Origin of the sequence: Candidatus Thiodiazotropha sp. CDECU1 (genome assembly GCF_963455295.1) — a bacterium.
Taxonomy (GTDB): domain Bacteria; phylum Pseudomonadota; class Gammaproteobacteria; order Chromatiales; family Chromatiaceae; genus Thiodiazotropha.
The window spans coordinates 1,153,065-1,210,735 of sequence record NZ_OY734020.1 but is presented as its reverse complement, the minus strand read 5'-3'; the positions used below and the strand labels follow the sequence as shown (position 1 = coordinate 1,210,735).

At 52.5% G+C, this 57,671-nt stretch carries 51 protein-coding genes (2 of these 51 cut by a window edge); 20 read left to right on the top strand and 31 right to left on the bottom strand.

Annotated features, from left to right (window positions below; all coding sequences use genetic code 11):
- Together R2K28_RS05565 and R2K28_RS05560 are read left to right on the top strand one after the other, a co-directional pair.
- Positions 1–56, top strand: the final stretch of a protein-coding gene (locus R2K28_RS05565) for a thioredoxin family protein (protein WP_316368375.1). It extends 400 nt beyond the left edge of the window; only the last 56 of its 456 coding nucleotides appear in the window; its start codon lies off the left edge, out of view; the stop codon is at positions 54–56.
- A gap of 40 nt (positions 57–96) precedes the next feature.
- The gene (locus R2K28_RS05560; protein ID WP_316368374.1) at positions 97–603 is read left to right on the top strand and encodes a thioredoxin family protein; all 507 of its coding nucleotides are present in this window, start codon (positions 97–99) and stop codon (positions 601–603) included.
- A 72-nt stretch (positions 604–675) separates the two neighbouring features.
- Here the strand turns inward: R2K28_RS05560 and R2K28_RS05555 are convergent, their stop codons facing one another.
- Positions 676–1,881 (bottom strand): class I SAM-dependent methyltransferase, encoded by a 1,206-nt coding sequence (locus R2K28_RS05555; RefSeq protein WP_316368373.1) that lies wholly within the window; start codon positions 1,879–1,881, stop codon positions 676–678.
- 64 nt (positions 1,882–1,945) lie between these two features.
- On the opposite strand from R2K28_RS05555, the gene R2K28_RS05550 reads away from it, so the two are divergent.
- The 3 genes from R2K28_RS05550 to R2K28_RS05540 all read left to right on the top strand — a co-directional run bounded on the left by R2K28_RS05550 (position 1,946) and on the right by R2K28_RS05540 (position 4,944).
- Complete coding sequence (locus tag R2K28_RS05550) at positions 1,946–2,701, top strand: pteridine reductase (protein WP_316368372.1); 756 nt, start codon at positions 1,946–1,948, stop codon at positions 2,699–2,701.
- Between the two features lie 53 nt (positions 2,702–2,754).
- Positions 2,755–4,173: a Glu/Leu/Phe/Val family dehydrogenase gene (locus tag R2K28_RS05545; protein ID WP_316368371.1), complete on the top strand. Its 1,419-nt coding sequence runs from the start codon at positions 2,755–2,757 to the stop codon at positions 4,171–4,173.
- Between the two features lie 375 nt (positions 4,174–4,548).
- On the top strand, positions 4,549–4,944 hold the full coding sequence (locus R2K28_RS05540; RefSeq protein ID WP_316368370.1) for a bacteriohemerythrin: 396 nt from the start codon (positions 4,549–4,551) through the stop codon (positions 4,942–4,944).
- Positions 4,945–5,032: 88 nt separating this feature from the next.
- Here R2K28_RS05540 and R2K28_RS05535 read toward each other — a convergent pair whose 3' ends face one another.
- The 4 genes from R2K28_RS05535 to mrcB all read right to left on the bottom strand — a co-directional run bounded on the left by R2K28_RS05535 (position 5,033) and on the right by mrcB (position 13,985).
- Complete coding sequence (locus R2K28_RS05535; RefSeq protein ID WP_316368369.1) at positions 5,033–6,949, bottom strand: ATP-dependent DNA helicase; 1,917 nt, start codon at positions 6,947–6,949, stop codon at positions 5,033–5,035.
- A 17-nt stretch (positions 6,950–6,966) separates the two neighbouring features.
- On the bottom strand, positions 6,967–7,464 hold the full coding sequence (locus R2K28_RS05530; protein WP_316368368.1) for a hypothetical protein: 498 nt from the start codon (positions 7,462–7,464) through the stop codon (positions 6,967–6,969).
- Between the two features lie 247 nt (positions 7,465–7,711).
- Positions 7,712–11,401, bottom strand: a complete 3,690-nt coding sequence (locus R2K28_RS05525) for a DUF1631 family protein (protein WP_316368367.1) — start codon at positions 11,399–11,401, stop codon at positions 7,712–7,714.
- Between the two features lie 259 nt (positions 11,402–11,660).
- Positions 11,661–13,985, bottom strand: a complete 2,325-nt coding sequence (gene mrcB, locus R2K28_RS05520) for a penicillin-binding protein 1B (protein WP_316368365.1) — start codon at positions 13,983–13,985, stop codon at positions 11,661–11,663.
- 286 nt (positions 13,986–14,271) lie between these two features.
- Here mrcB and R2K28_RS05515 point away from each other — a divergent pair, with 286 nt between their 5' ends.
- Positions 14,272–14,871, top strand: a complete 600-nt coding sequence (locus tag R2K28_RS05515) for a c-type cytochrome (RefSeq protein WP_316368364.1) — start codon at positions 14,272–14,274, stop codon at positions 14,869–14,871.
- A 98-nt stretch (positions 14,872–14,969) separates the two neighbouring features.
- Here the strand turns inward: R2K28_RS05515 and R2K28_RS05510 are convergent, their stop codons facing one another.
- The 6 genes from R2K28_RS05510 to R2K28_RS05485 are packed head-to-tail and all read right to left on the bottom strand — an operon-like array spanning position 14,970 to position 20,044.
- Positions 14,970–15,701: a L,D-transpeptidase family protein gene (locus R2K28_RS05510; protein WP_316368363.1), complete on the bottom strand. Its 732-nt coding sequence runs from the start codon at positions 15,699–15,701 to the stop codon at positions 14,970–14,972.
- Complete coding sequence (locus R2K28_RS05505) at positions 15,698–16,417, bottom strand: type 1 glutamine amidotransferase (protein ID WP_316368362.1); 720 nt, start codon at positions 16,415–16,417, stop codon at positions 15,698–15,700. The genes R2K28_RS05510 and R2K28_RS05505 overlap by 4 nt, the downstream gene beginning before the upstream one ends.
- Positions 16,359–17,057, bottom strand: a complete 699-nt coding sequence (locus R2K28_RS05500) for a class GN sortase (protein WP_316368361.1) — start codon at positions 17,055–17,057, stop codon at positions 16,359–16,361. Before R2K28_RS05500 ends, R2K28_RS05505 begins: the two co-directional genes overlap by 59 nt.
- A complete protein-coding gene (locus R2K28_RS05495; RefSeq protein WP_316368360.1) occupies positions 17,054–19,216 on the bottom strand; it encodes a marine proteobacterial sortase target protein in 2,163 nt (720 codons plus the stop codon). The genes R2K28_RS05500 and R2K28_RS05495 overlap by 4 nt, the downstream gene beginning before the upstream one ends.
- Positions 19,194–19,355 (bottom strand): hypothetical protein, encoded by a 162-nt coding sequence (locus R2K28_RS05490; protein WP_316368359.1) that lies wholly within the window; start codon positions 19,353–19,355, stop codon positions 19,194–19,196. Before R2K28_RS05490 ends, R2K28_RS05495 begins: the two co-directional genes overlap by 23 nt.
- Positions 19,352–20,044, bottom strand: a complete 693-nt coding sequence (locus R2K28_RS05485) for an OmpA family protein (RefSeq protein WP_316368357.1) — start codon at positions 20,042–20,044, stop codon at positions 19,352–19,354. The genes R2K28_RS05490 and R2K28_RS05485 overlap by 4 nt, the downstream gene beginning before the upstream one ends.
- Before the next feature lie 292 nt (positions 20,045–20,336).
- Between R2K28_RS05485 and R2K28_RS05480 the strand changes: the two genes are divergently transcribed.
- The 6 genes from R2K28_RS05480 to R2K28_RS05455 all read left to right on the top strand — a co-directional run bounded on the left by R2K28_RS05480 (position 20,337) and on the right by R2K28_RS05455 (position 29,218).
- On the top strand, positions 20,337–20,759 hold the full coding sequence (locus R2K28_RS05480) for a substrate-binding domain-containing protein (RefSeq protein ID WP_116446521.1): 423 nt from the start codon (positions 20,337–20,339) through the stop codon (positions 20,757–20,759).
- A 79-nt stretch (positions 20,760–20,838) separates the two neighbouring features.
- On the top strand, positions 20,839–21,933 hold the full coding sequence (locus tag R2K28_RS05475; RefSeq protein ID WP_316368356.1) for a porin: 1,095 nt from the start codon (positions 20,839–20,841) through the stop codon (positions 21,931–21,933).
- Between the two features lie 270 nt (positions 21,934–22,203).
- A complete protein-coding gene (locus R2K28_RS05470; RefSeq protein WP_316368355.1) occupies positions 22,204–24,861 on the top strand; it encodes a bifunctional diguanylate cyclase/phosphodiesterase in 2,658 nt (885 codons plus the stop codon).
- A 53-nt stretch (positions 24,862–24,914) separates the two neighbouring features.
- Positions 24,915–25,607, top strand: coding sequence for a proteobacterial dedicated sortase system response regulator (gene pdsR, locus R2K28_RS05465; protein ID WP_316368354.1), 693 nt, complete (start codon positions 24,915–24,917; stop codon positions 25,605–25,607).
- Between the two features lie 90 nt (positions 25,608–25,697).
- Positions 25,698–27,764 (top strand): ATP-binding protein, encoded by a 2,067-nt coding sequence (locus tag R2K28_RS05460; RefSeq protein ID WP_316368353.1) that lies wholly within the window; start codon positions 25,698–25,700, stop codon positions 27,762–27,764.
- Between the two features lie 242 nt (positions 27,765–28,006).
- Entirely contained in the window at positions 28,007–29,218 is a 1,212-nt protein-coding gene (locus R2K28_RS05455) for a PEP-CTERM sorting domain-containing protein (RefSeq protein ID WP_316368352.1), read from the top strand.
- 100 nt (positions 29,219–29,318) lie between these two features.
- On the opposite strand, the gene iscX is transcribed toward R2K28_RS05455, so the two are convergent.
- The 10 genes from iscX to R2K28_RS05405 form a co-directional block, all read right to left on the bottom strand.
- Positions 29,319–29,513 (bottom strand): Fe-S cluster assembly protein IscX, encoded by a 195-nt coding sequence (iscX, locus tag R2K28_RS05450; RefSeq protein WP_442871431.1) that lies wholly within the window; start codon positions 29,511–29,513, stop codon positions 29,319–29,321.
- Positions 29,514–29,534: 21 nt separating this feature from the next.
- On the bottom strand, positions 29,535–29,873 hold the full coding sequence (gene fdx / locus R2K28_RS05445) for an ISC system 2Fe-2S type ferredoxin (protein ID WP_116446528.1): 339 nt from the start codon (positions 29,871–29,873) through the stop codon (positions 29,535–29,537).
- Between the two features lie 8 nt (positions 29,874–29,881).
- Positions 29,882–31,753: a Fe-S protein assembly chaperone HscA gene (gene hscA / locus R2K28_RS05440; protein WP_316368351.1), complete on the bottom strand. Its 1,872-nt coding sequence runs from the start codon at positions 31,751–31,753 to the stop codon at positions 29,882–29,884.
- A 23-nt stretch (positions 31,754–31,776) separates the two neighbouring features.
- A complete protein-coding gene (gene hscB, locus R2K28_RS05435) occupies positions 31,777–32,280 on the bottom strand; it encodes a Fe-S protein assembly co-chaperone HscB (RefSeq protein WP_316368350.1) in 504 nt (167 codons plus the stop codon).
- 101 nt (positions 32,281–32,381) lie between these two features.
- Positions 32,382–32,705 carry an iron-sulfur cluster assembly protein IscA gene (gene iscA / locus R2K28_RS05430; RefSeq protein ID WP_116446531.1) on the bottom strand — a complete coding sequence of 108 codons (324 nt, stop codon included), beginning with the start codon at positions 32,703–32,705 and terminating at the stop codon, positions 32,382–32,384.
- A 25-nt stretch (positions 32,706–32,730) separates the two neighbouring features.
- Positions 32,731–33,111 carry a Fe-S cluster assembly scaffold IscU gene (gene iscU, locus R2K28_RS05425; RefSeq protein WP_116446532.1) on the bottom strand — a complete coding sequence of 127 codons (381 nt, stop codon included), beginning with the start codon at positions 33,109–33,111 and terminating at the stop codon, positions 32,731–32,733.
- A 32-nt stretch (positions 33,112–33,143) separates the two neighbouring features.
- Complete coding sequence (locus R2K28_RS05420) at positions 33,144–34,358, bottom strand: IscS subfamily cysteine desulfurase (protein WP_316368349.1); 1,215 nt, start codon at positions 34,356–34,358, stop codon at positions 33,144–33,146.
- Positions 34,359–34,382: 24 nt separating this feature from the next.
- The gene (gene iscR, locus R2K28_RS05415; RefSeq protein ID WP_116446534.1) at positions 34,383–34,883 is read right to left on the bottom strand and encodes a Fe-S cluster assembly transcriptional regulator IscR; all 501 of its coding nucleotides are present in this window, start codon (positions 34,881–34,883) and stop codon (positions 34,383–34,385) included.
- A 75-nt stretch (positions 34,884–34,958) separates the two neighbouring features.
- Positions 34,959–35,837 (bottom strand): serine O-acetyltransferase, encoded by an 879-nt coding sequence (gene cysE, locus R2K28_RS05410; protein WP_316368348.1) that lies wholly within the window; start codon positions 35,835–35,837, stop codon positions 34,959–34,961.
- Between the two features lie 76 nt (positions 35,838–35,913).
- Positions 35,914–36,639, bottom strand: a complete 726-nt coding sequence (locus tag R2K28_RS05405; RefSeq protein WP_316368347.1) for an RNA methyltransferase — start codon at positions 36,637–36,639, stop codon at positions 35,914–35,916.
- Between the two features lie 307 nt (positions 36,640–36,946).
- On the opposite strand from R2K28_RS05405, the gene suhB reads away from it, so the two are divergent.
- Both suhB and R2K28_RS05395 read left to right on the top strand, forming a co-directional pair.
- Positions 36,947–37,744 (top strand): inositol-1-monophosphatase, encoded by a 798-nt coding sequence (gene suhB, locus R2K28_RS05400; RefSeq protein WP_116446537.1) that lies wholly within the window; start codon positions 36,947–36,949, stop codon positions 37,742–37,744.
- A 152-nt stretch (positions 37,745–37,896) separates the two neighbouring features.
- Positions 37,897–38,091, top strand: a complete 195-nt coding sequence (locus tag R2K28_RS05395; protein WP_316368346.1) for a hypothetical protein — start codon at positions 37,897–37,899, stop codon at positions 38,089–38,091.
- A 25-nt stretch (positions 38,092–38,116) separates the two neighbouring features.
- Here R2K28_RS05395 and secF read toward each other — a convergent pair whose 3' ends face one another.
- The 9 genes from secF to R2K28_RS05350 form a co-directional block, all read right to left on the bottom strand.
- Positions 38,117–39,046, bottom strand: a complete 930-nt coding sequence (secF, locus tag R2K28_RS05390; RefSeq protein ID WP_316368345.1) for a protein translocase subunit SecF — start codon at positions 39,044–39,046, stop codon at positions 38,117–38,119.
- Positions 39,047–39,057: 11 nt separating this feature from the next.
- Positions 39,058–40,911 carry a protein translocase subunit SecD gene (gene secD, locus R2K28_RS05385; protein ID WP_316368344.1) on the bottom strand — a complete coding sequence of 618 codons (1,854 nt, stop codon included), beginning with the start codon at positions 40,909–40,911 and terminating at the stop codon, positions 39,058–39,060.
- Positions 40,912–40,963: 52 nt separating this feature from the next.
- The gene (yajC, locus tag R2K28_RS05380) at positions 40,964–41,296 is read right to left on the bottom strand and encodes a preprotein translocase subunit YajC (RefSeq protein ID WP_116476028.1); all 333 of its coding nucleotides are present in this window, start codon (positions 41,294–41,296) and stop codon (positions 40,964–40,966) included.
- A 183-nt stretch (positions 41,297–41,479) separates the two neighbouring features.
- Positions 41,480–42,679 (bottom strand): DUF3570 domain-containing protein, encoded by a 1,200-nt coding sequence (locus R2K28_RS05375; RefSeq protein ID WP_316368343.1) that lies wholly within the window; start codon positions 42,677–42,679, stop codon positions 41,480–41,482.
- Positions 42,666–42,893, bottom strand: a complete 228-nt coding sequence (locus R2K28_RS05370; protein WP_316368342.1) for a DUF4266 domain-containing protein — start codon at positions 42,891–42,893, stop codon at positions 42,666–42,668. The genes R2K28_RS05375 and R2K28_RS05370 overlap by 14 nt, the downstream gene beginning before the upstream one ends.
- 21 nt (positions 42,894–42,914) lie before the next feature.
- Entirely contained in the window at positions 42,915–43,436 is a 522-nt protein-coding gene (locus R2K28_RS05365) for a TlpA family protein disulfide reductase (RefSeq protein WP_316368341.1), read from the bottom strand.
- A 4-nt stretch (positions 43,437–43,440) separates the two neighbouring features.
- A complete protein-coding gene (locus tag R2K28_RS05360; protein ID WP_316368340.1) occupies positions 43,441–44,031 on the bottom strand; it encodes an outer membrane beta-barrel domain-containing protein in 591 nt (196 codons plus the stop codon).
- A 41-nt stretch (positions 44,032–44,072) separates the two neighbouring features.
- Entirely contained in the window at positions 44,073–44,771 is a 699-nt protein-coding gene (locus tag R2K28_RS05355) for an outer membrane beta-barrel protein (protein ID WP_316368339.1), read from the bottom strand.
- Positions 44,772–44,830: 59 nt separating this feature from the next.
- Entirely contained in the window at positions 44,831–47,464 is a 2,634-nt protein-coding gene (locus R2K28_RS05350; RefSeq protein WP_316368338.1) for a hypothetical protein, read from the bottom strand.
- A gap of 380 nt (positions 47,465–47,844) precedes the next feature.
- Here R2K28_RS05350 and R2K28_RS05345 point away from each other — a divergent pair, with 380 nt between their 5' ends.
- The 4 genes from R2K28_RS05345 (at position 47,845) to lgt (ending at position 54,048) form a co-directional block, all read left to right on the top strand.
- On the top strand, positions 47,845–49,008 hold the full coding sequence (locus tag R2K28_RS05345) for a hypothetical protein (RefSeq protein ID WP_316368337.1): 1,164 nt from the start codon (positions 47,845–47,847) through the stop codon (positions 49,006–49,008).
- 10 nt (positions 49,009–49,018) lie between these two features.
- Positions 49,019–51,493 (top strand): LamG domain-containing protein, encoded by a 2,475-nt coding sequence (locus tag R2K28_RS05340; protein WP_316368336.1) that lies wholly within the window; start codon positions 49,019–49,021, stop codon positions 51,491–51,493.
- A gap of 67 nt (positions 51,494–51,560) precedes the next feature.
- Positions 51,561–53,132, top strand: coding sequence for a hypothetical protein (locus tag R2K28_RS05335; protein ID WP_316368335.1), 1,572 nt, complete (start codon positions 51,561–51,563; stop codon positions 53,130–53,132).
- A gap of 121 nt (positions 53,133–53,253) precedes the next feature.
- Entirely contained in the window at positions 53,254–54,048 is a 795-nt protein-coding gene (gene lgt, locus R2K28_RS05330; RefSeq protein ID WP_316368334.1) for a prolipoprotein diacylglyceryl transferase, read from the top strand.
- A gap of 80 nt (positions 54,049–54,128) precedes the next feature.
- On the opposite strand, the gene R2K28_RS05325 is transcribed toward lgt, so the two are convergent.
- Positions 54,129–55,157, bottom strand: a complete 1,029-nt coding sequence (locus R2K28_RS05325) for a DUF3187 family protein (protein WP_316368333.1) — start codon at positions 55,155–55,157, stop codon at positions 54,129–54,131.
- Positions 55,158–55,469: 312 nt separating this feature from the next.
- On the opposite strand from R2K28_RS05325, the gene R2K28_RS05320 reads away from it, so the two are divergent.
- Positions 55,470–55,997, top strand: a complete 528-nt coding sequence (locus R2K28_RS05320; protein ID WP_316368332.1) for an AraC family transcriptional regulator — start codon at positions 55,470–55,472, stop codon at positions 55,995–55,997.
- A 5-nt stretch (positions 55,998–56,002) separates the two neighbouring features.
- Positions 56,003–57,671, top strand: the 5' portion of a protein-coding gene (locus R2K28_RS05315) for a tetratricopeptide repeat protein (protein ID WP_316368331.1). It continues 179 nt past the right edge of the window; 1,669 of the gene's 1,848 nt are visible here — the first part of the coding sequence; its start codon is at positions 56,003–56,005; its stop codon lies beyond the right edge, outside the window.

Below are 57,671 nucleotides of genomic sequence, written 5' to 3'. Positions count from 1 at the left end.
AATACCTGGAGTTGCTGCGAACATCCTTGGTCGCCTCATTCCAGGCCCTTGAATAAGCGAGCCAATGGATTTGCTCCAATTCCGGGAGCCAGACCCATGCTATCGCCTCAACATCGGGCTGCGCACCTGAAACAACTTGTCAAAATCCTAACCCTCTGCCTCTTCTTCGGCACTTTGGCCCATGCCGATATGGGCAAACTGGTCCCGCTCGAAGATATTCAGCAACTGAGCAGACAATCCAAACAGAACCAGATACCAATCCTGTTAATGGTCTCCCAATACCATTGCAGCTATTGCGATCGGATGAAAGAGGAGATTCTAGAGCCCATGCAGTTGGACCTGGAGTATCAGCAACGGGTACTGATCAGGGAGCTTTCCATCGATCCTGGGGAAACAGTCACCACCTTACAAGGGAAACGGGAGGAGGCGGTGGATTTCGCCAGCCAATACAATGTCTCGGTGACGCCCACACTGCTGTTTCTGGATGCCGAAGGCAGAGAGGCAGCTGAGCGCATTATCGGTATCAACACCGTGGACTTTCTGATTCTCTACATTGATGATGCAATCAAACAAGCCACAACCAGGATGCAATCGGCAGATTGAACCGCTTTCCAACCGATAACTATACATTGCCAGATATTCAGCAGACGATACCCCCAACCTGATCCTGGATCTTTACAGACGCTCGCAAAAGTCCCGTAGACTGAAACCCTGCAGATTGATGTCGAGCTCCTTGAGTAGCCCCAGGACCTTAAAGCGCTCTCCCATCTCTGATGGTAGCGTCAGACGTTTGACCCCCTGAACCAGAGACATGTGTCGACTCAGATCATTGGGGTCCGATTCGGCCAAGCGACTATCCAGGCCATTCGCAATGAGAAAATGGGCCTGGGTGGTATAACCACCCAACCTGAATCCCGACTCCACCGCAGCCCGGGCGAGGGCGGTGAAATCCACATGGCTGGTAATGTCCTGTAACCCGACCCGACTAAATGGATCACTATGCGCGCGATGGTGATAGTGGCACATCAATGTGCCCCGGTTACGCTGAGGATGATAGTACTCAGCATGGCTGTAACCGTAATCGATCAGGATCGCGGCGCCTTGATCCATTGCCGAGGCCAGGGCCGATATCCAGGCGGTCTGACGCAGATTGATTTCAGAAACATAACCCGTAGAGAGTTCGACACTCTCTTGACAAATCTCCTCAACCGTAGACTCGAGACCTTGGGTGACAGGCGTGTCAAAACGCTCCTTCAATCCATCACCATCACAGATAACGAAGCTCTCTTCGATGCCTCCCTCAGTGATGCGGAACCGACTCACCGGCATCGCATCCAATAGTTCGTTGGCGATTACCACACCGCGAAAGCCACTTGGCATCGTATCCAGCCATTTCACCCGAGTGAGCAGATGCGGTGCACGGCTTTCCAGGGTCTCCAGCTGGCGCGCCCTGAGTTCGGGGCTGACCTCTAATATCTGGTAGCATCGGGGTAGTCTGTCCAGCCTTTCCAACTCCACCAGCAGGTCAGCTGCAAGCAGTCCGGAGCCGGCACCAAACTCCAATAGGTCACCGGCTGTAACTTGCGTCAATATGGGTGCTATCTGATGGGCAAGGCATTGAGCAAATAGCGGGGAGACCTCCGGGGCGGTGATAAAATCACCCTGTTCACCGAATTTACGGCTACCTGCCACATAGTAACCAAGCCCCGGTGCGTAGAGCGCCATCTGCATAAAGCGATCGAAGGGAATGGCACCGTTTGCCTTCTCGATGGTGCGTCTTATCTGCCGCATCAGTCTTTCACTGATGGCCTGGGAGGTGGCATCCGGCAGTGGCAGGGGCCTGCCTGGCGGCACTGATTTTTCGCTGAGACAGTCGGGCATATATATTTTGAAACCTTGATGAATCCGTTAGAGTAGACGCGACATTCAACCATGGAGTTCCTATATGACGCAAAACCGGAACGATCTAACTGGTAAGTGTGTACTGATCACCGGTGCCGCACATAGAATCGGTGCCGCTATTGCCCGACAGTTGCACGCTGAAGGGATGAACATTCTACTCCACTATCGCCACTCCAAGGAGGCGGCTGAGCAGGTAAAGCGTGAACTGGAGAAGAAGCGTGCTCAGTCTGTGTGGTTGTTGCAGGCGGATCTGCATCAAGCGGAAAGCTATGCTTACCTGATCAGCCAAGCCGAAACCCTATATCAGCGTCTCGACCTGTTGGTGAACAATGCCTCGAGTTTTTACCCGACCCCGCTCGATCAAGCGACACCAGAAGATTGGGAGGACCTCATCGGCAGCAACCTCAAAGCGCCCTTTTTTCTCTCCCAGGCAGCAGCACCGCTGCTCTACCGGAGTAAAGGCTGTATCATCAACCTGGTGGACATCCATGCCCGGCGACCGCTCAAGGGTCATCCCATCTACTCTGTCGCCAAAGCGGGCAACGCCATGCTGGTAAAATCCCTGGCGCGTGAGTTGGGGCCTGAAATCCGCGTCAATGGCGTTGCACCAGGGGCCATACTCTGGCCGGAACAGGGCCTGGCCGAGCAGGTACAAGCGGAAATAGTGGAGCGAACCGCATTGAAAAGGGCGGGCACACCGGAGGACATAGCCAATACTCTGCTGTTCCTCTATCGTGATGCCCCTTACATTACCGGCCAGATTATCGCAGTCGATGGTGGCAGAACGTTGCAGCAGTGAATCTATGCATGAAGTATATTTCTGTAATCCCATCTGATTGCGAGCCATAGACTATGACAGAAGTAACATCCGGCCTGACATTTAGACAAAGTGTTGACCACATGGTCGATCGTGCCCTGGCTTTAATGGACCTGGACCCCGGCATTTCCAATGCCATCAAATCCTGCACTTCGGTACTACAGGTCAGTTTCCCCGTGGAAATAAGGGGCAAGATTGAGCTTTTCACTGGCTGGCGTGCAGTCCACAGCATCCACCGCCTGCCGGCCAAAGGCGGTTTGCGCTACTCGGAGAGTGTCGATCAACAGGAGGTAGAAGCCCTGGCCGCACTGATGACCTATAAGTGCGCCATTGTCGACGTCCCCTTTGGCGGCTCCAAGGGTGGGCTCTATATCAACCCGGACAACTACACGCGGGATGAGTTGAAACAGATCACCCGTCGCTTTGCGCGGGAACTGGCGGCGCCTGGATTTCTCAATCCGGCAACCAATGTACCCGCTCCCGATATGGGTACAGGTCAACGGGAAATGGCCTGGATAGCCGACACCTACAAGCATCTCTATCCCGAGGAGATCAACGCCCTCGCCTGTGTCACCGGAAAACCGGTGGCGCATGGTGGTGTCAATGGACGCACCGAGGCCACCGGACGTGGGGTGAAATATGCCCTACAGGAGTTTTTCCGGCACAAGGAGGAGTTGAATGCCACGGGCCTGGATGGTGGCTTGGAGGGTAAACACGTTATCATCCAGGGACTGGGCAATGTGGGTTATCACGCCGCCAAGTTCCTATCCGAGGAGGATGGCGCCAACATAGTCGGCATCATCGAACGGGACGGGGCAATCTTCAATCCCGATGGCATCCATGTGGAAGAGGCCTACTTCCACCGCTGCTCCCATGGGGGATTGAAGGGATTCGCTGGTGGTGAGTTCATCACAGAGGGTCAAAAACTTCTGGAAGCGGATTGCGATATCCTGATACCCGCCGCCATAGAAGGGGCGATCCACGAACAAAACGCACCGAATATCAGTGCCAAATTGATCGTCGAGGCCGCCAATGGCCCCATCACATTTGAGGCCGACCGCATCCTGCGTAACCGGGGCATCACCATCCTACCTGACGCCTATGTCAACGCAGGCGGGGTGGTGGTCTCCTATTTCGAGTGGATTCGCAACCTCAGCCATATGCGGTTCGGCCGCATCGAGCGTCGCTTGGATGAGTCCCGCGGCCGACACGTGATCAATGCGTTGGAGCAGACCACGGGTAAACAGGTACCCGAATGGATCAAATCAAACCTGTCGCGGGGTGCGGATGAACTCGACCTGGTACGTTCCGGGCTCGATGACAGCATGCGTCAGGCGTTGCAAGAGATAATCGATATACGCAGCCGTAAACCCGAACTCGAAGATTACCGAACCGCCGCCTATGTCATTGCCTTGCAAAAACTGGCACGTTCCTATATCGATATCGGTGTTTAAACCGACACAAAGACTTTACAAATTGAGATATTTGTATAAGAATTTAATTCGCCCACCAACATTAGGGATTATTACCCCGACTGAATGTTGAAAGGATGCAGGTGATGCACACCAGCAACACCGTACACATGGAGGAGTGACAGATGGGTAGTCTAGAGAATCCAATCCTGAAACAGCATCATCAGCTGTTGTGGCACGCCAGGTGCCGCGTCCGATGAAGCACGCTACCAGCTATCACAATTCCAATGATTTCAATCGTCAATGACCGTGGGAGCACGCCTTCATGGAGAGCGGTGAAGGTTCACAGATTTACAAGCCTGACGGCATATGAAAATAATTAGCAGGGACACATCCAAACCGAAAAGGAGTTCATAAATGTCGCTAATGCAATGGGTAGAGGAAAAATACAGCACCAACGTCGACCTCTGTGACAATCAACACAAAGAGCTGTTTGACCGTGTCAATGCACTGAATGATGCTGTGGTCAACAGGGACCGCGTCGATATAGGCAATCGCTTAGATAACCTGGTTGATTTCGTTGTAAAACATTTTGAAACCGAAGAACGCTTGATGGAGGAGCGAGGTTACAGCGGACTGGAGCGTCATCGTCAAGAACACGATCTGCTGGTGAAGACATGCACCGACATCCAGGATAAGTTTCATGCCGGCGAAATGGATATCGAGGAGGCGACCATGACTTATATCAAGAACTGGCTCGATCACCATATCCCGATCATTGATAAACCATACGGACCGGCCTTGGGCAACTGAAAACCACAAGTTTTGATGTCAAGCCACATTTGGCTTCATCCTCGCGGGATCTACGAGTGCCCCCGACGCGTTGATCCCGCTTTTTTTTTCATCCGCCAGACAGGGAGAAAAATCGCTCTAAGACATTAAAATCCTGTGTTTTAGTCATCGGTGGCAAGCTGCGAATAAATATCTTGCCATAGGGCTTGCTTAGCAACCTGGGATCACACAAAGCCAATACCCCCCGATCCCTTTCATCTCTGATCAAACGTCCCGCGCCCTGTTTCAAGGCAATAGCAGCCTGGGGTAATTGATAGGCCATGAAGGGATTCCCACCCTGCTTACGCAGGGCATCGATTCGAGCCTGAAGCACTGGATCCCCCGGTGATGCAAATGGCAGCTTATCGATGATGACACAGGATAAGGCCTCTCCACGCACATCGATACCCTCCCAGAAACTGGATGTACCGAGTAACACCGCATTCCCGAGTTTGCGGAACTGTTCAACCAATTCGGTGCGTGGCGCCGTACCCTGGACCAGCATCGGATAGCTCAGCTTCTCTTTTAGATAATCAGCGGCCTCCTGCAGCGCCTTATGACTTGTATACAGCAGAAATGCGCGACCACCGCTTGCCTGCAATATGGGGATCGAAAGATCGGATACAGCCCGATTGAACGCGGGGCTGTTGGGTTCCGGAAGATCCTTTGGTACATACCAAACCGCTTGCTGCGGATAATCAAAAGGGCTGTCCCAGCAATGGGTTTCTGCTTCAGATAAGCCAAGCTGTTTGGAAAAATGTTCGAAACTACCGCCCACCGCCAGGGTAGCTGAGGTAAATATCCAGGAGGCACGATGCTCCTGCATGACTGCCTGAAAGATACCGGCTATCTCCAATGGGGTGACATTCAAACGAAAGCTCTGGCGGTGGGTTTCAAACCAACGAATGGATTCGCTATCGTCGTTCTCTTGGATACTATGCAGCCGTTGCAGCGCGCTTTCACACCGTTCACGGCAGCTATCCAGGCCCTTTCCCCGCCCTTCTACGGAATGCAGTGTTTGCGCCAGTTGGTCGATGGCCTCCAGCATCCTGTCAAGATGGGTGGTCACCGAAGGATTTGCGGCAACCTCAGACCAGGCTCCACGCCTCTGTTCAAGGCCAAAGGCGAGACGCATATCGCGGGTCGCCTGTTGCAGACGCTCGGCACGTTCGGGAATCTCCGGGAGATCATTTGCCTCACGGTGATACTCCGTGACGGTATCCCGCGCCAATTCAAGTAACTGGCGGCCACTGATACTGTCACCGAAGAAATTTCCCGCTATATCGGGTAACTGATGCGCTTCATCAAGGATATAACAGTCAGCACTGGGTAGAAGCTCGCCAAATCCCTCCCCTTTCAATGCCATATCCGCACACAGCAGATGGTGGTTGATAACCACCAGGTCCGCCTCCTGGGCGCGTTTCCTCGCCTCCATCAGGTGGCAGGTACTATAGGCAGAACACTCCTGGCCCAGGCAGTTGTCGGTGGTCGAAGTGACAAAGGGCCAGATGCCAGCCTCCTCCGGTACCTGCTTCATCTCAGCGATATCGCCACTCTTGGTTCCGGTCGACCATTCGCGGATCATTTGCAACTGTCCAACCTGCTCCTTGGTGAGATGCAACTCTTCGTGCAGGGTATTTTCCAGGCGATGAATGCAGAGATAGTTGGCGCGCCCCTTCAACAATGCCGTTGCGACCGGACTCGACAGGCTTTGCCGCACCATGGGCAGATCCCGGTGGAACAGCTGATCCTGTAGATTTTTGGTACCTGTGGAGATGATTGTCTTGAGCCCGGACATCAGGGCAGGCACCAGATAGGCAAATGTCTTGCCCGTACCTGTCCCCGCCTCACAGATCAATACACCACCCTGATCCATAACCCGGCCAACAGCCTGAGCCATCTCCTGCTGTTGCGGTCGATAGGAAAAACCCTCGATGCGTTTTGCCAACCAGCCTTCTGGCCCGAAGATCTCAGCTATGTCTGTCATCGACCAATTACGCGGGGCTAGTCAGCCTGATTATCCCAGACTTCGGGTTCAAGGCCGCTGTCGCGGGTCCAGGCCAGACGACCAATGATCTTAAATCGCGCCACAGACATGGCACCGCGTTTTGCCCGGTTACTGCTGCTCTTGCCCACATATTCGAGAATCTCGTCCCGTTCCGCTTCATAGATCTCATAGGGTTCATAATCCTCATCCATGAGTACCAGGACTACGCTATCCCAATCCTTATCGAGCTTTAGCTGACCAATCCTTTGACCCGACTTGCTTTCATCGAAGATGGTTCTTGATTTGATCTGAACCTGCTTGCCGCCGCGACCAGGATCGACAGCATCGTAGCCACCCTCACCCTGGGGTTTGGGTTCCAGTTGAAGTAGCTTCATTGCATCATATTCAGCTATTTCATTACTGATGCCAGGCAGGGGCTTCCCCATAGTACGACGATACTCAGCTGCCAATACCCGGGCCTGGGCAATCAATTTGTCGGCGGCATACAGGGTCAAGCCTCGGCTCCTTCAGGGTTCAGGAATGGAATTCTGCTCGGATTGTAGCCTATCTGATGCCTTTCAATAAACGCTTAGTGACTGTTGCAGGCGAACATACCCACTATCCGGCAGTCAGTACACCCTGTACAGGGTCACAATTTCTGCATACAGGCTATTTGTATGGGAGATCCGATCTCACTTGTTTAAAGGACCCTGATGAATATCCCGGTGGGAAATGGCAGTGACCTGAGCGTGGATGGATTGATCAGGCATTGGAGATCTGTTTTCGATCACCGACAATATCTTGTAAAACATCAACGAAGGTCCGGGGACGCCCGAAATGGAAGCCTTGAGCATAATCCACCCCCATCTCCTTCAGTGCCTTGCCGATAGAAGCATCGCTTACATGTTCGGCAATCACTACCTTGTCCATGAAATGCGCCAGTTCCATGATTGAAATAACCATCGCCAAATCCGCCGTATTCTGAATCATTTCGCGTACGAATATGCCGTCAATTTTTACATAATTGACTGGAAAATCCTTGAGATATGAGAAGGAGGCAAAACCGGATCCAAAATCGTCCAGATAACAGGAGCATCCCATCGATCTGACATCATTCATGAATGCCACCGTATCCTTGATATCCCTGGCAAGGGCGGTTTCAGTGACCTCGAACCCAAGTTGTTGAGTCGGTATGGGTGATTCGTTTATACGTTGCTTCAAATAGCGCTTGAATTCGCTATCGACAACAGATTTGGTGGACAGATTGACAGAAAAACTAACATCTCCCAACGATCCATCGCCAAATGGCTTGATTGCATCAAAAAAGTGATCTACCACCCAGTGATCCACGGCCCGCATCAAGTCGTACTGTTCTGCGATTTTGATGAAGCTCTGAGGAGATTGTGGCTGACCCTTGTCATCGATGATACGCAGTAGGATTTCATAATGTGGATTCAATCCCGCATCCTGCTTTAATGGAACGATGGGTTGGGCGAAAAGTACCATTCGATCGTTTGCCAATGCTTCCTGAATGGTTGGGATCGTCTGGATATTGCGCATGTGCTTCTGATAAGCCGAATCAGACTCCGAATAGAGACGGGTGCAGTTTCTACCACCCTCTTTTGCCATATGACAGGCCGATTTTGCAGCCTGTAAAAGTTCACTGGTATTGCCCTGAACCCGGTCATCCACCAGCACAACTCCGAGACTCGCGGAGACAGGTATCAGACGATCATTCCAGCTGAAGCGATACTCCTCGATCGTACGCCGCAGCGATTCGGCATTCTGGAACCCCTTCTCCAGGTCCGCATTTCTGATCAGCAGTGCGAATTCATCGTCTCCGATACGTGCCACCATGCCATCTTTGGTAAGGTAACTGGAAAGAATCGATGATACTGTCTGCAACAGCTGGTCACCCCCTTCCAAACCGCACAGGTCATTGACCACATTAAACTTGTCCAGATCGAGAAGTATCAATACGTGTTGGGTAGTGTTGTTCTCCGCTGCTACCGTCAGTTCACGCAAATAGCGTTCAAATCTGCGGCGATTAAAAAGCCCGGTCAGCTCATCGATGGAAGACTCATCCTTAATCTGGTTATAGCTCGTCAAGAGTATGCGATCGATGGCCCTGTCTACGATCGGCTGCACCCGGTCCTGCATTACGCTGTAGTCACCGCTTGCAACAAACTCCGCCAATTCCCCGGCAGGGATATCCAAAGCCTTCAAGCCATTACCATCCACAAACAGGAAACGGTTGGAGTCATTGTTTTTCCAAGCCAGATAAAGCATCCGCTCACCTGAGTCCACAACCATCCAGGTATCGATATCGAGGCCCTTGACTCTTTCCAAGGACGCCTCATCTATTGCTGACTCGGCAGCAGGATCGGTAGTTATAACGTTGCTGGTGAAAAATTGAGCCAGATAGTCCTCATCAACCTCAATCCTCTGCTCATAAAAGGGTTGCGCTGCATCGCCTCCTCTTACGAGTGCCGTCTGTAGTTCGAGAGCGAAACTTCGACTTCCTTCGGGATAGACGGGATAGTCACGAAATCCCTTTCTGATCAGCGAGATCAGATCACGGATTCGATTTTCGCTCATTTCGTGCGGGGTTGATGAGTTTAGAAACAGCTTACCCATTATGTCGATGACACGGGAATAGGCCTTCCAGGCCGTACTCTCTTCACCCTCGATCGCATAAGTCTGCACCAGCAGATTGACCCAGCCAAATTGAAACAATCTTGCAACCGCATTGGATACAGATTTACCCGACAGTTGACTGCGTATATGGCTTGAGACTGCACGCTCCGCTGCAATGTGTTGCTCATCCTTTTCACAGTGGTCTATGGCAAGCTGACGATTGCGGTGGAAATTCTCCAACTGGGTATGTTTTAAAGCCTCTAGTGCACGTGTCACTTCAGATACAGCACTCAGCTTGTTGCTGTCGATGGCATCCAGCAGTTGAGAAATCTTTGCCATATCACGTAGTTGTGACAACTGCTTCCCTATTGTGATATAAGGCGCCAGGGATTCTATGGTAGCAAGCAGACGCCTGACAGGATGTTTACTGTTCTCCAATAGCGAGGGGTCATTCACCACCTCCTGAATAATCTGAATCTCCATCCGATTAAGCAGGTCTTTCAGCTCTGACGGCACCAGCGGATCATCACGTAGCGCAGAAACCAGTTCTTCACCGGTACTGATCGCTGCACTCACCACTGGATCGATTTTTTGCTCGACGTCTGATTGGTTTTCCAGCTCATGCTCGAGCTGCTTGAGGACTGATGAGCCAAACCTCAAGGGCAGGTTGTTGAGTGATTCTATAACCTGGGTCTTGTCAATCCTGGCTACTTCCGGTCCCAAATCATCCTGATTGGTATGATGCTTGACATCAAACAACGTGGACAGATGTTGCAGAACCTTGCCAACATTCGGATGGAAAATCTTTTTTGTGGGATGACTGTGGCTGGCGCTATCCCTGTATTGAGAAGTAAAGTCGATTCCCTTCTGCTTGAACAGTTCCAATATCGATTCATAGAGACTATCGATTCCATCCAGCACCGTCCCTTGAAACACACTCAGAATCAAGTGAAAACAGTTGATTTCCAAATCGAACCTGTCCAATGCATGTTTCAAGGCATTAAGCAGACTGATCGGGGAGAGCGGATTGTTCTCATCCTTGATGGTATGTTCTGTGAGATAAGTGAGTGAGGTTTCCAGATGATAGAGGTTACGCGCCAGATCTGTCTCGATCTGCCTGGCAATATCGTTAATCACAACCCAGTGGTCTATATCCACCTTCTCCACCAACTCCAGCTCGTGATCATCCTCTGTCGATGCTGTGGAGTTGATGCCGGCCAGGCCGGCCAGTTCATCAAACGCCTTTTCTACCTGGCGGAAAAATGCCGCGCTGATATCTGCTTCCTCCCTTTCCAGGGCGGTCATCATCAAAATCAGCGTGGATTCCTGTTGACTGAACTGGGGCTCGTTCGCGCTGGCCAGCAAGGCATCTCTGGCCTGCAGGAAAAAGGCTGCAAGCTTGGGGTTGAGATAATCGAGCAACCGCTGCTGCAGCTCCCCTATCACTGGTGTTACCACCGCGCTATCGGGTAAACGCATCTCGATATTCTTGGTTTCCCGTTGCGCCTGAAGATAGGTATACAGCGCCTCGCCTTCCTCAGGATCACTTATACTGCCACCGATACCATGTTGATGTTTGTAGACAATGACAATCCGCACCTGGTTGGAGGCAACCCTGAGCAGAGCCTCCTGACGATCGGATTCGGCGATATAGCCATCGGTCAGTAGCTCATTCAGCCTGTCATCACCACAGTGCAGATAGACCCCACCTTGGGAAAAGTTACAAATCCGGCAATCATCGAAGCGCTGCTCCTGAATAGACAGACTTGCCTGTAGATCGATCTCCAGCCGTTGGTGTCTTCTGCGATTATTCATTGGTAGTCCGTTGCAAGGGGCACTCCTAGCCAGATGCTGTCCGCTAAATAAATATCTCAATAATTACCGAATATACCTCCAGATTATCCCGTTATCGGCACCAAATCGAAGAGCTTGACGCTTATTTTGGTAACATTTTATGAAAGATGTTCTAATTTCCTGCCACCCAGACCTTCCCGCACTCCCGACCAACCGCCCGGGATGAGTAGAATCGGGGCGGGAAGATATCGACCGCAAGCGCTCGATTCTGCGTAGCGATTTAGTTGAAGAAGCGTTGAAACCAGAGAACTCCGTCTTCGACCAGTGAACCTGAACGGGCGCAGGGTGCCCGGGATGTGGGACCGCTGCCACTGATGAAGGGATACTCAAGGGCAGCGGGACAACCCTCGCCCAGGAGACCGGTTGCGGGATCGATAGTCTGCATTTCCACCCCTACCGGCCGATTCTGCTGCAGTGTCGAGACCCCGATAGCAGTCATCAATCTGGCCCAAACCCGCATCGCCCCGGAGGATCCCGTCAAGCCGGTAGGACCGTTGTCATCCCGTCCTACCCAAACCACGGCGATATGCTTCCGATCGAACCCGGCAAACCAGCTATCCCGTAGTTTATCCGTAGTCCCTGTCTTTCCAGCCACTTCCACCTCTCCCGGCAACAACCAGCGAAGTGCCTTGCCGGTACCACTGTGGGTCACTTCGTTTAACGCATGTCGCAACAAGTAGACTGCACGGCTATCCGCCCTTGATTCAATCGCCAGAGGATAGCGAGAGAGGGGCGTTCCTTGGGCATCGGTCACATCTCGAATCGATTTCAATGTGGCGCCATATCCGCCATTGGCCAGGGTCTGGTACATCTGGGTCATCTCGAGTGGCGATAGAGAGACAGCACCCAGGAGCAGTGACGGATAGGCCGGGAGAGGGCGGCGTATCCCCAGCTTGTATAGAGTATCGATCACCGATTCAAGCCCAACGGAGAGGCCGAGACGGACCGTTGCCTGATTGAACGATTCAGTAAGCGCCTGCTCCAGGGTCACCCCGTCATGACTCTGATTGTCATAATTGCTTGGGGTCCAGATCTCACCATTCATCCCCTTGATCTGGATCGGTCCATCCTCAAGGGGAGAAAGCAGATGAAAGTCTCCAGGTTGAGACAGCGCAGCCAGGTAGACAGCGGGTTTGATTAATGATCCCACCGGGCGTACCGCATCCAGGGCCCGATTAAATCCCGCATAACGTGGATTTCTATCCCCCACGACAGCCAACACCTCTCCAGTCTCGCTATCTGCCAGGGTAATAGCACCCTGCAATGTGCCAGCATCTATACCCTGTTTCTCCTCTAACTCATTCAACTGCTGGGAAAGCGCCTGTTCAGCGCGACTTTGAAACCAGGGGTCTAGGGTGGAGAAAATTCTTAAATCGCCAGCACTTAAATCTTCCTCTTTATAATCTCTGCGTAACTGGCGCTTCACCAGGTCCATAAACGCCGGACTACCCGAGCTTTGCAGGTCACCCTGCTCCACACCGAGCGGCTGCTGCTGTGCTGCTGCTGCCTGCTGCTGGGTAATCACACCCTGATCCGCCATCAACTGTAAGATCAGGCCGCGTCTCTTTTTCGCTGGCTCGGGATGACGTCTCGGATCATAGGCAGATGGCCCTCGAACCAGGGTGACGAGCAGGGCCAAGCGAGGAAGGTCAAGCTCATGCAGGGGACGATTGAAGTAGAAACGGCTGGCCAGGGCAAAGCCGTGAATCGCCTTGCCCCCCTGCTGACCCAGGTAGATCTCATTCGCGTAGGCCTCGAGGATATCATCCTTGTGGTATCGCAAATCCAATATCAGTGCCATGGCGATTTCATTTATTTTGCGCCACAGGGTGCGTTCCGCACTCAGGAAATAGTTCTTCACCAGCTGCTGGGTCAGGGTACTGCCACCTTGTACCACACGTTTTGCAACCAGATTGGCCCAGATTGCCCGCCCGATTGCCATCAGATCGATACCGGCGTGATGATAGAAATTACGATCCTCCACTGCGATCAAACCCGTTATCAACAATTCCGGAAGCTCCTCGCGGGTAAGCAGAATACGGTCTTCACCTTGGGTTGACGCAAGACTGCCTATCAGCCTCGGTTCAATACGATAGTGACCGATCGGATCTCCGTTCCCCGCCCGTTTTAACGAACTTACGCCCAGGGAATCCATGACGATTTCCAGATAGTCGCTGGAACGATCAATGTCGGGAAAATGAAATGGGCGGGTGCGTACAAGATAACGACCGCGGAAGGCGGAGTACTGCCCAGGACTATCCGGGTGCTCAACCCGACGATAACCAAGCCCATCGAGGGTCTGTTGAAGATGGTTAGAGGAGACCCTGGCACCTGGGTAGAGATCAAGGGTCCGGCTATATACCTTGGCCGGCACATCCCAGCGACGGCCTTGAAAACGGCTTTGTACCACCTGATCGAGATAAAGGACATATAGAATCGACGCCAACAGCATGGTGACCAGGCCAAGAAACAGCCAGCGCTTCCATCTCTGGGTTCCACTACGATTGGATCTGCGTCTACCCCGCTTTGCTCGCTTTTTCGTCATATTCGGCTGCTGTGCAGTCTCCTGTCGACGGAAATATGTAAAAAAAAAAACACCTGCAAATCATGTGAACTGATAGCGTTATTTATTGACGACCCGGCTCTCTATACATTAGATTCCTAAAAAAACATTATGTGAATCAAGTCTCAAAAACCTTGGCCGCTATGTTCATTTGAGATGCACATCATAGCAGGGGTAGAACCAGATGCGATCCAGAGTTCCGATTATAAATTGGCTGTTGACAATCACACTTATAGCGATTGCCTCAATGCTGATGGGCCAGAATGCTATGGCCGATGAATTGAACGAGGATCTCAACCTGCGTAAAAACCTGGAAAACCGTATCCAGGCGATAGCAAAAAACCGTAAATTACATAAGCAAATGATCGACGAGGGACGTGAGCGGACGATCCTCTGCAATACCTGTCATGGTAAAGACGGCATCGCAGTGCAGCCACTCGCACCCAATCTGGCCGGACAGAATCCAGCTTATATTGTCGATCAGTTCCAACGTTTCGGCGACGGCCGACGCAATGAGTATCTAATGAGTAATCTGGCCAAGACCTTCAGCTTCGAAGACAAAATTAAAATTGCTCTCTACTATGCGGATATGGAGATGAAACCCTCAGGCGGCGGCAATCTCTCGCTACTTGCCGATGGTGAGAAGATCTACAAACAGAACTGCGTCAAATGTCATGGTGACAATGGGCGTGGCCAGGAAGGCTATGCCCGCCTTGCCGGTCAACGCCACGATTATGTGGTTAAGATGTTGAAAGAGTTTCGCGACCGTACCGGCAAGCGCACCAACGTCTGGATGTCGGGAGTCGCCATACGTCTCAGCGATCAGGACATGGATGCTGTGGCAACCTATCTGGCAAACCTAAAATAAATCCACCTCATTGGTTATGCATGTTTCAAGCATGCCATGCCGGCCAATCATTTATATGGGTTGGAACAAGGCTGGGGCTCTATTTTTACAGCATCTTTTTAAGGCAGCGCCCTTTGCTTTGTGGTTGAAGCTTCCCTGCAATCATAGGCGCACTTGAATGCCTTGTCCGCCAATGGGAATTGATCCAGACGCAGTTTCAAATAGGCATATAACTCTCCCAACCAGGAAGGCCCGTTGTGGGTTGGTGCAATCTCCCTATAACGGAAGTCGTAAGGGACAATCATAACCGCAGCGCGTTGCAGACCCACCTTAGCAGCCAGATAGAAGAGCTCTTCGATATAGTGATTACCGATTGCCAGACAACCCGCTGACCATGCACTGCCATGAATAAAAATATTTGAGCCAGGTGTTGCCCGACCCTCTCTGGTTGCATTCAACCAATCAAATCCGTTTGGATAATTGAGTTTCATGGAGAGATGAAAATGACTATTGGGATTGAGATCCACGATACGGTAGAACCCCTCCGGAACCTGTTTGTCCCCTTCGCGCAGTTTGGGTCCCACCTTTCCACTGGCTGCAAAAATGGCATAGTCGTGGATAAACCGCCATCGATTATGCTGATATGCCCACAACTCGAGTCGCCGACTCTCCTTGAACGCAATCAGCTGTATCCGTTGTGGTGGATAGTCGACGCCGACACGCTCAAAACGGGCTTGCAGGCGCTGTTCAACTCGGATGCCCAAATTATCCAGCACCGCATCGAGCTCGGCATTCTGTGCTGCCCATGCCCCGTTCACCATCAGAGTGAGCAGTAACAGGAGTCGTCTCATAACCCTCCCTGCTTGGCGATCACACGCTCAACCCATCTGCCATAAATAAGATCGGAGATCCTATGCAAGGCTTCGATCTGCTGATCGATAGCGCTTAAAATTACTTGCGCCGATTGACTACAGTCTGAATCGAGCAACAGATCGCTACCATAGCGTTCAATCCAGTTTTCCACCATCTCCCGAGTCATCTCTAGATGAAACTGCATACCGATGTGGTCACCCATGACAAATCCTTGCTGATCGAAGCAGTTGCTTCGCAGCAGATGCTGACTATGTGGCGGCAGTGTGTAGGTATCCGCGTGCCAGTGAAAGGCTGTGAATTGCTCTGGAATATCCTCCAGCCAACCATCATGATCATGCTCCGCCAGGGTTTGTACCGGATGCCAGCCTATCTCCATCCCCTTGCCCCGGGTGATCTCGCCTCCCAGTGCCCGGCTCATCAGTTGCGCTCCGAAACAGATCCCCATGACGGGCAGATCCTGATCGATTGCCTTTCGGATCAGCTGCAGTTCCCCCTCCATCCAAGGCAGCTGATCATTGACACTGACCCCGGCCCCCATAAAAACCAATCCTGAGACATCGTGGGTCTGTAACGGGATGGGATGATCATCATCTATGCAGACCATCTCCCAGGGGATGGCGTGAGACTGCAGATAATCACCCAGATAACCGGGATGCTGACAGACGAGATGGCGAAATATTCGGATCGGCTTCATTCAGGTTTGTAATTATGGTTTGGTTCAACGTCGATTCTAACCCGAATGTCTGTCTAGATTCAGCTTCTGCCCACACCACATATCGCAACTCCCCCCCTGGTCGAAGGGCCTCAAATGGATAACAGGTCACCAGTATCAATTCCCGCTCCCCCTGATCCGATATCAGCCGACTCTGCCGTTGATCGACAACAGCGGTGGCAGTCACGCGATACATAACCCTGGATTTCTCAGGGGTATCCAGCAGCAACCGGTCTCCCTGGCGAAGCCCCTTGAGAAAGCGGAAGTGAGTATCTCTGTGGCCGGCTATGAGACTCGCTCCCTCGGTGCCGGGCAGGGCCGTCTGCATTGCCCATCCCGGGCCGAATGCCAGGGTTCTACCGCTGACACCCGCCAGTATATAGCGTCTTACACCCAACCTGGGCACCTCTAAGCGTGCAACCGGCCAGGTATCGGCCCAGGGCCAGGGTTGGATGTTATCTGCCTGTGAAGCCGTTACATTCCAAGCGGTTGCAATCAATGCCTGGGCCAACCAGGCCTTCGCTTCGATCCAAGCCCCCTGGACGAGAAAACAGCAGGCAACCAAGAACAGGAGCGGTGATATATGGCACGATCTCAGGATGTTGCTGAACAGGGTTTTCATTTGCATCCAGGGACAGAGGCCTGCCCTGCGCGCATGCATCGAGTAAACACTATCCAGAGTAGCAGCAAGAGACTTCCCAGGAGCAACATCAGCGGGGCTGGCGTTGCCGTTTGCGGTAACCGGCCGAAGACAGACTCGGCATGCCATCCCGCGGGAAGATTGACCGGCATCATGCCACCCTCCAGGCCCTCGCCATGGGGTCGAACAACCCTTTTCTCCACCGCCACCAGGCTCGTATAGGGGGAGACGAGCTGATGCTTCAAAGCCAAATCGACCACACTCTGGCGCTTGCTATCCTGTGCCAATTCATCCTTCGGCAGTGCCAGCAGGCTCGCAATTCGCCGCCTGGCCCATAGCGCATGGACTCCCGTCACCTGCTCGGTCGACTGAACCTGGACGTTCTGCTGCCAGATATCGTCACCTCTTCTAGCTTGGATTGCCAGACTGCCCTCAAGCCGTTTCCCCTTAAGCGCTATCATCAATGGCTCACCCAGGTAGAGATCCGGGAGTCGTTGCGGTTCAAGATCAATATCCCCCGGACCCTGCCATTCCAGGGTTAAATGACTCAAGGCCGGGTACTCGAGTTTCTCCAACAGGGCCTGCATTCGACTGGCCACTTCGGTTAGATCACCGATGTAGGTAAAACTGCCACGTCCATATTGCGCGGCACGCTGCATGAAGAGCGTGTTTGGTGCCGATCCGATACCGACCGTAAACAGGCGGCTGGCACCCAAACGTCGACGGATCAGATCAAACAGCGCCTGTTCATTGCCAACACTACCATCGGTGAGAAACACTACCTGACGCAGTCGAGTCTCATGGTTCTGATTGAGCAGGGCCTTTTCCAGGGCGGAAAGCATCTCAGTACCACCCTCTGCCTGCATCCGATCGATAAAGCGGATTGCCCGACTCAGATTGCTCCTGTTGGCCGGCTGGGGTGTCAGGAACAGCATTTGGCTCCGATTATTGAAACCGATGAGATTGAAACGGTCTGTTGGCTGCAAACGGGCAATCGAGAGTCGCAGGGCCGCTTTCGCCTGATCCATGGATGCCCCGTGCATCGATCCTGAATGATCGACCACAAAGATCAGATCCCGATTCAATCCCGATTCATAGTGCTCTGGAGCGGGAGGCAGTAACATCAACAGCGCATAATCCTCATCCTGCCAATGATCGGTGAAGAGCACACTCCTTGGCATTGAACCCGCTTGTGGTTGCCAACTCAATAGGAAATCCCTGTCTGCCGGCACCTCTCCTTCGGTCAATCGCAGATGAACCACACCCTGCCCATCCACGCGCTCCTGCATCGGATGGTAGTGACTTGTAACTGTCTGCAGCGGCATACCCGCATCTAACCTGACTTGGAGCGAAACGGGATTGATCACCCCATCACCGGGATCCAGTACCGGTGGAGTGATTTGACTCGCATCTTCCACCTGATCACTATCCGGGGCCCACCCATAATGGGTGTGATCCACGGATCTAGCGGTGGATAGCGGATTCCCAGGTATATACCGCGGCCCGATCACCAGCGGCAGCCGCAGTTCAAAACGACCCTCCGTGTAGCGGGCCTGTTGTTGAAATTCGATAACCACACGAATCTCCTCCCCAGGACCGATATTGCTCAGGGAAAGTGAAAAGATATTGGCTCGCTGTTGACTCATCAGACTGGCTCTCTGACCCTGCTCCCGGGCCTTGCGATAGATCTGCTGCGCCTTTTTTTTCGCTTCGATCCGCCCCTCGATCACCCGTTCACCGATCTGCATATTGAGACGTTCCACAGCCGACGATTCAGGCAGAGGAAACTGATAGACACCCTCCATCCAGGATTGACTTGGATTGATGAACAGGTGCTCCACACGCACCTTGGCCAGCATCCCGGTGACATCTACCTGAACATCGCTTTTTAGCATTGGCGCCGACTGCAGCAGCTGACCATCCAATGATCGCAACTGCAGCTCAACACCCTCCTGCTCTAGGCCATCAGCCTCAACACTACTCCAGCCAAATACCAGCAAAATCAATAAAATGCTGCCAGACACACCGGTCATCACTGCTGCCAGCAGGGTCAACACCAGGTCACGAATGAAGAGCCCATTGCTGAAGGAGACCGGCCTCCCTTCCCTTTCTGAGGATTTAATTACGCTTTTTTGCAGCACACCGCACCTCCCCTCTGATCTGGGTCTGGCGGGAATCTGCTTCCGATCCGACAGCCACCCACCGGAAACTATTGCCGATGGGTTTCTCTGGGGAGCTGTAGAAAAACTCCTCCCTCAGGGGTTGTCGATAGAACTTCATGACTCTTCCCCCTTGATCAGGGAGAGTCGGACCGTTCTGTCATAGGCCAGGCCCTCAGGATCATGAGCGGGATAACGTGCTTGCGCATTGCCGATGGAGTGGATTTCCATCCGATCTTCCGCCAACCCGGAGGCCTTCAACAGATCGGCGACTGCATCCGCACGGCGTTTGCTGAGGGTGTTGTTATAATCGTCGCTTCCCCTCACATCCGCAGCGGCCAGAATCTGCAGCTTCAATTCGGGAAAGGCCTGCAACATGACTACCATGGCTTTGAGTTGGTCACTGATACCTGCTTCGATCTCAGCGCTGTCACTGCGAAATCCAAGACAAAAGGTATACCCCTCCTGGAGGGCCTCTACCCTGGCATATTCCAAGTCGCGTTGACGTTGGAACAGGGCCTGGTGTTCAGCGGCCGCAAGCTGTTCTCTCTGCTGCATACCCTGAACCACTTTCAGCTCATCACCCAAATCAGCAACCTCCTGTTTACGGGCTTCCAGATCGCCGATCATGGCGCCACCGGTAAGACCCAGAACAACCCCAGGCGCCCCGCCTAGGAGAGTACCCACCAGCACCCCGACCATGGATCCGGTGATAACACTCTTTTCCACCCTTTTATCCCCCTCATCCGCTGCCAGCGCAGATTGAAACAGGAGACATGAAATTACCAATGCTACGAATGTTGTCTTCATTTTTTCACCTATTGATGTTGGCCCAGCGTGCCTTCCATGGCATATCAGTCCACTCCTGTGCTGCGCCGGTGTTGGTATTACCGACACCAATTTCAGCCAATGGAGATGGCATTTTGCTCACCAAATTGGGGCAGTAGAGGGGCAAAAAGTGGCGACATTCTGTCAACCTGGAAGTAGTATTATGATTCGCGGTACAAAATTGCTGATAGACAATTGTAATTTGGACTAAAGTTATTATTTATGGATGCCGCCAAGCCGTAGGTATAAGGCAAGGAATCACCAGTAATCAAGAATGAAAACTGCCTACTTCGCATTTATATTCGGATTTTTGTTGTGTTTCTGCGAAGCGGCACAGTCAGTTGACCTCGTCATCAATCCAGATGTCACCCAAGAAAAACTCTCACGCCATACCTTGCGTTCCATATTCAGTATGCGGAAGACACAGTGGCCGGACGGGAAACCGATCCATGTCTTTGTTCTGGGTGACAAGAGTGACCTACACAGACGCTTCACCAAACAGCTACTCGGCCTGTTTCCACATCAACTGAGGCGCGCCTGGAACCGGCAGATCTATTCCGGTATGGGTCAGGCACCGATCAGAGTGGAGTCCGAGCATGAGATGCAGGAACGGGTAGCAAACACTCCTGGCGCGATTGGTTATCTATCAGAAGGGCGTTTTAATGAGTATGTACGAACCATCAGTATTGAGAACTAGCCTGGTTGTTTGCCTGTTCGCACTACTCTGCATGTTGTCCAGAGGATTGTCGGCCGCCGATCAGGTAGGTTTTGACAGTATGTTTCAAGTACATGGATTCTTGACCCAAGCCTATGTCAAGACCACAGAAAATCAGTTTTTCGGTGACAGTGAGGACGGCAGCTTCGATTTCCGCGAATTGGGCATCAATGCATCCTATCGTTTAACACCCCAGTTTATGGTCGCTGCACAGGTACTCTCCCGTCGTGCCGGCGAAATGTATGACGGTTCCCTCGATCTGGATTACGCACATATCGATTACACCCTACAAACTGATGAAGACAACCGTTTTGGCTTCATACTCGGTCGGAGTAAAAACACCTTTGGATTCTATAACGACACCCGTGACGTGGCAGCAACCCGTCCAGGCATTTTTATGCCCCAGGCCATCTACTGGGACCGGGTACGAAACATGGTCCTCGCCAGTGACGGGGGACAATTGTACGGAGAAACTCAGTTCGAGGATCACCTGTTTGAGCTACGATTGATCGCCGGCAAAACCCCCATCGATGAAAATGTAGAGAACTCCTATCTAAACCCCGCCCTGAATTCTAAAATGGATAATGACGGCATCACCCTTGGAGGCAGACTGTTGTATGAGTGGGATGGAGGTCGTTTTAGACTGGCCTTGAGCAATGCCGCACTGACTCTGGACGCAAAAACAGACCTGTTCACACCTGGAGATATTGAGATCGACTATTGGGTGTTATCATCACAATATAATACAGGCCCTTGGAGCCTAACCCTGGAATATATGTATCAGCCAATTGATTATGAGGGTTTCAGCGGCCTGATGGATGTGGCAGATACAACCGTGGATGGTTATTATATTCAAGGAAACTATCGGCTTGATGCGGATTGGGAACTATTCACCCGCTATGAAGAGAGCCACTATGACAAGGATGATAAAAATGGTGAAAAATCCAGCACTAACCTTGGCCTACCCGCACATACCTTCTTCAGTGAACTTTGGACGCTGGGTGTGCTCTGGGAACCTACCGAACAGCTGATGCTGCGCGCAGAATTCAGCCAAGTTGAGGGCACTATCTTCCTATCCAATCTTGAAAACAACAACCCTAATAGCACAGAACGGAATTGGAACTTATTTTCCCTGCTTGTCTCCTACAGCTTCTAACCAGTCATAATGAACTCGAGCAACGACAAACTTCAACAGGATGACGGAAATCGCCAGTCAAACAAGCGACACTTCCTTAGTCTCAAATGGAAGGTTGTACTCCTGCTCAGCCTGGTTTTGTTTATTATCAATGCCGGCTTTACAGGCATGGGATATCTTCAACAACGCAAACTATTCGATACCTATCAAGGACAGATACTCGGCCAACATCACAGACAGGTCAAATCCCTTCTTGAAACCAGCTTCTACCGATTGGAGCAGATAGCGCTCATGATTCCTGCACTGTCAGAAGCTGTAACAACCTCTGAAAATTCAACCTTGACAGAAAAACTGCAAAGGTTTTTCCAACACAGCCAAGCAACGCTCGAAATAGACTGGGGCCTTGAAGAGGCAGCCTTTTTCAGTAGTGACAACAAATTATTATTCAACTGGCACACAGGCACGCTTGATGGCTCTTTCTTGGAATTGGTTAAATCAGTCAATCGCCTTGAAATACCTTTCAACACCCTGCATTGCAATATTCGATGCAGCCAATATGTCGCGGTACCCTTATTGGACGAGGGCAGACATGCAGGAGTCTTATTGGTTGGCCAATCACTAGCAGATGTAATTATTGAATTCAATGAACTTGCAAAAGCTGACGTCGCAATTATAAACCATCCTAAAAATTCTGAGGCTCTCGCAGGCAGAAATCGTTATCTGACAGAGTGGCAACGCTACATTGCAGCCTCGAGTAATTTAGATCGACTAATACCACTGTTACAGTCTCTATCCAGCGAAATCAAAATCAACAGACTGCGAAAAGGTAGATACACAACTGTTAAAGACGGATCACATTATGCTTTAAGTTTAATCCCTGTGAATAGTGACATATCAGTATTCTCAGCGGATTTTATTATAGCCAGCAATGTAACCCCGGTTGTCCACCAGATCCAACAAGCTACTATGCAGTCTGTCATTATCGGCATAATTGGCTTTTTGGTTTCCGAACTGCTATTGGCACTATTTCTTTGGCAGCCTATGAAACGGCTGATAATGATCTCTCACAGCCTGCCATTACTGGCAAAGAATGCATTCCATGAAGTAAGACACAAACTATCCACAAATCATTTTGATTGGTACCGGGATGAAATTGACGTAGCCAGTGAATCTGCCATTCACCTGACATACACCTTGGAAAGACTCCATACCGAAATCAAAACTAACACAGATAGCCTGGTCAAGCGTGGTGAAGAGTTAGCCATCGAACGTGATTTTCTCAATACCATCATGGACAGCGCACAGGCAATCATCCTTACCCAGGATTGCAACGGCGCCATACTCACCATCAATACCGAAGGCGGAGAGTTTATTGGCATTAGAAATTACGAGCGAGGCACCCGTCATTTCTGTGATCTTTTTATGAACGTTGAAGATATTAAAGAGATGAAGCATGTGATGTTACGCCTGCGTGATGGCATGATCAACTCATATCAACACGACGCTAACTCCCTGTCTGCGGACGGGCAAAAGAAAACCATCTCCTGGGTCCACTCTCCACTGGCGGGCATACATGACTCTGATGAACCTGTTGTGCTCTCAGTGGGCCTCGACATCACCGACCGGGAAGTCGCCGAGCAGCGTCTTGCCTGGATGGCCAACCATGATCCACTAACAGAACTCTACAATCGCCGCAATTTCCAAGTCGAATTTGATAAAATATTAACCCTTTCAGAGCGCTATCACCACCAAACGGCTTTACTCTTTTTCGATCTCGACCAATTTAAATACATAAATGATACAAGTAGCCACCAGGCCGGTGATGCCCTATTGCAAATCGTTGCCAAGAAACTGCGGGAAGTCACCAGCTCCACCGACCTGCTCGCGCGCTTGGGTGGAGATGAATTTGCCATTGTAATCCCGGAAACGGATATTTCGGACGCAACAACATTCGCTGACAAGCTGGCATCCGAACTCAAACAGATCACAATACCTTTGAAAGGTCATAGTCATCGTATATCGGCAAGTATCGGTATTGTTATCTATCCTGATCACGGCACCAATTCCGAGCAATTGCTGTCAAACGCCGACCTGGCAATGTACCAGGCAAAAGAGTCCGGTAGAGATCAATGGCATATTTTCTCCAGCCAGGAACTTGCCCGTGAAGAGATGAATGCCCGAGTGACCTGGAAAGACAAGATCGAACAAGCCTTGGCGGATAATAACTTTGTACTATTCTTCCAACCCATCATGGAGATAACCACTGGCACTATCTCGCATTATGAAGTATTGATCAGGATGATCGAACGCGACGGCACTCTGGCCCTGCCGGGTGAATTTATACCCGTCGCTGAGCGTACAGGGTTGATACACAAGATCAACCACTTTGTATTGCGCACAGCGATTCATCGTCTTTCCAGCTTGAATAAGGATAATCATGACCTTACACTTTCGATCAATCTCTCAGGGCGTGTAATCGATGACCCGGACCTGCTCTCGCAACTTAAACACCTCCTTAATACAAGCGGCATCAATCCGGAGCGATTGGTGTTCGAACTGACAGAGACCGCAGCCCTGGCGGACGTCAATGCAGCGATCGACCTGATGACCGAACTTAAGGCCCTGGGCTGCCAGTTTGCCCTGGATGACTTTGGCGTCGGTTTCTCATCCTTTTACTATCTCAGGGAGCTCCCACTGGATATCGTCAAGATTGACGGCTCTTTCATAAAGAATCTGACCACCAACACCAAAGACCGGGTCTTCGTCAAGGCCTTGACTGAAATGGCAACCGCACTGGGTAAAACCACAGTCGCTGAATTCGTTGAGGATGAATCCACACTCAATCTGCTCCCAACGCTGGGAGTTGCCTATGCACAGGGATACTACGTCGGCAGGCCATCCCCGGATATTCCGATCGCCAGCACACTACCCTCATCCGTTATAATCTAGTAACGTTGGTAATTCCCTTATCGAGAACTTAATCTAGAGGTTGATTGATCAACGTGGCCAGAAAACAGATTGCCATCATTGAAGATGAAAGGGTGATTCGGGACAACTATATCGACTACCTGAACCGGCAGGGTTATTCGGCAACTGGCTATGCCACACGGCAGCAAGCACTTACAGCCTTCAACAAACGCCTGCCAGACTTGGTAATTCTCGATATCGGCCTGGTCGATGATATTGATGGCGGCTTCGAGCTATGCCGTGAACTACGTAATCGTTCCAACACCCTGCCAATCATATTTCTGACCGCCAGGGACAGTGACTTTGACAGCGTCTCGGGCTTGCGACTAGGTGCCGATGACTATCTCACAAAAGAGATCAGCCTGCCCCACCTGATAGCACGAATAGGCGCACTGTTTCGCCGTGTCGATGCCATGCAACAGGACCAACCGAATGAATCGCAACTGATTAGGGGGGATCTTCAGCTTGACCTTGACCGGCTCACGACCCACTGGAAACAGAGCCCGGTCAACCTCACTGTCACCGAGTTCTGGATGCTGTATGCCCTGGTCCGTCACCCAGGTCATGTTAGAAGCCGGGACCAACTAATGGAGGAGGCACATATCTATGTGGATAGCGCCAGTATCACTACCCACATCAAACGTATGCGGAAGAAATTCCTACAACTAGACGGCGAATTCAGCCATATTGAATCGGTCTATGGCGCTGGTTACCGCTGGACGCTTTAACACCAGCACCCGATCATTGCCAATAACGAATTGGAAACCACCGTAAAAGAAATATAGCCTGGCCAATCGTGACATGAAAACAGTAGCCTAATGCCTGATAAGACGAAACTGCATTTCACCCAGACACTGCGTTTTAAACTGTTACTTGCGTCATTCAGCCTGATTCTGATTCCTTGGGCAGGCTATCAATATCTATCAGAGATGGAGGCATCGCTGCGTCAGGCGCAGGAGACCCTACTGCTTAATAGGGCTGATATAGTAGCCAATATGCTTGCCACGAACATCAGCTCATTGGATGTTCCGACTGCTGATGAGACAACTCAAAACCCAACCCTGTATGTCCACCCACTTACCAGCCCCCCAGATATCGATGGCTATGCTGAAGAGTGGCTCAAACTGAAACCTCAATCCCGCCAATTCAAGGCCAATGCAACAGATCCCGATGCAATCACACTCGATTGGCTTGCAGGATTTCACGGGGACTCTATCTATCTATTGATCGAGGTCGAGGATCAGATCCTGGTCTATCCACAATCTGAACGCATCTTGAGTGATGGAGATCATTTAATATTGGCTCTCCCTGGCCCATCCGGTAAAAGCAGAAAATATCGACTCGGCACCCCTGCACCAGGTTGGATAAATGTGGTCGAGCATGAAAGCAATCGTCAACAGACAGCTATTCAGGGGGAGTGGCAAGAGACTGCGCATGGTTACCGGGTAGAACTGCAAATACCCCGCTCACTGACTGCCGGACAACTCTCCCTGGCAGCAGTCGATATCGACATGTTGCAAGCGAAACCGGTAGGAATTGCCTCAACTTCAGGCTGGAACAGTAATCGCACTCTATCTCGACTCGTCATGCCCAATATGCAGGTTGACAGACTTTTATATGGTCTCGATGAGCAAAGACATCGATATACGATTCTAAACAGGCAGCGTCAGGTTATAGGGCGGCACGGGTCGATCCAACCCTTCGTTAAACCGAACCACACCCTGCTAAGTCGTTTCATATCACTATTAACACCTTCACCAGAGGAGGCAGGGAGAGACGCCAGGAATGACATGGGACAATTGGACGGGCCTGAAGTTCGTCGATCACTCTCGGGCAAAGGAGCGATCTATCGATATAGAATAACCGATTCCAAGAGAATGATTATATCAGCAGCTCAGCCGATTAAGATTGAAGATAACATAGTAGGTTCAGTGGTTGTTGAGCAGAGTACACAAGAGATACTACTGTTACAACAAAGTGCCCTTGAACGACTTTTCCTCATAAGTCTGATGCTGTTCATCATTACAGGAGGCACACTACTCCTGTTCGCCTCGTCACTGACCCGTCGCATCACTCAGCTCAGTATTAAATATAACCGGGTGGTCAGCCCTGACGGCAGAATCATCGAAGAGGTGCAGGCGGGGAAGGATAAAGACGAATTGGGAGAACTTGATCGGAGCTTCGGTGCGGTACTGAAACGTTCTATCGAATATACCGGTTATCTTGAGTCCATGGCCTCGAGACTCACGCATGAATTCCGTACACCATTGACAATGGTACAGACCTCATTGGAGAACATCCTGGTAGATAGCGATTCCAAGCAGCAATCAACCTATATCAGAAGAGCACTCGATGGCACAAGAAGACTCAATTTAATTCTCACGCGCATTCGCGAGGCCACTCGGCTTGAACAATCACTACAGAACAGTGAGAAAGAAAATGTCGATGCCGCTGCATTTTGCAAGTCCTTGTGTGACGGTTACGCCATTACCTATCCGCATGTCGATTTCGAATGTCGCCTGGAGGCCAAATCGGTTTGGATCCATATCTCTCCCGACCTCATCAACCAAGCCCTGGACAAACTGATCAGTAATGCTGTCGACTTTCACCAACCGAACACCCCGATAACAATTTCAATGGATGCGAAGCACAGCAAGCTGCTCAAGATCGGGGTCAGGAATCAAGGCCCACAGATACCTGAAAATGATATTCCAATGCTATTTCACAGCATGAAATCGAGAAGGAAAGACGACGACAACCAAATACACCTCGGTATTGGACTCTATTTGGTTCGTCTGATAGCCGAATTCCATCTTGGAGAGGTGCGGATTAGAAATGAATCTAATGGTGTTTGTTTTACCCTTGTCCTTCCGTATACAACCTAGCCTTCACCAGTGACTAGTTACCGGCCGCGGTCTGTAAAACGAGAGATCAGGTGAGAAACTGTCGGATAATCTTACACAAAAAAAACCAACTGATTTCATCAATTATTCTAAACCACTGATATTAAATTGTTACTGAGCTGTGGCATAAATATTGTATGAATTAAATGATTTTTCCACAAAAACATTACAATGGTATTGAACGGATCAGACTCCAGTCTGAACGTATTTAAGGAGCAGTTCGGATGAAACTCAAATGGCTTGCTATTGCATTTCTTGGATCACTATCAGCCCAAACCCACGCAACAGTTATTTTTAGCGATAGCAATACCCACCTAATCAACAGTTCAATTTTTGAAGACGTACGTTTAGAGAATGGTTCCGATCTTCATATCACCCAAGGGGGTGCCATTATCACCCCAGCAACCCAAACTGCAATCTACAGCAGTTCCGGGGGCGCATCGACAATCACGCTAACCGGGAATGCCTCTGTAATTGGAGGTATCGACTATCAGGCATGGAGTAACGAGGAAGATGCTGTCATAGCCAATGACAATACACAGATCCTTGGCCAGGGTGAAAGGGCAAGCGGTCATGGCCAAGGTGCCGTTTCCGGTGCGAGACGGGTAGAGGTTGCTGACAATGCCCGACTCATCGGCGCAGACAACGCTACGAATGGTGGCAATGGCATAGATAACACATCATCCGGCGCACAAATCGCCTCTATACAGGGCGGCGAGGTTATTGGTGGAGAGGGTGGACAATCTGGTGGCAACGGGATCGACGGTTGGATCGAAGTCGTTGGTTTGGATATATCCGGTGGTACCATCCAAGGAGGGAACGGCATCAATCTTGGTGGTCATGGCGTTACAACTTTCGGCACTATTTCCGGCACTATATCAGGCGGCACAATCATTGGAGGAAGCGGCGTAACAGGAGGGGACGCTGTCACTTCTCAACAGGGGCTAAATCTCGATATATCAGGCGGCGGCCTTCTTGGTGGTGACGGGGGCATGTATGGTGGTAATGCAATAACCACTCGCTATAGCCATGACAGCGGCAATACCAATTCGACCATATCAGGGGGTTACTTCGATGCAGGCGCCGGACTGATTGATGATGGATGGTTATTGCATCTCACCGGTTTTGGTCATTTCGATATAACCGGCGGGCTGTTTGGATACAACAACAGCGGCAACGGCTTTGGCATATTTAATAATGCAGTTGTTGATGTCTACGGCTGGGATCTGGAACTCAACAACGACCTTCTGACGGGGTATCTTTTAGATGGCAGTTGGATTGAGACATCTGTAACGCTGGCTTACAACGAATTTGCACCACAGGGTACATTGAATCTCATCAACCGGGAAAACTTCAACGTCCCGGAACCTGGAACCCTGCTGCTCTTAATGATAGGGGTCACCGGAATGGGGCTCATCAAGCGTAACAGGGTTTAAGACTCTTCAAACTCAAACGACAGGAACAGCGCTCTAAGCTTGAATCAGACGGGCGTTGACTGCAGGTCCCACATAAGCGCGCTGCCGAAGGGATTCGCACTCATTCACGCTCTTCGATCCATGCTGCCTGAATGGCTTCAAGTATCTTTTCACCCGAATGGTGAGGATCGTCATCAAAATCATCCAGGGCGATAACCCAGTCGCGTAGATCGACGAAATTCAGATAGCTCGGATCAATATCAGGGTGCTTCTCATCCAGCTCTATGGCGATATCCAGACTATCGGTCCACTTCAAACCCATGACTCCCTCCTCTGCTCAATGATTTTCCGCCACCATATTGATGGTGTATTTGGGTATCTCGATCACCATATCTTCATCACCGACCACCGCCTGACAACTGAGACGGGATTCCGGTTCGAGTCCCCAGGCCTTATCCAGCATATCTTCCTCCGTCTCTTCCGCCTCATCCAGGGAATCGAATCCCTCGCGAATGATCACATGGCAAGTGGTACAGGCGCAGGACTTCTCACAGGCATGCTCTATCTCGATGCCGTTCTGCAGTGCTGCATCGCAAATGGTGGTACCCGGTTCCGCGTCTATGACCATGCCTTCCGGGCAGATCTCTTCATGGGGTAAAAATATAATACGCGTCATACTACCACCTATTCGAATTCATCGACCTTGTGCCCTGACATGGCCTGTTGAATACTCTGATTCATGCGTCGTTCTACATAAAATCCACAGGCACTTTCGAGCTGCTCCATGGCCTCTTTGATAACCTTTTGTTGATCCGCTCGTGCCACCGATTTCAATGCCCCAAGTGCCTGTTCCACCTGTTGGCGTTCATCAGAGTTGAGTAGCCGGTCGCCATCCTCGGCCAAGGCCGCCTCCAATGCCTCAATCGTCCTATCCGCCTCAACCTGCTGCTCACGAAGACTTCGCAGCTGCTTATCTTCACCAGCATGTTCGATCGAGTCACGCAGCATGGTTTCGATCTCACTGTCGGTCAATCCGTATGATGGCTTGACCTCTATACTGGCCTGCACTGCACTGCTCTGTTCCACTGCGCTGACGTTCAACAGGCCATCCGCATCGACAGCAAATGTAACACGAATCCGTGCCGCGCCAGCCACCATTGGCGGTATACCGCGCAATTCAAAGCGAGCCAGTGAACGGCAATCGGTGACCAACTCCCGCTCCCCCTGCACAACATGGATCGCCATCGCGGTCTGGCCATCCTTGAAGGTGGTGAACTCCTGGGCCCTTGCCACCGGTATGGTGGTATTTCGGCCGATCAACTTCTCAGTCAAACCACCCATGGTCTCTATACCGAGAGAGAGCGGGATGACATCCAGCAGCAGCATCTCATCATCCGGCTTGTTGCCGGCCAGAATATCGGCCTGAATCGCGGCACCAACAGCGACCACCCGGTCGGGATCGATCTCCACCAGGGGTTGAGTAGCGAATAGCTCACCTACACTTTCACGCACCCTGGGCACCCGGGTCGATCCACCTACCATCACCACCTCTTGCACCTCAGCCGCGTCAATCCCAGCATCCCGCATCGCCCTGCGACAAGCCATCAGGGTCTTTTTGATCAGTGGATCGATCAGTTCATTGAACTTCGATCTATGAAGTTTTCCCTGCCAATGCTCGCCACTGTCCAGTTCAACAGTTACCTGGGCCTCTTCGGCATCAGTGAGCACCTCCTTGGCTGTGCAGCCGGCCAACATCAGGCGCTTCATCTGGGCATGATCGGCATCATGATCAATCCCCGCCTGCTGCATGATCCACTCGGCAATAACCCGATCGAAATCGTCGCCGCCAAGTGCTGAATCACCACCGGTTGCCATAACTTCGAAGACGCCCTTGTTCAATCTCAGGATGGAGATATCAAAGGTACCACCACCCAGGTCATAGATGGCATGAACACCTTCCGCACCTTTGTCCAGGCCATAGGCCACTGCAGCCGCCGTGGGCTCATTCAGCAGACGCAATACATGTATTCCAGCTATTTTTGCGGCATCTTTAGTCGCCTGGCGCTGGGCCTCATCGAAATAAGCAGGTACGGTGATCACCACCCCACTCAGTTCGCCACCAAGGGTAGCTTCAGCCCGTTTCGCCAACACCTTGAGTATCTCCGCCGACACCTCAACCGGGCTGACCTGCCCCGCCACAGTTTCGATACGTGGTACGCTCGTATGCTCCTGTATGAAACGATAGGGAAGCCTGCTCCCCAGGGTCTTGATCTCATCCACCCCGCGTCCGATCAGCCTTTTGGCAGACGAGATCGTATTCAGCGGGTCGTCCGTCTCGGCCTGTTTCGCAGCATAGCCCACCTGTATGGAGTCCTTTTGATACCTCACCACGGATGGCAACAGATGCCGCCCCTCATTATCCGGCAAGGTATTGGCATCGCCACTGCGAACAGTGGCCACCAGGGAATTGGTGGTGCCCAGGTCGATTCCTGCCGCCAATCGATGTTGATGGGGTGCCTGTGCTTGGCCCGGTTCTGTTATCTGTAACAGTGCCATCTATCTTTTATCCATCTGACAAGTCAATTCAACTCATCTTCCAAATCGGCTTCAACACTCTCAGCCTCGGTGTGCAGCTTCTGTAAAAAACGCATTTTTCGTAGGATCTCACGAGCGCCTTGCAGCTGGTCTTCAGTTGGCGTCTCAAAGTAGACAGCCAACTGAGCCACCAGACCGTTGATCTGTTTGTTGATCCGCCCACGCAGATTGGCAATTGCCTGGTAGGGATCGGCCTGACCTCGGATATCCTCCAGTTCCTCCCTCAACTCCATCTGCTGCATCAGGAAGGTCATATCCTGAGTGGATTCATTCAGAGTATCCATCTCGATACCGTGTAGCAATAGCAGATAACTGGCCCGGGCTATCGGATCCTTAAGTGTTTCAAACGCCTCATTGACGAGTGCGGCACTCTGTACTGAGATCCTGCGCTCCTGTTCGGTTGCGTTGGCAAAGCGGTCAGGATGGACCACCCTTTGTAACTCCCGATAGCGTTCAGAAAGAGCGTTGCCATCGACTATATAGCTCATTGGCAAACCAAAAAGATCAAAGTAGTTTTTCGAATAATCCAGCATATCGAAAAAAACGGCTGCCTTAAGGCAGCCGCTTTACACCCCTTTGCAATTCATCATCAGACGTTAAAACTTTCGCCACACCCGCACTCGCTCTTGGCGTTTGGGTTACTGAACTTAAATCCCTCGTTGAGACCTTCGCGGGCATAGTCGACTTCCGTACCGTCCAGATAGACGAGGCTCTTGGGGTCGATCACAACCTGAACACCCCGGTCTTCAAAAACCTGATCGTCATCCTTAACTTCATCCACGAACTCCATCTCATAGGCCATGCCGGAACAGCCCGAGGTACGCACACTCAGTCGAATGCCCAGCCCTTTACCCCGATTGGCGAGAAAGGCCTGAACTCTGGTGGCTGCCGCTTCTGTAATCGTAATACCCATACTTACTACTCTAGTAGATCGATCTTTAGCTCTTTTTGTCAGAAAAATCTTTGATTGCCGCTTTGATGGCATCCTCCGCCAACACAGAACAGTGCACTTTCACCGGCGGCAAGGCCAGCTCTTCTGCAATATCCGAATTCTTTATCTCCTGGGCCTGTTCCAGGGTTTTACCCTTGACCCATTCGGTCAGCAGACTGCTGGATGCGATCGCAGAACCACATCCGTAGGTCTTGAAACGGGCATCTTCTATGACGCCGTCGTCGCTGACCTTAATCTGCAGACGCATTACATCACCACAGGCAGGAGCCCCTACCATACCGGTTCCTACACTGGTGTCATCTTTATCGAAGCTACCCACATTCCGTGGGTTCTCATAATGGTCAAGAACCTTGTCACTGTATGCCATGATCTACAACCTCTGAATGACCTAGAGCGCGCTTAGTGCGCAGCCCATTGAATGGATTTCAGGTCGATGCCGTCCTTGAACATCTCCCATAGGGGGGACAGTTCACGCAACCGTTCCACTTCGGTTTGGATCTTGTTGATTGCGTAATCCACCTCTTCCACGGTGGAAAAACGACCTAGGGTAAAGCGAATGGAACTGTGTGCCAGCTCATCCTCGCGACCCAGGGCGCGTAAAACATAACTCGGTTCCAGACTGGCGGATGTACAGGCCGAGCCTGAGGATACCGCCAGGTCCTTGAGCGCCATGATCAGGGACTCACCCTCAACGAATGCGAAGCTGACATTCAGATTACCGGCCAGCCTCTGCTCCTCATCACCATTGAGATAGACCTCTTCCATATCGCTGATACCCGTCCACAAACGATTCCGCAGGCCCAGAATTCTTTCGTTCTCTGTCGCCATCTCCTCGCCAGCGAGCCTGAACGCCTCACCCATGCCGACGATCTGGTGGGTCGCAAGGGTTCCCGAGCGCATACCACGTTCGTGACCACCGCCATGCATCTGAGCCTCCAAACGCACCCTCGGCTTACGTCTCACATAGAGTGCGCCAATACCTTTCGGGCCATAAATCTTATGCGCCGAAAAGGACATCAGGTCCACCTTCAGCGCCTGTAGATCGATGGGAACCTTACCGGCACTTTGGGCAGCATCCACATGCAACAGAATCTTACGCTCACGTGTCATCTCACCGATCGACTGAATGTCCTGAATCACCCCGATCTCGTTATTGGCATGCATGATCGAGACCAGAACTGTGTCATCGCGCAACGCAGCTTCCAGCTTGCCAAGATCAATCAGGCCGTTGGGTTCCGGATCGAGATAGGTCACCTCAAAGTCATGACGTTCGAGCTGCCGGCAGGTGTCCAGTACCGCCTTGTGTTCGGTTTTACAGGTGATGATATGGCGGCCCTTTTTGGCATAGAAATCCGCCACGCCCTTAATTGCCAGGTTGTCGGATTCAGTGGCCCCCGAGGTCCAGACAATCTCTTTGGGATCGGCATTCACCAGATCCGCCACCTGCCGCCGCGCATTGTTTACCGCATCGTCTGCAGTCCAGCCAAAGGCATGGGAGCGGGAAGCAGCATTACCGAAATTACCATCCGGGGTAAGATAGCTGCACATGATTTCCGCCACACGGGGATCCACCGGCGTGGTGGCCGAGTAGTCCATGTAGATGGGTAACTTCATCTCATACTCCGACATCGATTGCCATCAGGCGCCTGCCATGTCACCTGAACCATCCACTAGCGAAATATCCAGCCCCGATTGATCCTCATCGGGGTGATCCTGCCGGTCCGCCACCTCTCGGACTGCCTGACGGTCCATCAGATCCTGCAGACTGATTTTATTCAGATAGCCATAGATTTGATTGCTGAGATCCGACCAAAGATCGTGGGTCAGACAACGCTCGTTGTTTTGACAATTGTGCGCACCATTACAGCGGGTGGTATCGATGTTTTCATCCACTGCAGAGATCACCTCGCCCACGTAGATCTCATCAGCACCCCTGCCAAGGCTATAACCACCGCCAGGACCACGCACGCTGGCGACCAATGATTTTTTGCGCAATCGGGAGAACAACTGCTCCAGGTAGGAGAGTGATATTCCCTGACGCTGAGCGATATCGGCAAGGGTTATGGGACCCTCACCATAGTGTATGGATAGATCCAGCATGGCTGTCACAGCGTATCGGCCTTTAGTGGTAAGCTTCACTTCATGAACTCCATGAATATTTCCAATCGCTAATATACATTCCCAAGCAAAATAGTCAAGATTATCCCACCCGGTTTATTCGGTGGTTTTCTCTTTCTCAGGAACCTCTTCATCCAGTTTTTGCAGTTCTTCGGCTGTCGAAACAATCTCGCAGGAATCCAATGTGGGAAGATCGGACTCCTCCTCATCCACACCAAACTTTTTCATGGCTTCGCACATGGACTCCATTTTCTTGTCCATCACATGAATATGGTCGAGCATGCAGTTGATGGCGTGGGCCACTGGATCTGCGGCATCCTTGGTGGCCCCGTAGGCATCGAAACCGATCTTTTTCGCGATCTTCTCCCGGTGACCATCCCGCTCCGGCTTTCTGGCGGTAATCAACTTCCCCGGAACACCCACTACGGTGGAACCGGCAGGTACATCTTTCACCACGACCGAGTTGGAACCAATTCTGGCCCCTTCACCAACGACTATCGGCCCGAGTACCTTTGCTCCCGCGCCGACAACCACATTATTTTCCAGGGTGGGGTGGCGTTTACCTTTTTCCCAGCTCGTGCCACCCAGAGTGACACCGTGATAGAGGGTGCAATCATCACCGATTATGGCGGTCTCTCCGATGACCACGCCCATGCCATGATCAATGAAAAAGCGCCTGCCGATGACCGCACCAGGGTGGATCTCGATTCCAGTGAACAATCTGGCGATATTGGAGATCACCCGGGCGAACCACTTTAATCCTATGCCCCACAAGGCATGGGAGAGCCGGTGAAAGACCACCGCATGCACACCGGGGTAGGTAGTAACGATCTCAAAGGTATTGCGCGCAGCAGGATCCCTATCAAAAACGCTTTGGATATCCTCTTTCCATCGAGAGACTTTCTCTTCACCTGTTTCCAACTGCCTACCTACATTTGAGTGAAAAAACCTGTGCCACATCTCTAATGTTGGCATGCGGATAGGAGATTATCCACAATCCCGCACAAATTACTAGGGTATTCTTGCCCGTCCTGGAAATTGCCGCCGCCGATCAGCGCCGCATCGACTTGCGCCCCTGCATGGCGCTGAGGATCCCCCGCATGATGTTGATCTCATCCTTATCCGGTCTGGCCCGCTGAAATAGGCTGCGGAGCCGGCGCAACAGCTTCTGGGATTGGCGCGGATCGGTAAAACCTATGTCGTCGAGGGCCTGGGCCAGATGCTCGTGAAAGCCCTGCAGCATGTCAGCGGTCGCCAGGTCCCTCTTGCTATCCACATCATCCGCGTGTGTCTGGTGGTGGGCCAGATAGATCTCATAGGCCAGGATCTGAACCGCAGCCCCGAGATTGAGTGAGCTGTACTCCTCATTCGTCGGTATGTGTACAAGAAAAGTGCATCGATCCAGTTCATCATTGGTGAGACCCGACCGCTCCCGTCCAAATACCAAGGCAACATCCCCCTGTTTTGCTTCCTGCACCAGTTTGGCTGCCGCCTCCCTGGGTGAGACAACAGGCCAGTCTACGCTGCGGGTACGGGCGCTGGTACCCACCACAAGGCGACAATCGGTCAATGCTTCATCGAGGGATTCCGCCACTCGCGCATCATTCAGCAGATCATCGGCCCCCGAGGCGCGGGATGTGGCCTCCTGATGAGGATAGTGCTGGGGTGTGACCAGGTGGAGCTGCCGTAGCGACATGTTCTTCATGGCACGTGCAGTCGCTCCGATATTGCCTGGATGGCTGGTGTCTACCAACACGACGCGGATGTTTTTCAACATAGACGAAATAGGATCCTGAATCTTCCCCAATTCATACGGGAATTAAACTGATATAAGATTGGGCGCAAATTGTACACTATCAAAGATAAAGACGAACAATGACTTAGATTCAAACAAACAAGCTGATTAGCCACCCTATCCCGGCAGGGATTAGGCTAAACCCGCTAGATGGGGATCCTGTTGCAGTATCCCCTATATTTGTGTTTTTCCCGATCATTTGCGGACAAAGAACTATTTGCATCGATTTGCGGCAACACCAATATGAAACAGTTTATCCCGATCGCCACTTGCTGTATCCTCGCGGCCCATGAACCCTATGCTCACCATTGCCGTACGCGCCGCCCGTGAAGCCGGGCGTATCATCACTCGAAACTTCAACCGGATCGATCGACTCACCATCAGCGATAAAGGCAACAACGACTTTGTCAGCGAAGTCGACCGCAATGCAGAAGCAGTGATTATCAACCTGCTGCGTGAAAAATATCCAAATCACGCCATTCTGGCGGAAGAGAGCGGCAAACAAGGTAGTGACGACCATATCTGGATCATCGATCCATTGGATGGGACCACCAACTTTCTGCATGGCTTCCCCCAATTCGCAGTCTCCATTGCACTCAGGGTCAAGGGTCGCCTGGAGGTTGGCGTTGTCTACGACCCGGTCAGCGAAGAGATGTATACTGCCTGCCGTGGTGAAGGCGCGCAGCTGAATGATAAAAAGATTCGGGTATCCGGTCGCAAAGGCCTCTACGGCGCCCTGCTGGGTACCGGCCTTCCCTACCGTGATTTCAGATTCACGGAAAATTATATGGGGATGCTCAAGGGGCTGATCAAGGAGAGTGCGGGGGTGCGCCGTCCCGGTTCTGCCGCCCTCGACTTCGCCTATGTGGCCGCCGGCCGGATGGACGGTTTCTGGGAGCTCGGTCTGCGTGAATGGGACTTTGCCGCGGGCGCACTCCTGGTGAGAGAAGCGGGGGGACTGGTCACGGACATCGGTGGCGGTGAACGCTATCTCGAAACCGGCAATGTCATCGCCGGGAATATCAAGGTCCACAATGCCATGCTGAAATGCATTCTGCCCCATCTCGACAGCAAACTGACCGCTTAATTCCCATCCTCCAGAATCCGGTTCACAGATTCATCATAACCACGCAATAGCACCTCAAGAATACCTATTCACAACCGTTAGTTTGGGTGAATACACTGAAAAAACAGTGTCTTTACAAGATTTTGAATTGCTACTCCCGTGGAAAGGTGATCATGGATAATGACCCAAGAAAGAGAAAAAAATTGAGTGACCATGCCCTGGAATTGATCATGCGTGATGTGTTGAACGGTCTACAGGAATTTTCACTGGAAATGCAATCGGATGCCGCACCTGCTTTGGCCTCCACGGAAGAGCAGGGCCTGTCCTCAGGCAGCTTGAAAAACGCACTGCGAGCAAAAAAGAACTAGTCTCCTCTGAAACGGAGTCAGCCTCTCAGGGCGTCTCCTCCTGGGCGCCATCCTCTTTCTGCACCGGCATCAGGTCTGCACGACTGACCCCCATGAAGATCACAGAGCTACTCGCCACATAGATCGAGGAGTAGGTACCGATCACCACACCCACTATCAACGCCAGTGCGAAGCCATGGATGATCTCACCACCGAACAGAAACAGTGCAAGCAGAACCAACAATGTGGTGCCGGACGTTATCAAGGTTCGGGACAGGGTTTGATTGACTGAGGTATTGATAATTTCCACCGCATCACCCTTGCGGATCTTTCTGAAGTTCTCCCGAATACGGTCGAATACGACGATAGTATCGTTGAGTGAATAGCCGATAACCGCTAACACGGCAGCCAGCACCGGGAGGTCGAACTCCACCTGAAACAGTGCAAAGAAACCGATGGTAATCAGAACATCATGTACCAGGGCGATCACAGAACCAACCGCAAATCGGTACTCAAATCGCAATCCCACATAGATCAAGATGCCGATCAGGGCGTACAGCATGGCCAAACCGCCATCCTCAGTCAGCTCATCCCCCACCTGAGGACCGACAAACTCAACCCTGCGCAGGTCGGCACCCGGATCAATCCCCTGCATGGCGCTGAAGGCACGGTCACTCACCACTGCACTCTCAATATCGTCGCGGGGCGCGAGCCTGATCAACACATCCTTCGAGGTACCGAAGTGTTGAATCACCGCATCACCGAAACCATCCTTGGTCAGCGCCTCGCGCACAACCGGGAGTTCAACCGCCTGCGGATAGCCGACCTCGACCAGGGTACCGCCAGTGAAGTCGATACCCAAGTTGAGTCCGCGCACAATGATGGCGCCCAGGGCGATCAACATAAGTATCCCGGACAGGATCAGCGCGATGTTGCGCTTACCCATCAAATCGTAACGTTTATTCAAGATCTGCATAACAGGATTCCTTAGATCGCCAGCGCTTTCACACGTTTACGACCGTAAATCAGATTGATCACCGCACGGGTGCCGATGATGGCAGTGAACATGGAGGTACAGATACCGATTGCCAGTGTGACTGCAAAGCCCTTGATCGGCCCGGTACCGAAACTGAACAGCACCACTGCCGCGATCAGGGTGGTGATGTTGGCATCGATGATGGTGGAGAAGGCCTTCTCATAACCGGCTTGTATGCTCGCCTGGGGGGAGTTGCCATTCGCAATCTCCTCGCGGATCCTTTGGAATATCAAGACATTCGCATCCACCGCCATACCTACGGTAAGGACGATACCGGCGATGCCGGGGAGGGTCAGGGTGGCCTGCAGCATGGAGAGAATCGCGACGATGAGGACCAGATTCATGACCAGCGCCAGATCCGCAACCAGACCGAAAACCCGATAGTAGATAGCCATGAATATCATCACCAGGGTCAGCCCGATCATCACCGATTTGAAGCCCTGATCGATACTGTCCTGGCCCAGGCTGGGGCCGATTGTCCGCTCTTCGACGATCTCTATGGGTGCGGCCAGAGCGCCTGCCCGAAGCAGCAACGCCAGGTCCCTGGCCTCCTCGGTGGTATCCAGCCCTGTGGTTTGAAAGCGCCTGCCGAAGGGTTCCCTGATAGTGGCGATTGAAATCACCTCTTCAACCCGCCTCTTCACCTTCACCGGCTCACCGTCCACCATCCGGGTGGTGACACGATTTTCGATGAACACCACCGCCATGGGTTGGCCCACGTTCTCATTGGTCATGCGCCGCATGCGCTTCGCGCCCACCCCGTCAAGACTGACAAACACGGCCGGTTGACCGGTCTGTTGATCCAAGCCGGATGAGGCGTCGACAATCTGGTTACCCGTGACAATCACCCGTTTTTTCAATAACACCGGTTGCCCGTCACGTTCGCGATAGAGATTGGAGCCTGGCGGTATACGTCCGTTCACCGCATCCTCCACGCTGTGCTCGGTGTCGGCAAGGCGATACTCCAGGGTTGCGGTGGCACCCAGTATCTCTTTCAGTTTTGCCGGATCCTGGGCACCGGGAAGCTGCACCACGATCCGTCTTATACCCTGTTGCTGAATCAAGGGTTCGGCAATGCCTAACGCATTGACGCGATTACGTAGGGTGGTGATATTTTGCTGCAGGGCGAACTTCTGTACCTCCTGCTTCTCCACCGGGGAGAGGGATACGCGAATCAGAAAGGCGTCCGCCTCATCAAAACTTTCGAGATTCAGGGAGCGAAACTCATTACCGATCAGGTCAGATGCCTGATCTCGCTTTTCCACATTATTGAACTTAACCAATACCTGGTCGTTTTCCCGGCTGATACGGATATAGCGCAGCTTGTTCTCCCGCAACAGGGTTCTGATATCGCTGCTGTAGCGCTCAGCCGCCTGCTCAATCGCTGCCTCCATATCCACATCGATGAGGACATGAATACCGCCTCTGAGGTCGAGTCCGAGATACATCGGCTCGGCCCCCAAGCCGACCAGCCAGTCGGGTAGATCGGGAGAGAGGGTCAATGCTGGTGTATAGTTCTCGCCCAGTTCCGCGGCAATCTGATCCATCGCCTTCAGCTGATCCTCTGAATTCTTGAATCGCACCAGAAGCTTGCCATTATTCTGCGCCACGCCCTTAGCCTCGATACCCACCTTACCCAGCGCCTTCTGTACTCGTGACTCTGTCGTCTGGTCGATAGTGGCATCACGTTGCGCGGAGATCTCCATGGATGGGTCCTGATCGAATATGTTCGGCAGGGCGAACAACCCGCCGATCAGGACCAAGATCAAAACCATCAGGTTCTTCCAAAGTGGGTATTGGTTCATCGTAGTTTCAAAATGTTAGTACTAAGAGAGAAGTGGATTCACACACTATCGGCTAAAGCTCTTTAAGGGATCCCTTGGGCAATACCGAGTCAACGGCCTGCCTGCGTATCTTTACCGCGGTTCCATCTGATATCTCTAGCAGGAGAAAGTTCTCCCCAAGATCGGATATTTTACCCGCCATGCCGCCGGTAGTGACGACTTCATCCCCCTTGGCCAGGGCCTCGACCATCTTTTTATGCTCCTTCTGGCGCTTTACCTGGGGACGAATCATCAAGAAATAAAGTACCGCGCCAAAAATCACCAAAGGCAGCAGTCCGGTAATGGCACTCGCCTGCTCCGTAGCGGCAGGTGCCTCCGCCAAGGCGTCAGATATAAAAAAACTCATTTCAACTATCCTCTCATTCGGGCCAAAACAGTGTCCGACAGGCAGATCCTGCCCGCAGTTAAAATCAGCGGCCGATTATGACACAGAAGGGGAAAATAAGCAGGCTTATGTGAACTTCCGGTTTGATTCCGGCCTATCATCTACGCACTGGTGGGGCAGGACCCCACCCTACTCCCTATCCAGTCAATACCAGACCGAAAGGTAGGCCTTGATCACATTCGCGGTAAATGAGTAGAAGGGTTCCTCACCGGCAACACCGCCCCCGGTGATATCACGGAAATCGTCATAATTGAAGCGGATCAGGTCGAGGGAGAGATTGAGGCTGCCGTTATCGATAAACTGCCACTTCTGGGGATGAAAATCATAACTCACCGTGAATCCGACAGTGTGGCTCTGGAAAGTGCTCAACTCTTTGTCCCGGGCCAGAAAATTCTGCTCATTCTGGCGTGAGAAGAGATCGCTGTAGAAATCGGCCGCGTTCTGGGTGTAGTAACGGTAACGCACATCGATCACCCAGTCCTTCTCCAGGGGGTGGGTATAGGCAAACTCCAGGTTGTTGGCACTGATACCCCAGGTGTCGTTGAAATAGCGGTATTCACCGCTGAGGGCGGCACGATAGGGAAGATAATATTTCAGTCGCAAGGCCAGGGCGTTACTGGTTCGTGTACTTGGATAGCGCTCGGCCTGAAAACCATAGCCATTCTCACTCAGGGGATCGAGAAAGCGGTAGGAACGATAGGGATTGTTCAGATATCCCTCGTCGGTGATTGTCTCCCAGTTGATATCGAGAATACTCTCCTTGGTCAATATCTGGCTGACACCGATGCGGTAGTTCTGGCGCTTCAGGGATTCACCGAAGTCACTGTCTCCATTACGGCTGATATCGTCGTTACCCACCGCATATCCGAGAGACACGGTTGTCAGATCACCAAACATATCATGGCTGACGGAAACGCTACTGGTCTCAGCCTGGTAGTCACTCTCGTCACTGCGGGTTACCGCCAGACTCATCAAGGTCTTATTGTGCAGATAGTCCATCGCCAGGCTGGTTTCAGTGCGTTCCTCCGTATAGGGCGACGCCATACTGATCACATCCACCGATGCGCTTGAGATGGAGTCGATATAGTAGTTGGCATTCAGGGAGATATTCCCGGAAAAGGATTTACGTACCAGGATCGACGGCCCATCCACTTCGACTCCGCCGCCATCGTAACGGTGATACATGACATCCGCCCGATCTTCAGGGAGAACCGTGGCCTGTAACGTCACACTGCTCATCAATAGCAGTATCGCCATCACCAGGGCGATATAGCCCTGCCCGGGTATCAGCCATGGAACAGTAGAAGCAGGACCGCGCATGGTAGTGAGACTAGTTACAGCCACATCCCCCTCCACCGCCACCCTCGGCACCGCGTGCCGCCTCACGGGTCTGATAGACATGGTGCCGATAGGTGCTCGCGACAGGGTCACGATCAAAGCTCATGATCGGGTCGGCCAGATGAGCCCGTTCATAGGGTTGCACCCAGGGCTCTATACTGCATCCCGTGATGGCGAGAACGGACAGCAAGCACAGCAACCGGCAGATTCTATTTTGCATCGTTTTCATTTAATTCAATGATTACTCACGCAGCAGCTCACGGATCTGCTGTTGGTACTCTTCCTCGTAGCCAGGTTTGTATCCCTTATGCAGATAACGTATCCGCCCGTCCCTGTCGACCATGAAGGTGCTCGGCATCGCTTTAACCTGGTACTCCTTACTCACCTGGCTACGGTCATCGTAGAGGATGGGGAAGCTCACCGGCAGATCGCTCAACATCTTGTCCGCAGCCTTCTTGTCTTCATCCACATTCACCCCCAGCAAGGAAAATCCCAGGGATTGATAGCGATCGAACAACTGCTGCAACAGGGGCATCTCCTGACGACAGGGACCACACCAGGATGCCCAAAAATTAACCATCACCACCTGGCCTCTCAGCTCACTCAGTTTTATATTCACCCCCTCGCGACTCTTGAGGGTGAAATCTGGAGCCATGGGCGTCTGATTGGCTGCAGCGGCATAGCCACAAGCCATGGATAACAGGCCGGCCAGGATCAGCTGGTGCAATCGACTTCGTATCTGGCGTTTACTTAACATCATCATTCCCTCAAAAGAAGTAGGTCAGGCCAGCGTGCAGCTCGAAGTTGTGAATTGTCTTCGATTCACCCAACAGGTCTGATTCAAACATATGATCCCTGGCATCGAGATGCAGGGTTAGCCAATCATTGATCAAGAGGCGATAGCCAGCACCCAGGTTGACAGTAAACTCATCATCCCCTGCAAAGCGGGTGCTACCGGCACCGCCAATCAGATAGAACTGACTGTTGAAGGCATACTTGCCACCCAAAAACACCTCACCGGGAAGCAGGTTGTACCCCACCGAGAGGTTGTAATAGGTAAAATCACGTTCATCATCGGTGAGCAGCTGAATATCACCACCCAGGAGTTCAAAACTGGTCTCGTTGGCCTCGGTGGTGCCGACCGCCGCCTCAACGAATATGGAGTCCGTGAGGTGATAGGCGAAGCGGGCGCCAAACACACCACTGGTGCCGAAATCCTCGATACTCATCAGCCCGACATAGAACCCTATCTCGAAGTCCTCGGTATCGATTTCGGGTTCCACGATCTCCCTGCGCGCAATCTCAGGTTCAATAAGCAACTCCTCACGCAGGCCCTCTCCGATAGGTTCTGCTGCCATGCAAGGCATCATGATCCACGCCATCACAAGCAGCGCTGGGTTCAGAAAAAGAAACCGAGTCCGATTTTCCACTGGTCAAATTCCTCGTTGTCTTCACGACTGGTAAATGCGGTGTAGTGGCGAAACTCTCCACGCAGAAAAAAACGCCGCGTCAGATAGACACGTAAGCCAACGCCTACATGGGCCGTAGTGTCGGTGCGATCCTCAGCCTGAACCAATGTGGACTTGGGCTCGGTACGAATCACGCCCCCTCCCAAAGTGAAGAAGGGACTGTAGGTCCACTCGGGAAAGGGTTGGGAAAGCAAGTTGACGTCAAACAGGTATTCGCTTGAGAAATCCCCCAAGGCCTGGGAAAAACTGAGTTCAGTGGAGAGATTTTCATTGAACGAGTAACCGCCATACAAACCAAGTAGGGTGGCGCCCTCCATGTCACCCCCATAGAAACCGAACTCCCAATCCCTGTCCCTGAAGTCGTCCTGTGAATAGGATGCCAGCTGCAGCGGCTCTCCATCCGAGGTTTGGGTGCGGCGCATCTGTTCAAGGCTGACCCAACCCGATCGGCCCCGGCGCGTGACCACTTGGAACCAATCGGTACGACGCTTTCGAATCTCGACCCACTCCATCCTTTCCGCCACCTGGACGATGGGATAGGTCTCCCCCGGTCCTGTGTGCATTTCGATGTAGGGGGCCGTCACCTGAACCCGTAGATACTCTTCATCCGCTAAACAGATTGCAGGCATCAGCCAGATCAATAACCAGCTCGTCCACAGGTACCGCTTTAACCTAAAAAATCTCAAACTCAATCATCCACTGGTGCCATGAAGGGGTCATTGTAATACTGAGCGCCTATATCAAGCCATTCAGTAATCAGTTTTTTCTCCGCATCACTCAGATAACCCGCATGAACACCACCTGGATCAAACAAGCTTAGGAAACGGCCGCCACTTGCCGAACCCGCCTGCATCGAGGGAGGCACCTGGACCGGTACGTCAGGTAGTGGAATCGGATTGCCATCTGCATCCAGTACCAATGCACCGTTCTCATCGGTTTCATAGAGTTGCTGGCCATTTTCATCCAATTGCGGCACCAGAATATCAACCAGAAGACCATCCACCACCTCTTGCTCGTTGTCGCTAAAGAGCAGCTCCCGATAGGCGGCGAAGTGATCAGGCTCGTCTTCGGATGCACCATCAGTCAGATCCAGTTGACCATCCGGCACCACCGTCACACCGTCATCGTCCGTATCATGACACAGGGTACAGGTATGGTCATCGATTTGAGTATCCGTGGCATCGAATACCGGTCGCGGTAGAGACCATAAGGGATGAATATGATCTTCGTAATGTATCACCGCACGACAAAACACAGTCCAATCGCTGCTGCAGACAGGGTCACTCATGGGTGACTGGGTTTCCAGATCTGCGTAGCGATAGCTGAACTCTGCATCCGGCTCCCGCATGGCCGGGTCGGTCCAGACATCGGTAAACAACAAGTCCATGCTGGGATCACAAGCACTGGCACTGCACTGAAGACGATTGCGTGTCTGTGCCATGGTCTCGCCGAAATCGCTCCAAAGCTCAGGATTGGCATTGGGGAAGGGTACACCACTGGCTGTACCGCCACTGTTGACACTGGGTGGCGCGGCACTCAAACGTCCATGGGTAAGCGGACTGTCCGCAGCATGACAACCACCACAAGTCACCACCTCTCCCGGCCTGAACTGGAGCCAGAATGTATGGGGTTGATCGACCCGTTGTCCATCCGCATCCAGGATACTGAAACTGACGGGTACATTGGCAGGCACCTTCACCTGTACCGATCCATCGGGTTCGATGGGTGTGTAACCGATCACCTCGCGCATACCAAACTGGGTGGTTGCGCCAAACGCACTGTTGGGAAAATCGAGCACATCATCATCGGGTATGGTTACCTGCTTGATCAGGCGCAGAAACCTTGCCGGACGTTGATCTGCCCGTGTTTGTGCCGGATCCGCGAGGGTAGCAATGTCGGGATCTGCCACGTCAACCCCATCCAGGTCATAGACACTGCGAATATGCAGCAACCCGGCCTGATCTGACACCAGGGTCGGATCAAGATCGATACCTGCAGTCTTGTCGTGGCGAATAGTCGGCACGCTACGCGCCACCGCCACCACCGCATCTGTGTAGATGATGCCCTCTTGCGGCTTGACGATCGGTTGCTGGGTCCCCTCATCGCCGTCATAGATAAACAGGCCGTAGAGAGGTGGTGCAGCTTCTGTATCGGGATTGGCGAGACGCTCCTCTGTGCAGGGAACGATGACATCGTCTTCCAAGGCCCGACACTGGTTCCAGCTGATCACCATTCGATCCGTCCCGTCGAACATTGGGTAGGCGCTGCGCAGCTGCCCCCCCCTCGACAGACTCCCGTCAGTGGAGACCTGGAGGGTGGTCGCCTGAGACTGCGCCGGGCCGGTCAGACCCATGTTTTCCCATGTAGGCTGGTCGTTGTCCACATAGTTGGTACTGTCTATCAGCACCAGGTCGCCGCCCTCATTGGTACCATCGAAAGGCAACACCAGTGCCAGAATACGGCCGTCCGGCATCTCGATCGGACGCAGAAACTGCACCGTGCTGCCTCCGGTTCCGGAATCGTGGCTGTTCAATCCGTACAGCAGCTCCATCTCAGTGCCATCAGGATTCATACGGTAGAGATGAATGGCATTATTGCCATCGGCATTGTCCCAGCGACTGAACACAACCTGGCCATTGGCGAGAACGCTGGGAGAGAAGTCATGGCTGCGGTTGAACGAGATCTGCGTAAGATTGGTACCGTCACTGTTCATGACATGCAGCACCATGGCGGGCTCGTCAACCGACCGCTCCATAGCGAGATATTGGGGCTTGCCCTCATCCAGTAATCGAGCCTTGGCAAGGCGCTGTCTGGTGGAAGAGAAGACGATGCGCCCGTCGGGCAGATATTGAGGAAAGCGGTCATGCCCGTCTTCCGCAGTGATATCCGAAACGATGACGCGACTCAAGGATTCACTGGGAATGTCATACTCCCAGATATTCCATGTCGGCTGATCTTCGGGCTCGGCATCCTCGATGAGGGGAAGCCTGAGAGAAAAGAGTAATTTGGTTCCGTCAAATGAGACACTGACATCCCTGACATCACCCTCACCATCAGTTACCGATCCTGTCAGGTTGAGCTCTTCAGCCCCAGCTGCAGCGTAGTCCTTCAGGTAGAGGTCTCCACCCGCCTCGCTGAACTGACTGACGCGGATGTCGGTGTTGGTTGTCTCTGTAATCGGACGCTTCACATACGCCACAGGGTAATCCACAACTACCGGATCCTGTTCCTGGCTGCTTCCACCACCGCATCCATACAGACCGAGGATGAGCAACAGGGCAAACAGACTTGGAAGCATCATTATGGGATTAACCAGTTTCATCTGTAGCTTGGATCCTCCTGGAAATCCGATCTTTAAGATCTGATCGAGCCGTGTATGCCTGCCCCGTCCGTCCACCCGCCCAAGGTGTAACCAGGGGACATCATCAAAAACTGCTCAGGACGAGTATTGACTCGTGCTATCGACTAGTAAAATCATGGACTTGAGAGTCTACCTCATCGAAGTGACCAATCAGTGCGCGAGTTCACACCCTTAAAAAACAGAGGTCACGTATTCACCACTTCGGATTGACAAAAATTGGGAAAGATATAGAAGAAAGGAAACGATACATGTGGCTCGAAGGCAGCTTCGAGGTAAGTCACAAAGATGGATACAGGGGCACGTTCATCATGTCATTTCAGGGTCAGTACAAAGATAGTATTTTGCTTCCTAATAAACCACAGCTGTTTCTAACTCTCACTCTGCTCGCTCTCTTCAGTGTCATGGTGTCGGCAGGGCCCCGCGAACAGGCAAAACGCATACACGACCGGATTGCCGGCGTGCCACCGTCTACCGCCACCCTGGCGCAAATGGTCACAGAGATAGAAACCAACAATGATCCCCTGGCAGCTGCCATGCTCGCTACCGAGCATCCCGATTTCTACAATGTCACACTGAAGAACTGGGCCACCCCCTGGACCAACGAGGAGATGACACCCTTCGCAGCGCTGAATGACTATAGCGCCACCGTCATCGGTATGGTGAGAGACGAGGTACCTTTCAACCAGCTCCTCTCCGCAGACATCCTGTATGTGGGTAGTAATGCACCTGCCTACTCCAACAGCAATAACGACCACTATGAGGCCATGGAGAGCCAGGGCCTGAACCTCAAGGATGTCCTACAACAAACCACACAGTCGAGCGTGACAGGTCTACCTGTGGAAGGGACCGCCGGGGTCATCAGCACCCGTGCTGCCGCCAGGGCGTTTTTCATTGACGGCACCAATCGGGCCATGTTCAGTTTCACCCTGCTCAATCACATGTGCAAGGTGCTTGAGGAGATCAAGGACCCGACGCGACCCGCAGACCGGATCCGTCAGGACGCCACCCGCAGTCCCGGGGGGGATAGCCGGGTATGGTTCAACAACTGCCTGGGATGCCATGCCGGCATGGCGCCCCTGGCCCAGGCCTACGCCTACTATGACTACGAGTATCCCGAAGACGACATGGAGGGAGGCCGCCTTGTCTACACCCCCGACAGCGTGCAGCCCAAATATCTGATCAACAGCAGTGTCTTCAAGAATGGCTATATCACGCCTGATGACCGATGGGATAACTATTGGCGGGAGGGGCCGAATTCAGTGCTGGGTTGGGATCCCAACCTGCCTGGGTCCGGAGTAGGCGCCAAATCCATGGGTGAGGAGTTAGCCAACTCGCATGCATTCGCCGAATGCCAGGTCACCAAGGCCTTCCAGGCAGTCTGCCTGCGCGCGCCCGTGGACAGCGCCGATCGCACCCGGATCGCAGAAATCACCAGCAACTTCAAAACCGACTACAACATGAAACGCGTATTCGCTGAAACCGCCGTCTATTGCGCAGGGGATTGAGTCAGTGACCATGCAGAACTACACACAACAGCATGATGGATGGGTGGGAAGATTAATCGCCATCACCCTTTCCGTATCCACAATCTTCGGCATACAGGGCTGTCAGGACGGGGTCAGTACCGAAAGCCTCCAACCTACCACGGTTTCCACCAGTACTTACACTGGACCTGCCGCCCGCACCTCTGACATCCAAGGCTTCCGGGTGAGTGTATGGGAACCCCTGCGGGCGGAAAATCGCTGCGGCTCCTGCCACAATGCCGGGGGTCAGGCACCGCTATTCGTGCGTGAAGATGATGTCAATCAGGCCTACGAGGCAGCCAATCCCCATGTCAACAGAGCGGAACCAGACCAATCCTCCCTGGTCACCAAGGTTGCGAATGGACACAACTGCTGGGAGGCCAGTGACTCTGCTTGCGCCACCATCATCACCAACTATATAGAATCCTGGGTAGGCGACGGTGCCGGAGGTGGACGGCAAATCGAACTCGAAGCACCACCCAACAAGGTTATCGGCGAAAGCAAGTCCTTTCCCGACGATCCCAGCCTGTTTGCAACCTATGTACACCCGTTGCTGACAGATTACTGTTCAGAATGTCATGTCGAAGATGCAGCCGCCCCACAGTCGCCCTTCTTCGCCACTGCGGACAGCAATGTTGCCTATACCGCAGTCAAGACCTCGATCGATCTGGATACGCCGGCCAACTCCCGCCTGGTACAACGTCTGATCGAACTCCACAACTGCTGGGACGACTGCACCGCCAACTCCCTGGAGATGCAGGGCGCCATTGACCAGATGGCCAGCAACATCTCACCCACCCCCATCGACCCGGCACTGGTGGTGAGCAGCGCCTTGAGTCTTCCGGAAGGGACCGTGGCCAGTGGTGGCAGCCGCTACGAGAACGCCGTCATCGCTTTGTTTGAGTTCAAGACAGGTAGCGGCAGTATCGCCTACGATACCAGTGGCGTCGATCCCGCTATCAACCTGAGTATCAGTGGCGGGGTCACCTGGGTTGAGGGCTGGGGCCTCGACTTTAGCGATGGTAAGGCCCAAGGCAGTACCGGTGACAGCCGCAAGATCTCACAATTGATTCAAGCCACCGGTGAATACACCGTTGAGGCCTGGGTGGTTCCAGCCAATGTCACCCAGGAGGGACCCGCGCGGATTATCAGCTACTCTGCCGGTACCGATGTGCGTAACGTCACCCTCGGTCAGACCCTCTACAACTACAACCACCTGCATCGTTCCAGCACCACCGACGGTAATGGCGAACCCGCCCACTCCACCTCTGACGATGATGAAGATCTGCAGGCGACAGAACAGCATGTGGTGGCCACCTTCGATCCTGAAAACGGGCGACGCCTGTATGTGGATGGGGTGTTTACCGACGACCTTGACGAAACCGCCCCCGGCAATCTGAACGATTGGGATGACAGCTATGCCCTGGTACTGGGCAATGAGGCCTCCAGCGACCGACCCTGGGCAGGTAAGATACGCTTGTTGGCGATCCACAACCGGGCACTGAATGCAGAGCAGGTCAAACAGAATTTCGATGCCGGTGTGGGCGAGAAATATTTCTTACTCTTCAATGTCACCGACCTGCTCAATCTGCCTCAGAGTTATGTCATGTTTGAGGTCAGCCAGTACGACAACTACAGCTATCTTTTCCGTCAACCCAAGTTTATCAGCCTGGACGAAAGCGTCATGCCGGGTTCAATCCCACTCGAGGGCATGCGTATCGGTATCAATGGCAAAGAGGCGGCCGTGGGACAGGCCTACGCACGTTTGGCGACAACCATCAATGACAGCGAATACACGGCCAATGGTCAGTTATTGTCGACCATGGCAACCACCATCCCCTCCGAGAAGGGTTCCGATAGCGACGAGTTTTTCCTCACCTTCGAGCGGCTTGGATCACATACCAACGTCTACACCGAACCGGCTGTACTGCCTCCGGCGGAACCGGCAGATGGTGAACCTGTATCGGAGATCGGACTCCGCACCTTTGATGAGATAAACGCCACCATGGCATCTCTGACGGGTGTCAGCCCCTCCCTGGAATCGGTACAGACCACCTATACCACTATCAGGCAGCAGCTGCCATCGTCGGAAGATATCAATGGATTCCTCTCGTCCCATCAAGTGGCGGTATCACAATTGGCGATTGAGTATTGCAGTTCAATGGTTGACGACACCACACTGCGTGCCGCGATGTTTCCCGGTTTCGACTTCAACACCAATGCCAATGACATTCAGAGCGCCACCTGGCAGAACCAGGTGGTCGCGCCACTGATGAGTCAGTTCATGGGTGAGCAGTTGTCCACCCAACCTGCACCATCTCTGGTTGAGGGCGAACTGATGAACCTGTTGACAGGTAGCGTGGGACTGGCCAGGTGTAGCGGCACATGTGAAGCGGACCGCACAGAAAAGGCGACCAAAGCTGCCTGTGCCTCGCTGCTTGGTAGCGCCGTTGTGCTACTCCAATAGGTAATGGTTTTAATGGATAGGCAATACGCCTCAGTTAATAGTCTGTGTGACAAACGGTAAAGATATCATGCGCAGAAAAGTGAAGAACCTCTCTCCTGATGCCCCGCTGCTATACCCGGATCATCCACGTCCGGTGACACGCCGGGATTTTATCCGTCAGGGTCTGATGGCAGGCTTGGGCGCTGTCACCACCCCTTCACTCTTCGGCCTGTTCGCCAACCCCGGCGAAGCCAGGGCCGCCCTCTCATCCGATCTGGAGGCCTTGAAGAACATCTGCGGCATAGATACCCTCGGTGGCGGTAAGATCCCCTTTATCTGCTTCGATCTCGCAGGCGGGGCCAATATCGCCGGCTCCAATGTACTGACGGGAGGCCAGGGTGGCCAATTCGACTTTCTCACCACTGCCGGTTACAACCGTCTCGGCCTGCCGGGCGATATGGTGCCACCGATCACCAACCCGGATAGCGGACTGAGTGACTTCATCAACACTGAGCTGGGCCTCGCCTTCCATTCGGACAGCGCCTTTTTGCGCGGCATCCTGGAAAAGGTATCGGCAGTCAATCGCGCCAGCATCAATGGGGCCATCATACCGGCCCGGTCGGAGAACGACACCGGCAACAATCCCCATAATCCCATGTATGCCATCAACCGCTGCGGTGCCGACGGTGAATTGTTGACCCTGATAGGATCCCGCAGCTCCGATTCCGGCGGTAATTCAGTGGCCCCGGCGGATCAGATCGACCCCGCCGTGCGTCCCACCAAGGTCGACCGGCCCAGCGACACGACCGGCCTGGTGGATACCGGTAAGTTGGTGGGCATGTTCGATCAGGCCGATGCCGTTGCGGTTATGGAAGCGATACAGCGGATCTCCGATATGAAGCTGAATAGTGTCAATACCGGCATCACCACCGACGATGTGGTCAAAGAGCTGATTCGCTGCGGTTATGTCAAGAGTGCCGACCTGGTGGACCGCTATGGTGATCCAGCCGCCCTCGATGTTACCGCCGACACCGACATCATCGGTCCGATCTTCACCCAGGATGAGTTCGACAACGACGGCGAGTTCCGCAAGACCGCGTCGGTCATGAAACTGGTCATCAACGGCTATGCCGGTGCCGGCACCATCACCATGGGCGGTTACGACTACCACACCGGCGACCGTGCCGTGGGTGAGGTCCGTGATCTGCGAGCCGGACGCTGCATGGGTGCCTGCATTGAATACGCGGCGCGCATCGGTATGCCACTGATGCTCTATGTCTTCAGTGACGGCTCGGTCTCCAGCAACGGTACCATCGACAACTCAGCAGATGGGCGTGGCAAGGGAGTCTGGACCGGTGACAACCAATCCACTGCCGCTTCTTTCTTCCTGGTATACAACCCCGGGGGGCAACCGGTGCTTGCGGGGGCTTCCGCCGATGAACAGCTGCAACATCAGCAGATCGGCTACTTTTCCGCCGACGGTTCAGTGGACAACGGTTCCAGTCCAGCTGCCAACAACGTCAATCAATTGGTACTGACCGTGGCACTGAACTACCTGGCACTACATGGTGAACAGGGTCAGTTCAACACCCTGTTCGGTACCAGCCTTGGCAATAACACCATGTTGGATAGCTTGACTGCATTCAATCCAATCATATAACTGAATTGGGGCCCGCCAATGGGCCCCGGATTTAAGACTGCCATTCAGTCATCGGATTGATTAGAATCATCGGCCTGTGACTTACCACCACCCATAAGGCCTATTGAGCAGGATGGAGCAATTGGCTCACGATTACATCATCTGGAACGCTGATCCCACGCTTTTCTCATTTGCCGGCATCGATATCCGATGGTACGGCGCACTCTTCGCAACTGCCTATCTACTGGGATACCAAATCATCCACTGGATCTACCAGCGCGAGGGACGCGATACCCAATCCCTTGAGCGACTTTCACTCTACCTGGTGATCGGCACCATTGTCGGTGCCCGGCTGGGACATTGCCTCTTCTACGATCCTACCTATTATCTCACCCACCCATTGAAGATGCTTGCAATCTGGGAGGGGGGCCTGGCAAGCCATGGGGGTGGTTTGGGGGTCATGCTAGCCCTCTATCTGTATAAACGTCAGACATCGGAATCCTATCTCTGGCTGCTGGACAGATTCGCCATCCCCACAGCCCTCGCCGGGGTTTTCATACGCCTAGGCAATATGTTCAACTCAGAGATCTACGGCGTGGAAACGTCGCTGCCTTGGGCGATCGTATTTAAGCGCATCGATAACTTGCCGAGACACCCGGCTCAACTCTATGAAGCCATCGCCTATGCCACAATTTTCCTGCTCTTATTGATCCTCTACCAACGCAGTAAAACCCCCCCTACACCGGGATTCTTGTTTGGCGTCTTCCTGGTCAGCGTATTCAGTTCAAGGTTCGCGATTGAGTTCGTCAAGGATAAACAGGCGGCCTATGCTATGGATCATTGGGTAAACACCGGACAATTGTTGAGCATTCCCTTCATCTTGGCAGGATGCATACTGCTTATGCTGACGCTAAGGTCCCGCAATAACCTCACTTGAAGAACCTTGCACCTTGAACCTCGATTGCAGATAGCAAAATGTAGTATCAGGCCCTGATATGTTGCATGCACTGCACGGACCTAGGGATTTTGCGCGAAGTCAAAATCGTGTACATAGGCCAGATTAATCATAAAATCCGGCACCGTATCGGTGGTGAGATTTTCCCCGATTGAGATATCGATACGCCGGGAATCCCCATCCAGGTGGATTGAGCCACCAACCGTCAGCAGCAAGGCAGCTCCACCGAGTTGATCAAGATCGCTGTCATAATGGGAAGAGTGGGCATCGACCTGTGCCTTCAGATCCAACCAGTTATATGCTCGCCAACCTAGCCCCAAGGCACCGAAAAAAACCACATCCCGCTGTAAATCCTGTAATAGATCAGCTTCGCCTTTTAGCAGGACCCCCGCCTGCCCATAGATTTCCAGCGGCCAGCGCCAGACGCTTCTCTGCTCCCAGCCGCTTACCCAGAGCGCCAGGTCCACAGACCCGCTTCCCAGCAGTTCATCCGCATCTCCGGTAGGCAGCTTGAGGCTTGCATGCAGGGCTATTCGCCTGTGGCTGCCGAGATCCCATACCGGTGCATGGGATAGGGAGAGCACCAGATCCCCTACCCCATTCCGGTTTCGATTGACCAGCACCTGCTCACCCTCGTTATTTTCATAACGATACACCAGGCGATTCCTGGGCCAGTCTTCACGATCTGCATTGGACAATCCGAAGATATCGTGCCAATTCTCAATCATGCCATCCATCGCGCCTTCATAATGAATCAGGTATGGCAGTTCAATTCCAATCTGCCAATCCTCGGCAATCCCCCGCTTCCATATGAGTGCCATCCTGTAGGTCTCCCCATCCAGCCTGATCCGCTCGCCATCAGAGTCACTCTGTATGGAATTGTTGGCCACATCCCCATTCAACTGCAGATAGGATTCATGCCTGGCCAGGAGATGGGATGAGCTGGCCGTGGGCAGACCAAAGATCTGAGTAAACGGGTTCATATTGCGTACATGGAATGGATCGACGTGTCCACTCTCAGCGAGTGCCGGGTAACAGGGAAGAGATCCCAACAGGATGATATAAAAAGCAGTACGCAAGTTGGCTATCAAGATCGATCCTCGAAGTTTATCCACAGGCATCCAATACCGACACCACCTGCAGACTCAATTTAACAAATACAAAACATAACAAATTCAATTACATAGTCACATAAATTGTCCACTAGTCTTTAGCCGGTCCGGGCATTATCATTACAATGCCGAGTGTGTGGCGAATATAATTCACATAACCTATCATGACATTTGGGCATAAAATACCAACTTTACATTTCAACCTGTGACTATGATCGCAAACGCAACGCATTAATTCATATAGATTTATTGTTTCATGATGCTGCTTAAAATGTTCTGGGAATCAATATCTTGAAGACCTTAATCCGAAATGCAATTCTACTCCTGTGCTGCCTCGGTTTCTCTCTCTCTGCTGAGCCCTTGAGTGATAAGGGTAAGGGACTTGATACACAGGTCGAGGATCTGAAAAAGGCTGTTATCCAACTCAATCGCGAACTCTTCATCCTGGAGGAGGAACTACTATTCCCAGGAAATACACAGGTATCCATCTTCCTCTCCCTGGATATCGGCAACTACTTCAAGCTTGACTCTGTGCAACTGCATATCGATAACAAGGAGCTCACCAACCACCTCTATACAGAACGCGAGGTCAAAGCCCTGCAACGGGGGGGTGTGCAACGGCTCTATCTGGGAAATCTCAAGGCAGGCGAGCATGAACTGGTTGCCTTCTTCACCGGGGTCGGTCCGAAGGGAAGAGATTACAAACGGGGTGCGACTGTCAGTTTCAACAAAGGGATCGGCCCGAAATACCTGGAGTTAAAGATCGTTGACAGTGTCGCCTTGCAACAGCCGGACTTCGAAGTCCGGGAGTGGGAGTGATAGGGGTGCTACCTGGCCTTACTTCCCGCCTCCTACTCACGCTCTCTCTCACCATACCACTCTGCGCTACCGCGGATATCCGTACTGGTGAACCTGAGGAACTGCGTGACCTGCATTATGGCGATGCCCTGTTCCAGCTCTATCAGCAGAACTACTTTCCGGCAATAGTTCGCATCCTTGCTGCCAGAAAACAGGGCTTGATGCAGGCCTATGCAGATGAACCCGAGTTACTTCTCGGTGGACTCTATCTTGCCTATGGCATGCCAAATACAGCAGAAGCGCTGTTCAATCGAATTCTACAAAACAGCGAATCTTCGCAAGTGATGAATCGCGCCTGGTTACAACTGGGTAAATCCCGCCACCGCCGGGGTAACATGGGCGCCGCAAAAAGCGCCTTGAATCAGATCGGTGAACAACTGGCAGCCGATGCCAGTGATGAAAAACACCATTTGAGCGGCCTTATCGGTCTGTTGCAAAAAAACGAATCCGACGCCCTTGCCGACCTCAACAAGATATCTCAACAGAGTGAATGGACGCTCTACGGCCGGTTCAATCAGGCCATCGGCTACCTGCGCACCGATCAACAGGAGCAGGGATTGGCTCTACTCCGGGAGATCGGTAGCGGAATCGATGAAAATGATGACATTGAGGCAAAATCCATCCGGGATAGAGCAAATCTCGCCATGGGTTATCTGCTGTTGGAACTACAGCAACCCGAGAATGCCCAACAGGCGCTGCAACGGGTTCGCCTCAACAGCCCTGCCAGCAGTCAGGCGCTGCTGGGTTTGGGCTGGGCCTCACTCCAACTGGGTCAACAGGAGCAGGCACTGGCGCCCTGGCAGATCCTGGCCGGGCGCAATGCCAGCGATCCGGCTGTACTGGAAGCCAAGCTCGCCATTCCCTATGTGCTCTCCCAGCTAGAGGCGGAGCAGCAATCATTGCAGGGCTATCGTGATGCGATAGCAACCTATGACGCCTCGCTGGATCAGTTGGATCAGTTGCTCAGCCAGGTTCGGGATAGCGGGTTCCCGGACAACCTGTTGGGCGATGACACCGGCGCCGGCGACTCCGAATCAGCAATGCGCTCACTGTTGTCATTTGTTCTCTCTGGAAATACCTTTCAGGAACGTCTCCAGGACTATCAGGACTTGGGACATATGGAGAGTAATCTACAGCAGTGGCGGGAAAAAATTAGCTCCTATCAGACAATGCTGAATAACCAACAAACGGCATACAACCAGAAACTGCCCCGTGTTGATGAGCATTTGAAAGGCGAGAATCTGAGAGAGGTGGTTGCCAAAAAAGAGCAGTTAAAAACACTCTATGACCAGGTTGCGACCACGGAAGAGCCACCCTATGCCCTCGCAAATCCCCAGGAGAAGGGCTGGATTGAGCGAATCAATCGAATAAAACGGATCATCAAAGAACACGGCGCGGGCGGAGATCTGGCACCACAAAAAGAGATGGCACGGCTGATGGAGGGTATTCTCACTTGGCGGATTGCCACTGAACACCCGGCAAGAGTCTGGTCGCTGAAGAAGCAGATGATCGAATTGGAACAAAACCTCGAGATGGCACATCAAAAGGAGACTGAATTGGCCAAGGCCCGTGCTGAGGCTGAGGGACGTTTCGATGCATTTTCCACGCGAATCAAACAACTCGAACAGGAACTCC

What these genes read in the sequence shown, in the direction of transcription:
- R2K28_RS05510 (WP_316368363.1), bottom strand. Translation starts at nt 15,701, where the DNA reads ATGAGACGACTCCTGTTACTGCTCACTCTGATGGTGAACGGGGCATGG.
- iscU (WP_116446532.1), bottom strand. Translation starts at nt 33,111, where the DNA reads ATGGCATACAGTGACAAGGTTCTTGACCATTATGAGAACCCACGGAAT.
- fdx (WP_116446528.1), bottom strand. Translation starts at nt 29,873, where the DNA reads ATGACGCGTATTATATTTTTACCCCATGAAGAGATCTGCCCGGAAGGC.
- R2K28_RS05505 (WP_316368362.1), bottom strand. Translation starts at nt 16,417, where the DNA reads ATGAAGCCGATCCGAATATTTCGCCATCTCGTCTGTCAGCATCCCGGT.
- R2K28_RS05370 (WP_316368342.1), bottom strand. Translation starts at nt 42,893, where the DNA reads ATGCAAAATAGAATCTGCCGGTTGCTGTGCTTGCTGTCCGTTCTCGCC.
- R2K28_RS05540 (WP_316368370.1), top strand. Translation starts at nt 4,549, where the DNA reads ATGTCGCTAATGCAATGGGTAGAGGAAAAATACAGCACCAACGTCGAC.
- hscB (WP_316368350.1), bottom strand. Translation starts at nt 32,280, where the DNA reads ATGAGCTATATAGTCGATGGCAACGCTCTTTCTGAACGCTATCGGGAG.
- R2K28_RS05535 (WP_316368369.1), bottom strand. Translation starts at nt 6,949, where the DNA reads ATGACAGACATAGCTGAGATCTTCGGGCCAGAAGGCTGGTTGGCAAAA.
- R2K28_RS05355 (WP_316368339.1), bottom strand. Translation starts at nt 44,771, where the DNA reads ATGCCTGCAATCTGTTTAGCGGATGAAGAGTATCTACGGGTTCAGGTG.
- mrcB (WP_316368365.1), bottom strand. Translation starts at nt 13,985, where the DNA reads ATGACGAAAAAGCGAGCAAAGCGGGGTAGACGCAGATCCAATCGTAGT.
- R2K28_RS05555 (WP_316368373.1), bottom strand. Translation starts at nt 1,881, where the DNA reads ATGCCCGACTGTCTCAGCGAAAAATCAGTGCCGCCAGGCAGGCCCCTG.
- yajC (WP_116476028.1), bottom strand. Translation starts at nt 41,296, where the DNA reads ATGAGTTTTTTTATATCTGACGCCTTGGCGGAGGCACCTGCCGCTACG.
- R2K28_RS05525 (WP_316368367.1), bottom strand. Translation starts at nt 11,401, where the DNA reads ATGAATAATCGCAGAAGACACCAACGGCTGGAGATCGATCTACAGGCA.
- R2K28_RS05335 (WP_316368335.1), top strand. Translation starts at nt 51,561, where the DNA reads ATGCGCAGAAAAGTGAAGAACCTCTCTCCTGATGCCCCGCTGCTATAC.
- R2K28_RS05480 (WP_116446521.1), top strand. Translation starts at nt 20,337, where the DNA reads ATGAAAACTGCCTACTTCGCATTTATATTCGGATTTTTGTTGTGTTTC.
- suhB (WP_116446537.1), top strand. Translation starts at nt 36,947, where the DNA reads ATGAACCCTATGCTCACCATTGCCGTACGCGCCGCCCGTGAAGCCGGG.
- R2K28_RS05365 (WP_316368341.1), bottom strand. Translation starts at nt 43,436, where the DNA reads ATGATGATGTTAAGTAAACGCCAGATACGAAGTCGATTGCACCAGCTG.
- R2K28_RS05360 (WP_316368340.1), bottom strand. Translation starts at nt 44,031, where the DNA reads ATGGCAGCAGAACCTATCGGAGAGGGCCTGCGTGAGGAGTTGCTTATT.
- R2K28_RS05515 (WP_316368364.1), top strand. Translation starts at nt 14,272, where the DNA reads ATGGCCGATGAATTGAACGAGGATCTCAACCTGCGTAAAAACCTGGAA.
- secF (WP_316368345.1), bottom strand. Translation starts at nt 39,046, where the DNA reads ATGCAGATCTTGAATAAACGTTACGATTTGATGGGTAAGCGCAACATC.
- R2K28_RS05490 (WP_316368359.1), bottom strand. Translation starts at nt 19,355, where the DNA reads ATGAAGTTCTATCGACAACCCCTGAGGGAGGAGTTTTTCTACAGCTCC.
- R2K28_RS05485 (WP_316368357.1), bottom strand. Translation starts at nt 20,044, where the DNA reads ATGAAGACAACATTCGTAGCATTGGTAATTTCATGTCTCCTGTTTCAA.
- R2K28_RS05475 (WP_316368356.1), top strand. Translation starts at nt 20,839, where the DNA reads ATGTTTCAAGTACATGGATTCTTGACCCAAGCCTATGTCAAGACCACA.
- R2K28_RS05455 (WP_316368352.1), top strand. Translation starts at nt 28,007, where the DNA reads ATGAAACTCAAATGGCTTGCTATTGCATTTCTTGGATCACTATCAGCC.
- cysE (WP_316368348.1), bottom strand. Translation starts at nt 35,837, where the DNA reads ATGCCAACATTAGAGATGTGGCACAGGTTTTTTCACTCAAATGTAGGT.
- R2K28_RS05420 (WP_316368349.1), bottom strand. Translation starts at nt 34,358, where the DNA reads ATGAAGTTACCCATCTACATGGACTACTCGGCCACCACGCCGGTGGAT.
- hscA (WP_316368351.1), bottom strand. Translation starts at nt 31,753, where the DNA reads ATGGCACTGTTACAGATAACAGAACCGGGCCAAGCACAGGCACCCCAT.
- R2K28_RS05550 (WP_316368372.1), top strand. Translation starts at nt 1,946, where the DNA reads ATGACGCAAAACCGGAACGATCTAACTGGTAAGTGTGTACTGATCACC.
- iscA (WP_116446531.1), bottom strand. Translation starts at nt 32,705, where the DNA reads ATGGGTATTACGATTACAGAAGCGGCAGCCACCAGAGTTCAGGCCTTT.
- R2K28_RS05350 (WP_316368338.1), bottom strand. Translation starts at nt 47,464, where the DNA reads ATGAAACTGGTTAATCCCATAATGATGCTTCCAAGTCTGTTTGCCCTG.
- secD (WP_316368344.1), bottom strand. Translation starts at nt 40,911, where the DNA reads ATGAACCAATACCCACTTTGGAAGAACCTGATGGTTTTGATCTTGGTC.
- R2K28_RS05405 (WP_316368347.1), bottom strand. Translation starts at nt 36,639, where the DNA reads ATGTTGAAAAACATCCGCGTCGTGTTGGTAGACACCAGCCATCCAGGC.
- R2K28_RS05395 (WP_316368346.1), top strand. Translation starts at nt 37,897, where the DNA reads ATGGATAATGACCCAAGAAAGAGAAAAAAATTGAGTGACCATGCCCTG.
- R2K28_RS05460 (WP_316368353.1), top strand. Translation starts at nt 25,698, where the DNA reads ATGCCTGATAAGACGAAACTGCATTTCACCCAGACACTGCGTTTTAAA.
- R2K28_RS05500 (WP_316368361.1), bottom strand. Translation starts at nt 17,057, where the DNA reads ATGAAAACCCTGTTCAGCAACATCCTGAGATCGTGCCATATATCACCG.
- R2K28_RS05560 (WP_316368374.1), top strand. Translation starts at nt 97, where the DNA reads ATGCTATCGCCTCAACATCGGGCTGCGCACCTGAAACAACTTGTCAAA.
- R2K28_RS05470 (WP_316368355.1), top strand. Translation starts at nt 22,204, where the DNA reads ATGATTCCTGCACTGTCAGAAGCTGTAACAACCTCTGAAAATTCAACC.
- R2K28_RS05340 (WP_316368336.1), top strand. Translation starts at nt 49,019, where the DNA reads ATGCAGAACTACACACAACAGCATGATGGATGGGTGGGAAGATTAATC.
- R2K28_RS05545 (WP_316368371.1), top strand. Translation starts at nt 2,755, where the DNA reads ATGACAGAAGTAACATCCGGCCTGACATTTAGACAAAGTGTTGACCAC.